45 protein-coding genes (1 of these 45 running past the window's edge) are annotated in these 57,494 nt (G+C 66.0%); 27 read left to right on the top strand and 18 right to left on the bottom strand.

Translation table 11 applies throughout. From position 1 onward, the window contains the following. Positions 1-1,010 carry the 3' portion of an ABC transporter permease gene (locus AC3A4T_RS21740; protein WP_487677308.1) on the top strand. 178 nt of this gene lie to the left of the window's left edge, so only the last 1,010 of its 1,188 coding nucleotides appear in the window; its start codon lies beyond the left edge, outside the window; its stop codon occupies positions 1,008-1,010. Positions 1,011-1,422: 412 nt separating this feature from the next. Here AC3A4T_RS21740 and AC3A4T_RS21735 read toward each other — a convergent pair whose 3' ends face one another. After that, positions 1,423-1,689 carry a hypothetical protein gene (locus AC3A4T_RS21735; RefSeq protein WP_487677307.1) on the bottom strand — a complete coding sequence of 89 codons (267 nt, stop codon included), beginning with the start codon at positions 1,687-1,689 and terminating at the stop codon, positions 1,423-1,425. After that, a complete protein-coding gene (locus tag AC3A4T_RS21730) occupies positions 1,686-2,723 on the bottom strand; it encodes an energy transducer TonB (protein WP_487677306.1) in 1,038 nt (345 codons plus the stop codon). The genes AC3A4T_RS21735 and AC3A4T_RS21730 overlap by 4 nt, the downstream gene beginning before the upstream one ends. A gap of 463 nt (positions 2,724-3,186) precedes the next feature. Between AC3A4T_RS21730 and AC3A4T_RS21725 the strand changes: the two genes are divergently transcribed. The 6 genes from AC3A4T_RS21725 (at position 3,187) to AC3A4T_RS21700 (ending at position 9,827) form a co-directional block, all read left to right on the top strand. After that, positions 3,187-4,254 (top strand): SPFH domain-containing protein, encoded by a 1,068-nt coding sequence (locus AC3A4T_RS21725; RefSeq protein WP_487677305.1) that lies wholly within the window; start codon positions 3,187-3,189, stop codon positions 4,252-4,254. Then, positions 4,254-5,594 (top strand): TFIIB-type zinc ribbon-containing protein, encoded by a 1,341-nt coding sequence (locus AC3A4T_RS21720; RefSeq protein WP_487677304.1) that lies wholly within the window; start codon positions 4,254-4,256, stop codon positions 5,592-5,594. The genes AC3A4T_RS21725 and AC3A4T_RS21720 overlap by 1 nt, the downstream gene beginning before the upstream one ends. Before the next feature lie 525 nt (positions 5,595-6,119). Continuing rightward, positions 6,120-6,341, top strand: coding sequence for a hypothetical protein (locus AC3A4T_RS21715; RefSeq protein ID WP_487677303.1), 222 nt, complete (start codon positions 6,120-6,122; stop codon positions 6,339-6,341). Between the two features lie 88 nt (positions 6,342-6,429). Next, a complete protein-coding gene (locus AC3A4T_RS21710) occupies positions 6,430-7,632 on the top strand; it encodes an MFS transporter (protein ID WP_487677302.1) in 1,203 nt (400 codons plus the stop codon). A 29-nt stretch (positions 7,633-7,661) separates the two neighbouring features. Further along, positions 7,662-8,465, top strand: coding sequence for a 2,5-didehydrogluconate reductase DkgB (gene dkgB / locus AC3A4T_RS21705; protein WP_487677301.1), 804 nt, complete (start codon positions 7,662-7,664; stop codon positions 8,463-8,465). A 261-nt stretch (positions 8,466-8,726) separates the two neighbouring features. Next, entirely contained in the window at positions 8,727-9,827 is a 1,101-nt protein-coding gene (locus AC3A4T_RS21700) for an alkene reductase (protein ID WP_487677300.1), read from the top strand. A 51-nt stretch (positions 9,828-9,878) separates the two neighbouring features. Here AC3A4T_RS21700 and AC3A4T_RS21695 read toward each other — a convergent pair whose 3' ends face one another. The 7 genes from AC3A4T_RS21695 to rpmH form a co-directional block, all read right to left on the bottom strand. Continuing rightward, positions 9,879-12,959: a type III restriction-modification system endonuclease gene (locus AC3A4T_RS21695; RefSeq protein ID WP_487677299.1), complete on the bottom strand. Its 3,081-nt coding sequence runs from the start codon at positions 12,957-12,959 to the stop codon at positions 9,879-9,881. A gap of 16 nt (positions 12,960-12,975) precedes the next feature. After that, positions 12,976-14,859 carry a site-specific DNA-methyltransferase gene (locus tag AC3A4T_RS21690; RefSeq protein ID WP_487677298.1) on the bottom strand — a complete coding sequence of 628 codons (1,884 nt, stop codon included), beginning with the start codon at positions 14,857-14,859 and terminating at the stop codon, positions 12,976-12,978. A 39-nt stretch (positions 14,860-14,898) separates the two neighbouring features. Next, positions 14,899-15,234 (bottom strand): hypothetical protein, encoded by a 336-nt coding sequence (locus tag AC3A4T_RS21685; RefSeq protein ID WP_487677297.1) that lies wholly within the window; start codon positions 15,232-15,234, stop codon positions 14,899-14,901. Between the two features lie 193 nt (positions 15,235-15,427). Beyond that, positions 15,428-16,795, bottom strand: a complete 1,368-nt coding sequence (gene mnmE, locus AC3A4T_RS21680; RefSeq protein ID WP_487677296.1) for a tRNA uridine-5-carboxymethylaminomethyl(34) synthesis GTPase MnmE — start codon at positions 16,793-16,795, stop codon at positions 15,428-15,430. Between the two features lie 665 nt (positions 16,796-17,460). Continuing rightward, on the bottom strand, positions 17,461-19,194 hold the full coding sequence (yidC, locus tag AC3A4T_RS21675; protein WP_487677295.1) for a membrane protein insertase YidC: 1,734 nt from the start codon (positions 19,192-19,194) through the stop codon (positions 17,461-17,463). A gap of 15 nt (positions 19,195-19,209) precedes the next feature. Next, positions 19,210-19,644: a ribonuclease P protein component gene (rnpA, locus tag AC3A4T_RS21670; protein WP_487677294.1), complete on the bottom strand. Its 435-nt coding sequence runs from the start codon at positions 19,642-19,644 to the stop codon at positions 19,210-19,212. A 74-nt stretch (positions 19,645-19,718) separates the two neighbouring features. After that, positions 19,719-19,859 carry a 50S ribosomal protein L34 gene (gene rpmH / locus AC3A4T_RS21665; RefSeq protein WP_027083663.1) on the bottom strand — a complete coding sequence of 47 codons (141 nt, stop codon included), beginning with the start codon at positions 19,857-19,859 and terminating at the stop codon, positions 19,719-19,721. A gap of 324 nt (positions 19,860-20,183) precedes the next feature. Between rpmH and dnaA the strand changes: the two genes are divergently transcribed. The 12 genes from dnaA to AC3A4T_RS21605 all read left to right on the top strand — a co-directional run bounded on the left by dnaA (position 20,184) and on the right by AC3A4T_RS21605 (position 34,225). After that, a complete protein-coding gene (gene dnaA, locus AC3A4T_RS21660; RefSeq protein ID WP_487677293.1) occupies positions 20,184-21,518 on the top strand; it encodes a chromosomal replication initiator protein DnaA in 1,335 nt (444 codons plus the stop codon). 722 nt (positions 21,519-22,240) lie between these two features. Continuing rightward, positions 22,241-23,341, top strand: a complete 1,101-nt coding sequence (gene dnaN / locus AC3A4T_RS21655; protein ID WP_046658564.1) for a DNA polymerase III subunit beta — start codon at positions 22,241-22,243, stop codon at positions 23,339-23,341. A gap of 546 nt (positions 23,342-23,887) precedes the next feature. Continuing rightward, entirely contained in the window at positions 23,888-24,973 is a 1,086-nt protein-coding gene (recF, locus tag AC3A4T_RS21650) for a DNA replication/repair protein RecF (protein WP_487677292.1), read from the top strand. 519 nt (positions 24,974-25,492) lie between these two features. Continuing rightward, complete coding sequence (gene gyrB / locus AC3A4T_RS21645; protein WP_487677291.1) at positions 25,493-27,976, top strand: DNA topoisomerase (ATP-hydrolyzing) subunit B; 2,484 nt, start codon at positions 25,493-25,495, stop codon at positions 27,974-27,976. A gap of 172 nt (positions 27,977-28,148) precedes the next feature. Further along, the gene (locus AC3A4T_RS21640; protein ID WP_487677290.1) at positions 28,149-28,820 is read left to right on the top strand and encodes a CPBP family intramembrane glutamic endopeptidase; all 672 of its coding nucleotides are present in this window, start codon (positions 28,149-28,151) and stop codon (positions 28,818-28,820) included. 112 nt (positions 28,821-28,932) lie between these two features. Further along, positions 28,933-29,736, top strand: a complete 804-nt coding sequence (locus tag AC3A4T_RS21635) for a M48 family metallopeptidase (protein ID WP_487677289.1) — start codon at positions 28,933-28,935, stop codon at positions 29,734-29,736. Between the two features lie 137 nt (positions 29,737-29,873). Then, positions 29,874-31,097, top strand: a complete 1,224-nt coding sequence (locus AC3A4T_RS21630) for a tetratricopeptide repeat protein (protein ID WP_487677288.1) — start codon at positions 29,874-29,876, stop codon at positions 31,095-31,097. Positions 31,098-31,243: 146 nt separating this feature from the next. Beyond that, positions 31,244-31,921 (top strand): energy transducer TonB, encoded by a 678-nt coding sequence (locus AC3A4T_RS21625; protein WP_056109564.1) that lies wholly within the window; start codon positions 31,244-31,246, stop codon positions 31,919-31,921. Between the two features lie 89 nt (positions 31,922-32,010). Beyond that, positions 32,011-32,760 carry a MotA/TolQ/ExbB proton channel family protein gene (locus AC3A4T_RS21620; RefSeq protein ID WP_441337839.1) on the top strand — a complete coding sequence of 250 codons (750 nt, stop codon included), beginning with the start codon at positions 32,011-32,013 and terminating at the stop codon, positions 32,758-32,760. A 41-nt stretch (positions 32,761-32,801) separates the two neighbouring features. Then, on the top strand, positions 32,802-33,215 hold the full coding sequence (locus AC3A4T_RS21615) for an ExbD/TolR family protein (RefSeq protein WP_487677287.1): 414 nt from the start codon (positions 32,802-32,804) through the stop codon (positions 33,213-33,215). A 15-nt stretch (positions 33,216-33,230) separates the two neighbouring features. Further along, positions 33,231-33,644, top strand: a complete 414-nt coding sequence (locus AC3A4T_RS21610; protein ID WP_487677286.1) for an ExbD/TolR family protein — start codon at positions 33,231-33,233, stop codon at positions 33,642-33,644. Positions 33,645-33,820: 176 nt separating this feature from the next. Beyond that, on the top strand, positions 33,821-34,225 hold the full coding sequence (locus tag AC3A4T_RS21605; protein ID WP_487677285.1) for an ExbD/TolR family protein: 405 nt from the start codon (positions 33,821-33,823) through the stop codon (positions 34,223-34,225). 530 nt (positions 34,226-34,755) lie between these two features. Here AC3A4T_RS21605 and AC3A4T_RS21600 read toward each other — a convergent pair. The 3 genes from AC3A4T_RS21600 to cls form a co-directional block, all read right to left on the bottom strand. Beyond that, positions 34,756-35,511, bottom strand: coding sequence for a pyridoxine 5'-phosphate synthase (locus AC3A4T_RS21600; RefSeq protein WP_487677284.1), 756 nt, complete (start codon positions 35,509-35,511; stop codon positions 34,756-34,758). 131 nt (positions 35,512-35,642) lie between these two features. Then, positions 35,643-35,906 carry a hypothetical protein gene (locus tag AC3A4T_RS21595; protein WP_056109558.1) on the bottom strand — a complete coding sequence of 88 codons (264 nt, stop codon included), beginning with the start codon at positions 35,904-35,906 and terminating at the stop codon, positions 35,643-35,645. A 625-nt stretch (positions 35,907-36,531) separates the two neighbouring features. Next, a complete protein-coding gene (gene cls, locus AC3A4T_RS21590; protein ID WP_487677283.1) occupies positions 36,532-37,968 on the bottom strand; it encodes a cardiolipin synthase in 1,437 nt (478 codons plus the stop codon). Between the two features lie 323 nt (positions 37,969-38,291). On the opposite strand from cls, the gene AC3A4T_RS21585 reads away from it, so the two are divergent. Continuing rightward, positions 38,292-39,047: an SIMPL domain-containing protein gene (locus AC3A4T_RS21585; protein WP_487677282.1), complete on the top strand. Its 756-nt coding sequence runs from the start codon at positions 38,292-38,294 to the stop codon at positions 39,045-39,047. Positions 39,048-39,358: 311 nt separating this feature from the next. Continuing rightward, complete coding sequence (locus AC3A4T_RS21580; RefSeq protein WP_487677281.1) at positions 39,359-40,462, top strand: PA0069 family radical SAM protein; 1,104 nt, start codon at positions 39,359-39,361, stop codon at positions 40,460-40,462. 87 nt (positions 40,463-40,549) lie between these two features. On the opposite strand, the gene AC3A4T_RS21575 is transcribed toward AC3A4T_RS21580, so the two are convergent. Both AC3A4T_RS21575 and AC3A4T_RS21570 read right to left on the bottom strand, forming a co-directional pair. Then, positions 40,550-42,388, bottom strand: coding sequence for a hypothetical protein (locus tag AC3A4T_RS21575; RefSeq protein WP_487677280.1), 1,839 nt, complete (start codon positions 42,386-42,388; stop codon positions 40,550-40,552). A gap of 539 nt (positions 42,389-42,927) precedes the next feature. After that, positions 42,928-44,538 (bottom strand): MFS transporter, encoded by a 1,611-nt coding sequence (locus AC3A4T_RS21570; protein ID WP_487677279.1) that lies wholly within the window; start codon positions 44,536-44,538, stop codon positions 42,928-42,930. A gap of 202 nt (positions 44,539-44,740) precedes the next feature. Between AC3A4T_RS21570 and AC3A4T_RS21565 the strand changes: the two genes are divergently transcribed. After that, positions 44,741-45,643, top strand: a complete 903-nt coding sequence (locus tag AC3A4T_RS21565) for a LysR family transcriptional regulator (protein ID WP_487677278.1) — start codon at positions 44,741-44,743, stop codon at positions 45,641-45,643. 455 nt (positions 45,644-46,098) lie between these two features. On the opposite strand, the gene AC3A4T_RS21560 is transcribed toward AC3A4T_RS21565, so the two are convergent. Further along, on the bottom strand, positions 46,099-47,055 hold the full coding sequence (locus AC3A4T_RS21560; RefSeq protein WP_487677277.1) for a GlxA family transcriptional regulator: 957 nt from the start codon (positions 47,053-47,055) through the stop codon (positions 46,099-46,101). 431 nt (positions 47,056-47,486) lie between these two features. On the opposite strand from AC3A4T_RS21560, the gene AC3A4T_RS21555 reads away from it, so the two are divergent. The 3 genes from AC3A4T_RS21555 (at position 47,487) to AC3A4T_RS21545 (ending at position 49,667) form a co-directional block, all read left to right on the top strand. Continuing rightward, entirely contained in the window at positions 47,487-48,326 is an 840-nt protein-coding gene (locus AC3A4T_RS21555; protein ID WP_487677276.1) for a lysozyme inhibitor LprI family protein, read from the top strand. Between the two features lie 64 nt (positions 48,327-48,390). Continuing rightward, the gene (locus AC3A4T_RS21550) at positions 48,391-48,918 is read left to right on the top strand and encodes a hypothetical protein (RefSeq protein ID WP_487677275.1); all 528 of its coding nucleotides are present in this window, start codon (positions 48,391-48,393) and stop codon (positions 48,916-48,918) included. A 44-nt stretch (positions 48,919-48,962) separates the two neighbouring features. Further along, positions 48,963-49,667 carry a lysozyme inhibitor LprI family protein gene (locus tag AC3A4T_RS21545; protein WP_487677274.1) on the top strand — a complete coding sequence of 235 codons (705 nt, stop codon included), beginning with the start codon at positions 48,963-48,965 and terminating at the stop codon, positions 49,665-49,667. A gap of 372 nt (positions 49,668-50,039) precedes the next feature. On the opposite strand, the gene AC3A4T_RS21540 is transcribed toward AC3A4T_RS21545, so the two are convergent. The 3 genes from AC3A4T_RS21540 to AC3A4T_RS21530 form a co-directional block, all read right to left on the bottom strand. Continuing rightward, on the bottom strand, positions 50,040-51,935 hold the full coding sequence (locus AC3A4T_RS21540; protein WP_487677273.1) for a M4 family metallopeptidase: 1,896 nt from the start codon (positions 51,933-51,935) through the stop codon (positions 50,040-50,042). Positions 51,936-52,622: 687 nt separating this feature from the next. After that, positions 52,623-52,850 carry a hypothetical protein gene (locus AC3A4T_RS21535; RefSeq protein ID WP_056109531.1) on the bottom strand — a complete coding sequence of 76 codons (228 nt, stop codon included), beginning with the start codon at positions 52,848-52,850 and terminating at the stop codon, positions 52,623-52,625. 865 nt (positions 52,851-53,715) lie between these two features. Beyond that, positions 53,716-55,515, bottom strand: coding sequence for an SLC13 family permease (locus tag AC3A4T_RS21530; RefSeq protein WP_487677272.1), 1,800 nt, complete (start codon positions 55,513-55,515; stop codon positions 53,716-53,718). A gap of 116 nt (positions 55,516-55,631) precedes the next feature. On the opposite strand from AC3A4T_RS21530, the gene AC3A4T_RS21525 reads away from it, so the two are divergent. Next, the gene (locus AC3A4T_RS21525) at positions 55,632-56,849 is read left to right on the top strand and encodes a sensor histidine kinase (protein ID WP_487677271.1); all 1,218 of its coding nucleotides are present in this window, start codon (positions 55,632-55,634) and stop codon (positions 56,847-56,849) included. After that, on the top strand, positions 56,842-57,276 hold the full coding sequence (locus AC3A4T_RS21520; protein ID WP_036103367.1) for a response regulator: 435 nt from the start codon (positions 56,842-56,844) through the stop codon (positions 57,274-57,276). The genes AC3A4T_RS21525 and AC3A4T_RS21520 overlap by 8 nt, the downstream gene beginning before the upstream one ends. The last annotated feature ends 218 nt before the right edge of the window (positions 57,277-57,494 follow it).

Below are 57,494 nucleotides of genomic sequence, written 5' to 3'. Positions count from 1 at the left end.
AACTGCGGGTGCCGGTGCGCGGCGCCGAACACGCGCCGAACCTGATCAAGTTCCTCGCCACCCAGAACATCGTCGCGATCCCCGCGCCGGCCGATCTGGACGCGGCGATCCAGCAGCAGGACTTCGACGTCGGCCTGATCATCGCCGCCGACTACGGCAAGCACTGGAAGGAAGGGCAGCCGGCCTTGGTCGAAATCGTCCAGGACAGCACCCGCCGCGATGCCGAGATCCCCAGCCGGCGCGTGCGCGCGGCGCTGGAGGGCTACAGCCGCCAGGTCGGCGTATTGCGCCTGTACGCGCGCGGCATCGCCGCCAACGTCGCCCAGCCGGTCAACGTCGGCGACCGCGACGTGGCCACGCCCGAAGCCAAGCGCGGCCTGGTGCTGTCGGCGTTGCTGCCGTACCTGCTGATCATGACCTCGTTCATCGGCGGCGCGTACCTGATCATCGACGCCACCGCCGGCGAGCGCGAACGCCAGTCGCTCGAACCGTTGCTGGCCACGCCGGCGCCGCGCGGCGCGATCGTCAGCGGCAAGATCGCCGCGGCCTGCATCCTCGGCCTGATCTCGCTGCTGCTGACCTTGTTCGCGTTCAAGCTCAGCGCGCAGATGAGCAGCGGCATCGGCCAGATGCTCAACGTCAGCTTCGCGGCGATCGGCAAGATGCTGCTGATCCTGATGCCGATGTCGTTCATCGGCACCGCGCTGCTGACCTATCTGTCGGCCGCGGCCAAGAGCCTGAAGGAAGCGCAGAGCCACATCACCTGGCTGATGCTGATGCCGCTGATCCCGACTTTCGTGCTGATGGTCAACCCGCTCAAGACTCAGCTGTGGCAGTTCACCGTGCCGTTCCTGTCGCAGAACCAGTTGCTGCTGAAGGTGATTCGCGGCGAAGCGATCTCGGGGCAGATCTGGGCGGTGTATCTGGCGACCGCGTTCGCGCTGGCGGGGTTGCTGTGGTTCGCGGCGGTGCGGCGCTATCACAACGAGAAGCTGGCGATTGCGGGGTGATGGGTTTGGGGGGATTTGGTTGGAGCTGGTGCTGGAAAGGCGAAGGCAGAAGCAAAAGCGAATCCCCCCCTGCCCCCTTTTGCAAAGGGGGAAAGTACGGCGCGGCACGGCACCGATGCTTTCATCGGTGCGCGTAAACCGGTGCCCACTTTAGAAAAGGGGGCACGCGCTTGCGAACCTTGGAGGCCGAAGCATCATTCGCTGCGCGGGGGATTCGCTTTAACGGCGCCGCCGTCATTCACGCCGTTACGTCGGTATCCATGGCAGTGCCGGCGATTGCAGACTGATCTCGACAAGTCCCGGCGACTCGGCGATCGAGTCGCCGCTCGACCCCAGCGCACGAATACCACTACGGCGCACGCATCGGCCTGGAGCCGTTCGGTGCCGGCCTCCCAATGCGACCACGCCTCGCTCATTCGTCGACGAACACAAACGCCCGCTGCAGCAATCGCGAAAACGATTCGGCGATGAAGTACACGTTCTGATACTTCGCTTCCGCCGGCATCGGCCTGCCGGTTTCCTCGCGCCAGTCGCTCTCGCGCCAGTCGCTCTCGTCCCACTCGCGCGACCGCTTCAGCGAGGTCGCCGCCCCGCGCGCCAGGCAGTCCAGGCGCGCACGAAAAAGCCCGGCTCGCGCCGGGCTTCTTCGTTTCCGTCGATCACCAACCCAGTCGATCAACCGCCCGGATTGAACCCGATCGTGCGACGCGTGGTGACCGGCGCCGGGACCGGCTGGAAGCGCCACTTGCGCACCGCGTTGACCGCTTCGCGATCGAACACGCGGGCCGGATTCGAACGCACCACGCGGGCCGCGGTGACCGAACCGTCGGTGCCGACGGTGAACTCCACCTGGACCTCGCCCGAGGTGCCGGCGCGCAGGGCTTCCGGCGGATAGCGCGGCGCCGGCGTCGACACTGCGCGCAGATCGCTCGGCGCGGTCGCGGCGGCGGCCGGCGCGGGCGCCGGGGCGGGCCGTTCCGGTGCGCGCTGCTCGCTGGCCCGCTGTTCGGCGGCGCGTTGCTCGGCCGCGCGCTGTTCGGCTGCGCGCTGGGTCGCGGCCTGACGCTCGGCCGCCTGCTGGGTCGCCAACTGCTGCGCGGCCTGTTGCTGCTGCGCCTGCTGCTGGGCCAGACGCTGCTTCTCCAGCTCGACCTGCTTCTTGGCCTGTTCCTCGGCGGTGAGCTTCTCCTGCTCGGCGCGCTTGGCCACCGCATCCTGCTGGGCGCCGATCGAGGCCTTCAACCGCGCCAGCGCCGGGTGCTGGGCGTCGGCGCGTTCGATCAGCGCGGCCAGGCGCTGGGCTTCGACGAAGTCCTCGCGGCCCACGCTCTGCTCGGTCGCGATGACCGTCATCGGCAACAGGTCGGTCAGCGCGCTGGAGGCCACGGCGTCGGCCGGGGCTTTTTCGCGCAGGGCCAGGTAGTACTCGACGGCGTTGTCCTCGGCCGGCGCGTACAGACGGTTTTCCACATACGCCTTGCGCGCCGCTTCGCGCAGCTGATCGACCGTCAGCGACGAGACCTTGGCCGAAACCGCGGTTTGCGCGGTCGGTGCCGGGGCGCCGGTGGCCGGTGCGGGCGCCGCATCCGTGGGCGCGGCGGCCTGTTCTTTCTTGCCGCAGGCGGCGAGCACGAATCCGAGCGCGAGCACCGCGGACACCTGCTTTACAACGGACAGCCGGCTGCTACGCCGATTATGAATAGCGACGATCATTGGTTTAAAACTCCCCTGAAATACGCGAGACCCGTCCGATACGGGGCCGGGCGCACGTCCGATAGGACGCGCTAGCGGGCCGCGTTTGTCAAGCGTTCAGGTAGTGATGGGCTGCGGGATAGGCGTCAGACACCGAGTGTGCCACCCATCGCGGCCGCTACCGATACCGGGTGTGTCGGTTTGCGCGGGCAGTCGCGATCGCGTCCACAGTTTTCGCCGGGTCGGCGACAGGCGGCGCGGGCGATGTCGCAGCGGTGAAACATGGCTGCGGGCCGGTCTGCGCCAGCCGCGGTCGGGCGGGGGTCGGGCGGGGGTCGGCCGGGGTCGCGGCGCGCGCCAAAGGCGTGCGTCCACTCACCTTCGCGCCGCCTACCAGCCCCGACCCGCGCCGGCGGCGATACCCGCGTGCTTGCCGCCACCCGTCGTGTTCTAGAATCCCCGCACCACAGGCAGGGAGCGGGACATGAGCATTCTGGGTTTCATCAAGGGCGAGTTGCTGGAAATCATCGAGTGGACCGATGACTCGCGCGACACCCTCTCGTTCCGCTACCCGGACGACGACAAGGAAATCAAGAACGGCGCCCAGCTGATCGTGCGCGAGTCGCAGCAGGTCCAGTTCGTCGCCGCCGGCCAGTACGCCGACCTGTTCAACCCCGGCAAGCACACCCTCAAGACCGAGAACATCCCGATCCTGTCGACGATTCTCGGCTGGAAGTACGGCTTCAATTCGCCGTTCAAGTGCGACGTTTATTTCCTCAACACGCGCCTGTTCACCGGCAACAAGTGGGGCACCTCCAACCCGGTGATGATGCGCGACGCCGACTTCGGCATCGTCCGCCTGCGCGCGTTCGGCACCTACGATTTCCGCATCGTCGACGCGGCCAGGTTCCTCAAGGAAGTGGCCGGCACCGACCAGAATTTCCGCCTCGACGAATTCGCCGACACCATGCGTTCGCGCATCGTCAGCGTGTTCACCGATGCGCTCGCCACCGCCAAGGTGCCGGCGCTGGATGTGGCCTCGCGCTACGGCGAACTCGGTGACGCGTTGCTGCCGATCATCAACCCGGCGATGACCGGCAAGTACGGCATCGAGATCACCGGCTTCGTGCTGGAAAACGTATCGGTGCCGCCGGAAGTCGAGAAGGCGATCGACGCGCGCTCGAGCATGGGCGCGGTCGGCAACCTCAACGACTACGTCAAGTTCCAGATGGGCACCTCGATGGCCAACGGCAGCGACGGCGGCGCGGCCGGCGGCGCGGCGCAGATGGCGATCGGCTTCGGCATGGCCCAGGAAATGATGCGCAGCATGCAGAACCAGGCCCCGCAGGCCGCGACCGGCGCCACGCCGCCGCCGTTGCCGGGCGCCGCCGGCGCGCTGGAGGTGCTCACGCCCGAACAGGCCGCCGCCACCCTGGGCGTGTCGGTCGAGGACGTCGAGGCCGCGATCGCCTCGGGCGACCTCAAGGCGCGCAAGATCGGCAACGCCACCCGCATCGCCAAGGCCGCGCTCGAAGAATTCCTGCGCGGCTGATGAACAACGCGACCGTCGGAAAACATCCCTGCCCGGAATGCGGCGGGGATCTGCAATGGAATGCGGCGAAACAGTCGCTCGCCTGCCCCTACTGCGGCACCGTGGTGCCGCTGGAACAAGCCGCGTCCGCGCCCGGCGACGGCAGCCCGGCGATGGTCGAGCACGACCTGCTCGAAGCGCTCAAGCGCATGCAAGAACCGGCCGGCGGTCCGCCGCCGCTGCCCGGGTCGGCGACGGCCGGCGGCGCTTCGGGGTCGCAGGACCCCGACCTCGCCGCGATCCACGCGGCGGTCGAGCAACTAGCGAAAACACCGGGTAACGGGCCGCGCACCGCGAGCAGCTGGAGCGTGCAGGCCGGCGACACCCGCCTGCAAGGCTCGCAAAACGGCGGCGTGCTCGACCTGCTGCGCAGCATGGCCGACACCCCGCAGGATCAACGCGGCTACGGCGCGCAGCGGCGCGAAGTGCAGTGCCAGAGTTGCCACGCGATCTCGGTGTTCGTCGACGGCAAGGTCGCCGACCGCTGCGAATTCTGCGGCTCGCCGTCGATCATCGAACACGAATCGCTCGGCGACGCGATCACCCCGCAGAGCGTGCTGCCGTTCAAGATCAGCGACGGCCAGGTGCGCGAATCGATCCGCGCCTGGTACGGCACCCGCTGGTTCGCGCCGAACCGGCTCAAGACCGCGGCGCTGACCGACACGCTCAAGGGCATCTACCTGCCGTACTGGACCTTCGACGCGCACGTCTCGGCGAACTGGACGGCCGAAGCGGGTTATCACTACTACGAGACTCAGAGCTACACCGAGAACGGCCAGCGCAAGACCCGCCAAGTGCAGCGCACGCGCTGGGAAGACGCCTCGGGCTCGCTGCGGCATTTCTTCGACGACGAACTGGTGCCGGGCACGGTCGGCGTGCATCAGGACCTGCTGCAGCAGATCGGCTCGTTTCCGACCACCACCGACCTCAAGCCCTACTCGCCCGAGTTCGTGCGCGGCTGGCTGGTCGAGCGTTACCAGGTCGACCTGCGCCGCGCCGCGCAATCGAACGAAACCCTGATGCAGGAACAGACCCGCGCCTTGTGTTCGGCGCAGGTGCCCGGCGACACCCAGCGCAACCTGCAAGTCGACGCGACCTTCCGCGGGCGCACCTTCAAGCACATCCTGGTCCCGGTGTGGCTGGTCAGCTACACCTACGGCTCGCGCAGTTTCCAGGTGTTGGCCAACGGCTACACCGGGCAGATCGCGGGCGAGCGGCCGTACAGCTGGGTCAAGATTTTCTTCGCGGTGATGGCGGCGTTGATCGCGGCGGTGGTGATTTTCGGGGTGTTGGGGCGGTAATCGTTGGGGCGGCGAGCTTCGCAGCGCCGCGCCGCTGATCGTGGCGGCGGTGATCGTCGCAGTGTTGCGGCCTAGATCGCGCAAGTGATGATTTTCGCGGTGCCGCGGTGCTGATCGCGTAAGCGGTGACCGTTGGAGTGCTGCGGCGATGATCTGTGCGTGGATCATGAGCCGCGCTGTGGATAAGGCGCGGTCATGACGATTCGCTCGGTGGTGGCGATCTGCCGGCTGTGGATATCCGGGATATCGGTGGCGCTCGATGCGGCCAACCGGTTCGATTTGCCGAACGCATGCGCTCGAATCTGACGCAACCCGAATCATCACCCAGCCTTTGTCGATTGACGGCTGCGGCTTGCCTCGCTCCTGCCCTTGGGCGACCAACAACTTCCATTGCATCGGTTGCTCCCTGTAGGAGCGGCGTGAGCCGCGACCGCGCCATAGCGTCAACTTCGCAACTTACACAGCGACTGAGTTTTCGCGGTCGCGGCTGGCGCCGCTCCTACAGGCAGGCCATGCAGTTTTTGCTTGAGCCTGAAGCAGCGCGGGTGGTGGAACTCGACATCGGGCGCAAGCCAGGGCGAGGCAAAAGCAAGCGACAGCGACAATTTCAGATTGAACAGCAATCCAAATATGGATTTCCGGCTGGTCGACGACGAAGCCGAAGTTATCCCCAAGCCGCTCGCCACGCCTACAAGCCAGCGATGCCCGTTAGCCAGGAAAAGCCTGACCAATCCCGACAACTATTGATTTCAGATCAAAAGTAATTCACCCAAAATCCCATTTTTCAGCAAGAACTATCCACCGACACTGCGCATCCCATCCACCGGATGCCCCCATGCCCCTCGCCCTCCTCGCCCTGACCCTCGGCGCCTTCGCCATCGGCACCACCGAGTTCGTCATCGTCGGCCTGATCCCCACCATCGCCGCCGACCTCGGCGTCGACCTGCCCTCGGCCGGCCTGCTGGTCAGCCTGTATGCGCTCGGCGTCGCCATCGGCGCGCCGCTGCTGACCGCGCTGACCGGGCGGGTGCCGCGCAAGACCCTGCTGGTCGGGCTGATGGCGCTGTTCACCGTCGGCAACCTGGTCGCCTGGCTCGCGCCGGGGTACGCCACCCTGATCGTCGCGCGCATCCTCACCGGCCTCGCCCACGGCGTGTTCTTCTCGGTCGGCTCGATCATCGCCACCAGCCTGGTGCCGAAGGACAAGGCCGCCAGCGCCATCGCGACCATGTTCAGCGGCATGACCGTGGCGTTCGTCACCGGCATCCCGATGGGCACCTTCATCGGTCAGCACTTCGGCTGGCGCACCACGTTCCTGGTGGTCGCCGCGTTCGGCCTGATCGCGATGCTCGGCAGCGCCTTGTTCGTGCCCAAGAAGATCGCCCACGCCGCGCCGGCGCCCTTGCTCAAGCAAGCCTCGGTGTTGTTGCAGCCGCGCTTGCTGCTGGTCTATGCGATGACCGCGGTCGGTTACGGCGGTTCACTGATCGCCTTCACCTACCTCGCACCGATCCTGCAGGACATCGCCGGTTTCAGCCCGAACATGGTCAGTCTGGTGCTGCTCGCCTACGGCGTGTCGGTCGCGTTCGGCAATGTGTGGGGCGGCAAGCTCGCCGATCGTCACGGCCCGATCAAAGCGCTGAAGACGATCTTCCTGCTACTCGCCGCGGTGTTGTTCGTGCTGAGCTTCACCGCGCACAACCAATGGTTGGTGGTACTGACTGCACTGGCCTGGGGCGCGGTCGCGTTCGGCAACGTGCCGGGCCTGCAGGTGTACGTGGTCAAACAGGCCGAGCATTACTCGCCGCAGGCGGTCGATGTCGCCGCCGGTTTCAACATCGCCGCGTTCAATCTCGGTGTCGCCGGCGGCTCCTGGGCCGGTGGCCTCGTCGTCGCCCACCTCGGTCTGGGCCACACGCCGTGGGTCGGCGCGCTGGTGGTGCTCGGCGCGTTCGGCCTGACCGCGTTGAGCGGCTGGCTCGATCGTCGCGACGGCCTGCCCGATCGCGCCAGCGGCGCCGTCGTCGTCGCGCACTGATTCTTTCTTCATCACTTGAGGATTTCCCCATGAACCTTCCCGCCTTCGGCCTCGGCACGTTTCGTCTCAAGGACCAGGTCGTCATCGACTCGGTGCGCACCGGCCTGGAACTGGGCTATCGCGTGATCGACACCGCGCAGATCTACGGCAACGAAGCGCAGGTTGGCCAGGCCATCGCCGACAGCGGCGTGGCCCGCGACGAACTGTTCATCACCACCAAGATCTGGGTCGACAATCTGTCCAGGGACAAATTGATTCCCAGCCTGCGCGAGAGCCTTGGCAAGCTGCGCACCGACCGGGTCGACCTGACCTTGATCCACTGGCCGTCGCCGGGCGACGCGGTGTCAGTGCCCGAGTTCATGACCGCGCTGGCCGATGCCAGAACCCAGGGACTGACCCGCGCGATCGGCGTGTCGAACTTCAATATCGACCTGATGCAACGCGCGATCGATGTCGTCGGCGCTGATGCGATCGCCACCAATCAAGTCGAACTGCATCCGTACCTGCAAAACCGCACGCTGGCCGAATTCGCGAACAGCCAGGGCATCGCGCTGACTTCGTACATGACCCTGGCCTACGGCAAGGTGCTCGGCGATCCGGTCATCGTCGAGATCGCGCGCAAGCACGACGCGACGCCGGCGCAGGTCGCCTTGGCCTGGGCGATGCAGCTGGGTTACTCGGTGATCCCGTCCTCGACCAAGCGCGAGAACCTGGCGAGCAACTTGCTGGCCACCTCGCTGCGCCTGAGCGACGACGACATGGCGCGCATCGCCACGCTCGACCGCGGCGAGCGCCTGACCGATCCCGACAGCCTTGCGCCCGCATGGGATTGATCGCGGCGTAATGCCTTCGATTACAGGCGCGGCGATCTGAAACCCCGCGGTCGCGGCTCACGCCGCTCCTACATGGGCTACCTGTAGGAGCGGCGTGAGCCGCGACCGCGAACCCTCACCGGCATCGTCATCGACCTACCGCAAACGACACCTCACCTAACGATTCTTGCCCCCACGGAAAAGATCGTTTGCTCCACACCCCGTTTTTCATCCGCACCCGCATCCCCACACTTATCCCACCCCGAATCCCCGAGACCCGCCATGCTGTTCACCTCCCACCGCCTGGGCGACTTCGACACCCGCAACCGCATCGTCATGCCGCCGATGACCCGCTCGCGCGCCGGCCGCGGCGATGTCGCCACCCAGCTGATGGCGCAGTACTACGCGCAGCGCGCCGGCGCTGGCCTGATCGTCAGCGAAGGCACCCAGATCAGCCGCCAGGGCCAAGGTTATGCGTGGACGCCCGGCATCTACAGCGCCGAGCAGATCGCCGGCTGGCGCAAAGTCACCGACGCGGTGCATGCGCAGGGCGGCCGCATGTTCGCCCAGTTGTGGCATGTCGGCCGCGTCTCGCACGTCGCCCTGCAGGACGGCGGCGCCGCGCCGGTGTCGTCGTCGCCGTTGACCGCGATCGGCGTGAAAGTGTTCGTCGATGTCGAAGGCCGCGGACCGGAAGCCGGTGTCGGCGAAATGCTCCAGCACTCCGCGCCGCGCGCGCTTAACGTCGAGGAAATCGCCGGCATCGTCGCCGACTTCGCCCAGGCCGCGCGCAACGCGCTCGACGCCGGTTTCGACGGCGTCGAACTGCACGGCGCCAACGGCTATCTGATCAATCAGTTCATCGACTCGCAGGCCAACGCGCGCAGCGACGAATACGGCGGCTCGCTGCCCAATCGCCTGCGCTTCCTGCGCGAAGTCGCGCAAGCGGTGTTCGACGTGGTCGGCCCCGGCCGCCTCGGCGTGCGCCTGGCGCCGTTGACCACCTTGCAAGGCGCGGTCGACGACACCCCGCAAGCGACATACCTGGCCGCGGCGAAGATACTCGACGATATCGGCGCGGCCTATATCCACATCGCCGAAGCCGACTGGGACGACGCGCCCGGCATGCCCGACGCGTTTCGCGAAGCGCTGCGCATCGTGTTCGGCGGCAGCCTGATCTATTCCGGCCGCTACACCCGGCAACGCGCCGAAGAAGCATTGAGCAAGGGCTGGGCCGACCTGATCGGTTTCGGTCGGCCGTTCATCGCCAATCCGGATCTGCCGTACCGGCTCGAGCACGATCTTCCGTTGAACGAAGGCGATCGCACCCGCTATTTCGGCGGCGGCGCGCAGGGCTATACCGACTACCCGCGCGCGGCGTGATCGCGGCGCGCGCGATCGCGCCGGGGTCGCGGCTTGGCCGCGCCCACGGCGCTATGACTTCACGATCTCCATCAATTGTCCGAAGCCGTCCACGACGTCGTACCTGACTTCCTCGCCGGCGTGACGCCGATTCATCTGCTCGAAAAATTTCCGCGCGCACTGGGTTTTCGTTTTCTCGACCGCGCGCAGTTGCATCGACGACATCGAACCCTTGGTCTCGGCGACGAAGTAGATGTGCTTGACGCTGCCTTCCTTGAACGCGATCGCCCAGTCGGGGGTGTAGTCGCCGACCGGCGTGGGAATCGAAAATCCGCGCGGCAGCTTGGCGTAAACCACCACGTCGGTGGCGGTGTCCAGTTCCTTCACGAACTCGCGCTCCACCCTCGAATCCGTCAGCGCGTAGTCGTAAATGTGCTTGTCCAGCTTGTCGCCGGCCTTGCTGAAGTCCTGCCGGCTCTGTCTGGAGGTAAAAATATCCAGATCGAACTTGTCTTCGATCGGATCGTAGCTCAGGTGCTCGACGATGACCGTGGCTTTTTGTTCGTTGATAAGCCGGATCGCCTCGGCGATGAAGCTCTCCGGATTGCTTCTGTATTGATCGAACACCGCGGCGTTCAAGCCCGTCAGGATCGCGGCCACCGTGCGGCGGGTCAGCCGGGTGCCCTCGGCAACCTGTCCGATCAGGTCGTAAGCCACCTGCGAATGCGCCGAGCGCCGGTCGTATTCGACTTCGGTCTCCATGACCCGGAAGCCGGCGCCGCGCTTGAGCGTGTCCAGTTCGATCCGGCTCAGCTGTTCGCCTTTCTCGATCGTGTAACGCAGCGGCGCGACCCGCAGCCCTTCGTCTTTGTGGTTGAGCGCGGCGACGGCTTTGCCGATAAGTTCATCGGAATCGAAATCGACACTGTAGGCGGCCTTGCGATTGATGCGCTGCCACAGCGCCTTGAACTCGCGCTTGTCGAAGTTCGAATTCAGCGGATTGGTCTTGGCGCGACGATCGTCGCCGATGTCGGGCAGTTGGCCATCGCTGAAGATGGTATCGATCAGTCTGAACATCTGTTCGGCATGCGGCTGCAACTCCGCCGGCAGCGACGCCAGCGAGCCGAGCTTCCTGGCCTGGCGATAGGCATCGGTGATGCGGTCGGCATCGTCGGTGTAATCGTTCTTGGCCAGGTAGCGGTAGATCTGCTTCGCCAGTTGCGGTGAAACCTCGAGATCGCCGCCTACCGTGCGCAACACCTTGCCCGCGAAATAATCTTCGCTCGCCTGCCTCGGCCGCGCCGACAAGGAACCGCTGATGTCCTTTTGCAAGGCGGCGACGAAATCCTTGTAGCTTTCGCCCGCCACCACGGTCAGCACGTTGATGTCGTGCACCGTGGCCGGATGGTCCATGCGCTCACCGCTCTGGTCGACCGACAGGCGCAGCCCGCGCCCGACTTCCTGCCGGCGCGAGATGGTGTGATCGCTGTGCTTGAGCGCGCAGATGACGAACACGTTCGGATTGTCCCAGCCTTCGCGCAGGGCCGAGTGCGAGAAGATGAAACGCACCGGTTCGTCCAACGACAGCAGCCGTTCCTTGCGCTTGAGGATCAGATCGTAGGCGTCCGCATCGCTGGACAAGCCGGCGTTCTCACCGCGCTTTTCCACCTCGGGATCGACCATGCGCCTGGTCTTCTTGTCGATCGAGAAATAGCCGCTGTGGGTATCTTCCGGCGCGATGGCCTTCAGATAACGCGTATACGCCGATTCCTCCGCCGCGAGCATCTCGTCGAGATACTGCCGATACTCTTCCTCGAACACGCGCGCGTATTCGCCTTTTTCGTCCTCGGCGGAATAGTCGCGGTACTTCGCCACCTCGTCGATGAAGAACAGGCTCAGCACCTTCACGCCGTGATGGAACAGCGCCTGTTCCTTGTCGAAATGCGCCTTGATGGCTTCGCGGATCTGGATGCGGCGAAGCAGCGTTTCGTCGACGTCGCCCATCGCTTCGCCCACCGCCAGCTCCACGCCGTTGGCAAAGCTCACGGTGTCGGCATTGGCGTCGATTTCGTCGACCACGAAGCCGCGGTACTGCTCCAGCGCGTTGGAAAATTTCGCCGACAGCAGATTGTCGCCCTTGCTCAGTTTCCTCACCACGCGCCCGATCGTGCCGTCGGCACGCCGGTGCTCGAGTTCTATCCGCGCCACCGGCGGCCGGTCGCTGGAGATCTCGATCGACTGCAGATACAGGTACGCGTTCGCGCCCGCCAGTCCCTTCACCGAAATGCCGCGCACCGCGATCTTCTTGACCAACTTGAGCTGATACGCGTCCAACGCGTCGAGGCGATGGATCTTGTTATGCACGGTCTTGTGCGTGGCCGAATAACGCAGAACCGCCAGTGGCTTGAAGTTGCCCAGCGAATCAAGCGTCTTGCCGCCTTCCATCTTTTGCGGCTCGTCGAGGATCATGATCGGACGCACCGCGCTGATCACGTCGATAGGACGGCGCGAGCCGAAGTCGTCCAGCTCTTCGTAGATCCGGCGCGCATCCTTGGCGGTGGCATTGAACGCCTGCGCGTTGATCACCATCACGTTGATGCCGGCGTCCGAGCAGAAGCTCTCCAGGTTATGCAGCTGCTTGGAGTTGTAGATGAAAAACCGCGCCTTCTTGTGATAGGTCTCGAGGAAATGCTCGGCGGTGATCTGCAACGATTGGGCGACGCCCTCGCGGATCGCGATGCTGGGCACCACGATGATGAACTTGCTCCAGCCGTAGCGACGGTTGAGCTCGAACAAGGTCTTGATGTAGCAATAGGTCTTGCCGGTACCGGTCTCCATCTCGACATCGAGATTGACCCGCGCGACCTTGGTCTGGATCAGGTGATCGGAGACGTCCAGATTCTGCCGGCGCTGCACCTGGCGAATGTTTTCCAGAAGTTCGTTTTGCGAGAGAACCAGTTCGGCGTTGCGATAGTCGGCTGCGTAATCGCCGAGCGGCAACGTCGCTTGCGGACCATCAAACCGGCTCGATTGCGCCACCGGATACTCGCAATGACGAAGCGTTTCCTGCGGCGCGGGCTGTCCCCGAAAACAGTCGACCACGGCTTCCACGGCCTGCGTCTGATAGTCCTGGGCCTTGAACTTGAGCTTCATGGCTTCGCGCATCCGCTCAGATGCATCGCACTTCGGTCGTCGGCGAAAGCAATTTGAAAAGCTGCTCGACGTTGATCTTGGCCGCGCTGTCCTTGAAGCCGGCATCGCGGAACACCGCGCGCAGCGGCTTGTGCGTCGTCAGCTCCTTGACGAAGGCCTCGTCGATGCCGCCCTCGGCATCGAAGCAGGCGGCCAACGCGGCGCCGTCGACGAAGAACACGGTTTTTTCCCGAATGATCGCGCGGCGAATCGGCAAGGTCAGTTGCAGGCCCCAGTCGACCAGCACCTGAAACAGCAAATCGTCGGCGCCGCGATCGGGCTTCACGTTATCGACGCTGTCGAGCAGATCCTGCTGAGCCGTCTGATCGGGACGATGGTGGACCGGCTTCATGTTGGAGCTGTCGACCTTCAACACTCGGAAGCCGACATCGCGGTTCCAGTCCGGATGGCAATCGCCCTGCAGGACCTTCGCACCGGAGCGCCGGATCCGCTCCTTCGACAATTGCGCGATATCGCCGAACCCTTCCTTGAACGCATCCGAATCGGGATCCAGGACTTCGGGCAGTTGAACCAGGATCGCGCGGCGATTTCCGCCGTCTTCGGCGTTGCATTCAAACATCGCCTGCGCGGTCGTCGCCGATCCGGCGAAAAAATCCAGCACCACGCCATCTTTCGGCATGCCCTGGCTCATCAGCGCCTTGATCAGCTCGACCGGCTTGGGGAAAGAAAACAGCTTCGCGTCGAACAGTTCCTTCAGCGCCTTGGTGGCCGAACTGTTCATCGGCGCCACGAGCGTGCTCTGGCCCGCGTTGCTGCCGGGCCGCTCGATCCACGAAGACACCGGCAGCGTCGACTTGATCGCTTCGGACGCGAATCGCTTGAGCATCGGCGTGCCGCCGGCGCTCTTGGGAAAGATCACTTTTCCTTCGGCGATCTTCCGCGCCATGGTGTGGCGGCTGTACGGCCAGTAGCGTCCCTTCGGTGGATAGAACTCGTTGCCCGTATCCGGATCGGTGATCGGGTAATGGGTGTCGCCACCGGGCTTGCCGGCGCTGAGGTTATCGGAGATCCACGGCCCGCGCGGGTCGTTATCGGGATTGGTGTATTTCTCGAAGGTGCGCTCCACGCCCTTGAGCACGGCCTGCGACTTCGAATAGATCAAAACGTATTCGTGGTCTTCGCTGAGGTTGGTCACCGCGTCCATCGCGCCGCTGCGCCGTTTCCAGACGAAGCAACCGAGGAAATTGTCGCGGCCGAATATTTCCTCGCAGACTTTCTGCAGGTTGGCCCGTTCGTTGTCGTCGATCGAGATGAATATCAGGCCGCCGTCGCGCAGCAATTGCCGGGCGATGCGCAGACGCGGATAGATCATCGACAACCAATCGGAATGGAAGCGCCCGTTGCTCGGCGCGTTATGCACCAATCGTTCGCCGAGCTCGTTGGTGTAGCCGCTCTTGCGCTTGAAGTCGCTCGCGGCCGACGCGTAGCGGTCCTTGTAGATAAGGTCGCTGCCGGTGTTGTACGGCGGATCGATGTAGATCATGTCGATCTTGCCCAGGTAACCCTCGCGCATCAGTTTCAACGCGTCGAGATTGTCGCCTTCGACAAACAGATTTCCGGTCGTGGCGAAATCCACGCTTTCGCTTTCGTACGGACGCAATGCCGCGTTGACCGAGGCATTGGACAGCGCCAGGGCTTCGCGCTTTCCGGGCCAGTCGAGTTGGTAACGCTCCTGCGGTCCTTCCACGGCGCAATCGCCAAGCAGCTGGCGCAACTTGTCGACATCGAGGCTGCGGCGCGGGCGCCCGTCTTCGCCCCGGGTTTCGGTCATCAGCTCCGGGAAGCCTTCGGCGAGGCGTTCGACCAGATCATGCGATGCGTCGTCGGGGGGCGTGCTCAACTTTTCTATCGCCATGATTCACCAGCCGCGCCGCGGAGTTCAGTTGTCGCCGAGTCGGTAGCCCGCTGCGACCAGGGCCCAGAAGAATGCTTGATTGTTGACACGGTATTTCAGGTGACCTCGGTACGGCCGCTGGCCCTGTTCGACCTCTATCTTCAGCGCCGCGAACTCATCCAGAAGGTCGTGCTCGCTGTTGAAGTAGATGCGGTACTCGCCGCCCCATTTATTCGGTTGATGCTGATAGTTCGGCCCGGATTCCGGCGTCTGTCCGGTCCTTTCCGCGTACTCGCTCTCGAAGGCCGGGGCGACGTCCGGGTTGATCTCGACTTCCAGCAGCACGTCACTGACGTTGTTCTTGAAAAATTCCAGATCCATTATTGCATTCCTTGCATTGATGGTTAGGTTGCGGGTTTCGGTCCGCTGCTGGTTCGGGTCGCCCCTTCGGGCGGATCGCCCGCGGCATCCGGACCTGGAATTTCGCGTCGATCGCGCCGGAGCGTCCGGCATCGGCCGAGTCTCGATCAATGGCTTATCGCGCGCGGCTATCGGCAGTATGTGGCCGTTCCCATCATTTGCCGATGCAGAAGCTCGAAAAAATATGCCCGAGCAGATCGTCGGCGCGCACGCGCCCGGTGATTTCGCCCAAGGCGTCGTGGGCCTGACGCAAGGCCTCGGCCGCGAGGTCCAGCATCTCGTGATCGAGCTGCGCGCGCGCATCGTCGAGTTCCTCGCGCGCGCGCAGCAGCGCATCGACATGACGCGCGCGCGCGGTGAACGCGCCTTCGCTGGCATCGGCCGCGTCGCCCTGCGCCAAGGCGCGCAAACGCGCGTGCAGGCGATCGAGCCCGGCGCCGCTGCGCGCGGAGACGAACACGCGGTCTTCGCCGCCGATGTCGACCGGCGTGGGCGAGCCGTAGTCGGATTCGATCAGATCGATCTTGTTGTAGACGTACAGGCAGACCGGTACGCCGGCGATCGCGTCGGCGACCGAGGCCAGGCCGCTGTCGGGATCGCGCGCATCCAGCACCACGATGGCGAGGTCGGCGCGTACCAGTTCGCCGCGCGCGCGGCGCATGCCTTCGCGTTCGATCGCATCGCCGCCTTCACGCAAACCCGCGGTGTCGACCAGGGTCAGCTCGACGCCATCGAGTTTGACGGTTTCGTGCAGCAGGTCGCGGGTGGTGCCGGCGATGTCGGTGACGATGGCGCGGTCGCTGCCGGCGAGCGCGTTCAACAACGAACTCTTGCCGGCGTTGGGCGGACCGACGATTACCGCGTGCAAGCCATCGCGCAGGCGACGGCCGCGTTCGGCGGCGGCGAGCAGATCGTCGAGCGCGGTCGAAGCCGCGGCGAAGCGCGTGCGCAACGCGGCGCCGCCAAGGGTGTCGAGCGATTCGTCGGCGAAATCGATCGCCGCTTCGACGTGGACGCGGATCGCCAGTACATCGTCGGCGAGCGCTTCGACCCGGCGCGAGAATTCGCCGTCGAGCGCGCGCCGCGCGGCGCGCGCGGCGCGCGCATCGCCGGCCGCGATCAGGTCGGCGACCGCTTCGGCCTGGGCGAGGTCGAGGCGACCTTCGAGAAAGGCGCGTTCGCTGAATTCGCCGGGGCGCGCCCGGCGCGCGCCCAACGCGCACACGCGCGCGAGCAATTCCTCCAGCAGCGCCGGTCCGCCGTGCGCCTGCAGTTCGACCACGTCCTCGCCGGTGTAGCTGGCCGGCGCGGCGAAGTACAAGGCGATGCCGTCGTCGAGGGTTTCGCCCTGGGCGTCGCGGAAATGCACGTAGTGGGCGTGGCGCGGTTGCAGTTGGCGCGCGGCGATGGCCTGGGCGATCTCGAGCGAGCGCGAACCCGACACGCGGACGATGCCGACGCCGCCGGCACCCGGGGCGGTGGCGATCGCGGCGATGGTGTCGCGGGCGGGGGAAGTGGTCATGGCCGCGATGATAAATCCCGGGGATGGGAGCGTGCGTGTTTGTCGGGTGGCGCAGGCAAACCCTGGCCCGACTGTTTCTTGCCTGTCATTCCCGCGAAGGCGGGGATCCAGAGACTTCAGAGTCATGCTTCGGTGGAGCCCTGGATCCCCGCCTTCGCGGGGATGACGGCTTGTGAGGACACAGGTCAAACAGACCAGGGTCGATGCGACTTACATGACCGTCATTCCCGCGAACGCCGGGATCCAGAGACTTCAGAGTCATGCTTCGGTGGAGCCCTGGATCCCCGCCTTCGCGGGGATGATGGCTTGTGAAGACACAGGTCAAACAGACCAGGGTCGATGCGACTTACATGACCGTCATTCCCGCGAACGCGGGAATCCAGTGACTTTGCGCCACGCCCAAGTGTTGTTACCTCGCCCACGCGAGTGGCGAACGAAGTCGCTGGATTCCCGCGTTCGCGGGAATGACGAGCAAGAGCAGGGCGTCGTGGTCGATGTAGCCAGTTCCTGGCGTCGTGCCGCAAGCGTGCGTACGACCCGCTCGTGTCCTGCTTCACGAAAACACCGCGTTCGCGAACGGTGCTCGTCACCCACGCGTTCCATCCCCACAAACACGAAGCCCGCCAAACGGCGGGCTTCGCATCCAATCAAGAACGACAACGACCTCAGTCCTTGTCTTTATCCTTGCCCGGCGTCGCCGAGGCCTCGGCATAACGCTTGGTCGTCAACCACTGCTGCAACAGGCCCAGACCGCCGTTGGCGACCTGATACAGCACCAGGCCGGCCGGCAGGAACGCCAGGATCACGCCGAAGATCAGCGGCATGAACTGCATCATCTTGGCCTGCGCCGGGTCCATGCCGGTCATCGGCGTGAGCTTCTGCGTGGTCCACATGATCGCGATGTTCATCAGCGGCAGCACGAAGAACGGGTCGCGCGCGGTCAGGTCGTGGATCCACAGCATCCACGGCGCATGCCGCAGCTCGACCGACTCGGCGAGCATCCAGTACAAGGTCATGAAGATGATCATCTGCGGCAGCAGCGGCAGACAGCCGCCGACCGGGTTGATCTTCTCCTTCTTGTACAGCTCCATCAGCGCCATCTGGAACTTCTGCTTGTCCTCGCCGTAGCGCTCCTTGAGCTGAGCCACGCGCGGCTGGAACTTGCGCATCTTCGCCGCCGACTTGTATTGCGCGGCCGACAGCGGGTACATCGCCAGCTTCAGCAACACCACCAGGCCGATGATCGCCCAGCCCCAGTTGCCGAACAGGTTGTGCAGTTTTTCCAGCAGCCAGAACAGGCCGTTGGCCAGGGTCGCGAAAATGCTGTAGCTGCTGAAGTCGACCGCGCGGTCCAGGCCCTGCACGTTCTGCGCTTCGATCGCCTTGACCAGCTTCGGGCCGATCCACAGGCGCGCTTCGGTCTCGGCCTTGGCGCCGGGGGCGACGGTGACGCCCGGACCGAGGTCGCGGATGAGGTATTGCGGCAGACCGCCGGCGCTGAGCTGCTCGAGCGAGAACTGGCCCTGGTCCTTCGTGCCCGGAATCCAGGCGGCGAAGAAGTGGTGCTGCAGCATCGCGATCCAGCCGCCGGTAACCTGCTTGTCGAGTTTGCCGTCGTCGGCGAAATCGTCGAACTTGCGCTTCTCGTACTTATCGGTCGGGCTGTACCACGCCGCGCCCTGGAAGCTGTACTGCTCCGGGCTGAAGGGGCCCTTGTGGACCAGTTCGCGCGGCACCCGGCTGAGCTGGCGGTAGACGAAACCCGACCACGGCGCGGCGCTGGCGTTGACGACTTCGTCGCGCACCTTCACCGCGTAGTCGCCGCGGCGGAAGCTGTAGGTGCGGGTGATGGTCACCCCGTTCGGGCCGGTCCACACGAACGGCACCGACAGGTCGCGCGCGCCGTCGGCGAGGACGAGGTTGCGCTGCGCGCCGGCGAAACGGAAACCCGACTCGTGCGTCGGCGCGGCGTTGCCCTGGCTCACCCAGCCGCTCTGGGCGACGAAGAACAAGGTCGAGTCGCTGGCCAGCAGCCGCATCGGCGGGCTGTTGGGCTCGGAGGTGATCGGGTACTTGAGCAGGTCGGCTTCGCTGAGCTCGCCGCCGCGCAGGTTCACCTTGAGCACGTCGGTGGTCACGGTGACGATGCCGTCGCTGGCGTCCGCGGTGGCGGCGGAGGCCGGCGCGGTAGGCGAACCGGGCACGGCCGGGGCGGCGCTCGGCACGCCGGGCACCGCGGCCACGGCGCCATTGGCGGCGCTGGGCACGGTGCTGGCCGGGGCGACGATCGCCGGCGCGGCGGTCGGCGGCGGCGCGGATTTCTCCTTGCCCCACTCCATCCACAGCAAGGTCGCCACCATCAGCCAGGCGAGGATCAGAAAAGCACGGGTCTGGTTCATGGGCAGCAGGCAGGCTCAGCCGGGACCGGGGTCCGGCATGGGGTCGGAAGGGGAAGCGGCCGGCATTGTGCCGGGCGCCGCAGTTGCGGGCAATGCGGGCGCCGGCCGGGGCGCGGCGCGCTTGAGCAGACTCAGGAAGGCCGCGCGGAGTTCCTCGCCGCTGCAGCGCGAGGCGCCGGGTCGGGCGACAAGGACGTAATCGCCGCGCGGAAGCTCGTCGCGCACATGGCGAAAGGCATCGCGCAGCACGCGCTTGATGCGGTTGCGGCCGACCGCGTGCGGATCGACCTTGCGCGACACCGCCAGGCCCATGCGCGGCGCGAGGTCCGGATCGGGCTGGAAATGCAAAGCGAGCACGGGCAGCGCCACGCGCCGGCCATGCTTGAAGATTCGGTCGAAATCGGAGCGCGCGCGTACCCGCGCGGTGCGCGGGAAGCGGGTCGAAGTCATCGGATGCGATCGGTGACGCGACGCGGGATCGGCACGACAGGTGCGATCAGACGCGGCGCGTTCGCCGGCAACGCTTAGGCGGTGAGACGCTTGCGGCCCTTGGCACGACGACGGGCGAGAATCTTGCGGCCGTCGGCAGTCGCCATGCGGGCACGGAAACCGTGGTCGCGCTTACGCTTGAGGTTGCTGGGCTGGTAGGTGCGCTTGGTGGCCATGATTCGGCTCGAATGTAGACGGCGTAGAGGACCGCGGATTCTATAGAACCGCCCGAGTCCGGGTCAAGCCTTTGTTTAGTTTGGGCTTTGCGATCCGTGACCCGCGCCGCCTTACGGCACCCCCAGCCTGTGCATGAACCTGTGGATTAGTCCTGTTCCGGACCCGGCCTCGATGGTAGTCTGACCGACCCCCCGGCCTTCTCCGTCGCGATGCGAGCATCGTGCGCGGGGCCGCTTTCGCCCGTCTCCGGCCGCGTCCCGCAGGGATCGCGCCGGCCGGTCGACCGAGTCAGCTACACGCACGCACAAGAAGACGCACTACAGATGGAAGCCTGGCCCCGCTGCCTCGAACGCCTCGAAGCCGAATTTCCGGTCGAAGACGTACACACCTGGTTGAAACCGCTGCAAGCCACCCAGCGCGATACCGTGACGGTGCTTTATGCGCCGAACGCGTTCGTGGTCGAGCACGTGCGCGAGCGCTACCTGGGCCGGATCCGCGAACTGCTGTCGTATTTCGCCGGCAGCGAGGAAGTCAGCCTGGAAGTGGGTTCGTTGCCGCGCACTGTCACCGCGCCGGCGCGCGAGGCCGACATCACCGTCGCCGCGCCGCGGCCGGTGGCGCCGCCCGAGCCGTTCCAGGGCAATCTCGACAATCACTACACCTTCGATAATTTCGTCGAAGGCCGCAGCAACCAGCTCGGCCGCGCCGCCGCGTTGCAGGCCGCGCAGAAACCCGGCGAACGCGCGCACAACCCGCTGCTGCTGTACGGCGGCACCGGCCTGGGCAAGACCCATCTGATGTTCGCCGCCGGCAACGCCATGCGCGAGGCCAATCCGGCCATGCGAGTGATGTACCTGCGTTCGGAACAGTTCTTCAGCGCGATGATGAAGTCGCTGCAGGACAAGACCATGGATCAGTTCAAGCGCCAGTTCCAACGCGTGGACGCGCTGCTGATCGACGACATTCAATTCTTCGCCGGCAAGGACCGCACCCAGGAGGAGTTTTTCCACACCTTCAATGCGTTGTTCGACGGCAAGCAGCAGATCATCCTGACCTGCGACCGCTACCCGCGCGAAGTCGAAGGCCTGGAGCCGCGGTTGAAATCGCGCCTGGCCTGGGGCCTGTCGGTGGCGATCGAGCCGCCGGATTTCGAGACCCGCGCCCAGATCGTGATCTCCAAGGCCAAGGAACGCGGCGCCGCGATTCCCGAGGAAGTCGCCTTCCTGCTGGCCAAGAAGATGCGTTCGAACGTGCGCGACCTGGAAGGCGCGCTCAACACCCTGACCGCGCGCGCCAACTTCACCGGCCGCGCGATCACCGTCGAGTTCGCCCAGGAAACCCTGCGCGACCTGCTGCGCGCGCAGCAGCACGCGATCGGCATCCCCAACATCCAAAAGACCGTGGCAGACTACTACGGCCTTCAGATCAAGGACTTGTTGTCGAAACGGCGCACGCGCTCGCTCGCCCGTCCTCGTCAGGTCGCCATGGCGCTGACCAAGGAGTTGACCGAGCACTCGTTGCCGGAGATCGGCGATGCCTTCGCCGGCCGCGACCACACGACCGTGTTGCACGCCTGCCGCCAGATCCGCACCTTGATGGAAACCGACGGCAAGCTGCGCGAAGACTGGGACAAGTTGATTCGCAAGCTCAGCGAGTGATGCCGGCTGGGCTGATCTAGACCGGTGACTTGGAAACAACGAAACACAAGTGAATAAGTAAGCGCAGCGAGTGATCGGCTTCAGGCCAGAGCGCCGCCGCGGTTGTACAAGCAGGAATGTAGAAACACGTCGATTGGCCTACCCGGCATCGAAGCGTACGTTCGCTACGAATCGCGACGTTGAGCCGGTGAACGAAACGACGATATTGCGGCACGTTGGAACGGTGGTTCGGCCGCTGCGTTTGCGCTCACCACAGACGGGATCGCAGGACGATGGCGGTTGAAGTTCGTTCCCAGCGCGGTTGGTTGTTAGCGCGGCAGCTCGTGGTTCGCGATGAAAGCGGATGCCCGTCATCCGTCGCCCATCGATCGGACCCGTCGCCAAGCTGCGGTTAGCCGGTATCGCTCGTTCGCCGCGGTGGTCCAGCGCGACGAGGGACAAGGTAATCCGTAAGCTGCGCTGGCGAAAGGCACAACTTGGGGGATCAAACTCGTACAAACTGTGGACAACTTCGAGGCCGCCGCGAGGCGCGCGATCTATCCACAGGTTGCACCCGCCCTACCAAGCCAGTTCTACCCGCTTTTGAAGTATCGAAAAAACCATATAGATCAAAGGTTTAAGGCAGTTCTCCAACGATTTTCGCTACACCACCGCCACTAAGCTTTTGATTTATACATCTCTTTTAGTGTGGGTTTTCGCCCACAGACGGCCAAGGGGTCCGCATGCGTTTCAGTCTGCAACGCGAAGTCTTTCTCAAGCCGTTGGCCCAAGTGGTCAATGTCGTCGAACGCCGGCAGACCTTGCCGGTCCTCGCCAATCTGCTCGTGCAGGTCAAGGACGGACAGCTTTCGCTGACAGGCACCGACCTGGAAGTCGAAATGATTTCCCGCGTTGCGGTCGACGATGCGAAGGACGGCGAAACCACGATCCCGGCGCGCAAGCTGTTCGAGATCATTCGAGCCCTGCCCGACGGCAGCAAGGTGACCGTCAGCCAGGCCGCCGAAAAGATCACGGTCCAGGCGGGGCGTTCGCGCTTCACCCTGGCCAGCCTGCCGGCCAACGACTTCCCGTCGATCGATGAAGTCGAAGCGACCGAACGCGTGCGCGTGCCGGAAGCGGCGCTCAAGGAACTGATCGAACGCACCGCGTTCGCGATGGCCCAGCAGGACGTGCGCTATTACCTCAACGGCCTGTTGTTCGACCTGCGCGAGAACAGCCTGCGCTGCGTGGCCACCGACGGTCACCGTCTGGCGCTGTGCGAAGCGGCTTACGAAGGCGGCTCGCAGACCAAGCGTCAGATCATCGTGCCGCGCAAGGGCGTGCAGGAACTGCAGCGTCTGCTCGAAGGCGGCGATCGCGAGATCGAGATCGAGATGGGCCGCGGCCACATCCGGGTCAAGCGCGACGATGTGACCTTCACCAGCAAGCTTATCGACGGCCGGTTCCCGGATTACGAAGCGGTGATTCCGATCGGCGCCGACAAGGAAGTGCGGATCGAGCGCGAAGTGCTGCGTGCATCGCTGCAGCGCGCGGCGATCCTGTCGAACGAGAAGTACCGCGGCGTGCGCATCGAGGTGACCCCGGGTCAGCTCAAGATCAGCGCGCACAACCCGGAACAGGAAGAAGCGCAGGAAGAAGTCGAGGCCGACACCAAGGTCGACGACCTGGCGGTGGGCTTCAACGTCAACTACCTGCTCGACGCCCTGACTGCGTTGCGCGACGAGCATGTGGTGATCGCATTGCGCGACGCCAACTCCTCGGCGCTGGTGCGCGAAGCCTCGAACGAGCGCTGCCGCCATGTGGTGATGCCGCTGCGGCTCTGATCCACGGCATCGGGCCGGGTTTCACGACTCGGTTCCACGTGGAACATCACACGCCCGGCTTGTCCGGGCGTGTTTGTTTTTGGATTCCGGGTTCCCGGCGACCTGTCCGGCGGACGCGATGGGTTCACCACGCGTTGAGGCGGCGATTCGGTTTGGGCCGGCTTGATCGGCTTGCCGGCAGTCTTTTGCTCGAGTGTGTGGTCGCAGAGGCTGGCATTCCTGGCATCCACCTACCCGATGGATAAGAGCTTTCGTCTTGCGGGGCGGCTCAAGTAGATGGCTCGTGCATCTGCGGACAGCGGCCAAGTCGGCTGAGCGTTTTGAAAGACAGGTTGTCCGGCTGCTGCAGCCAGCTGAGGCCTCTCCCCTCGTCCAACACACCGGATTTGCCGGTATCGGCATCGACCATCGCCCTGGCGACCCCGGACACGGCTTTTCTGCGATGATCCTGCTCCGCTCCTGCCCCGAAATCCCGCCGAAACGTGGTTTTCGAGGTCTTAGGCGCGGTCCGCGCCCTTCCCCGAGCCCTTCTGCGATGATCCCGCGATGCATGTAACCCGCCTGGACCTGCGCGGATTCCGGCGTTTCGCCGACGTCAGCCTGTCGCCCCAGCCCGGGATCAACCTGATCACCGGCGAAAACGGCGCGGGCAAGACCAGCCTGCTCGAGGCCCTGCACCTGATGGCGTACGGACGTAGTTTCCGCGGCCGGGTCCGAGATGGACTGATCCGAGCGGGCGATCCGGCGCTGGAGGTCTTCGTCGAGTGGCAGGAACTGCGCCGCGATCAGAAGCGCAAGGCCGGCATGCGACATTCCGGCCAGGATTGGACCGGGCGGCTGGACGGTTCGGCGGTGTCCCAGCTTGGCGAACTGTGCGCCGCCCTCGCGGTGGTCAGTTTCGAGCCCGGCAGCCACGCCCTGATCACCGGCGCGGCCGAAATCCGCCGTCGCTACCTGGATTGGGGTTTGTTCCACGTGGAACCGGACTTCACTCCGCTGTGGCGGCGCTACACCCGGGCGTTGAAGCAGCGTAACGCCCTGCTCAAGGCGCGAGCCCGCGATGGCCAGCTCGATGCCTGGGATCGCGAGCTGGCCGAGGCCGGCGAGCCGCTGACCCGGCGGCGTCAGCAGTATCTGGATCAGTTGCAGCCCAGATTCGCCGCGTTGGCGACGGATCTGGCCCCGGCGCTGGGCGAAGTGCGCCTGGATTACCTGCCCGGCTGGCGTCGCGACGAATTTCCGCTGTCCGATGCCCTGCTGCTGGCGCGCGATCGCGATCAGTTGGCCGGTTACACCTCGGTCGGTCCGCATCGGGCCGATTGGCGGATCGGATTCGGCGGTTTGCCCGGCCGCGAGGCGCTTTCGCGCGGCCAGGCCAAGTTGACCGCGTTGTCGGCGCTGTTGGCGCAGGCCGAGCATCATGCGGCGGTGCTGGGCGAGTGGCCGGTGGTGGCGCTGGACGATCTGGCCTCCGAGCTGGATCGCAATCATCAGCGGCGGGTGTTGGAGCGCTTGTTGGCGTCCCAAGCGCAGGTGTTCATCACCGGGACCGATGATCCGCCTGCGTTGGCTGGGATGCAGGTTGAATTGACTCGGTTCCACGTGGAACACGGGGAGTTGGTGGCCCCGTAAACGGGGGAGTTCCACGACGGGTTTCACGAGTGGCGGTCGAGAGCGGGTCTTGCCTCGCACTTGGGAGCTTCGCGAGCCGAGGTCTTTTTCGCTCGTTCCCCATCTCTAGTGGCGCTTCGGAAAACCGCACGGTTAGCGCCGACTGAGACATGAGGTGGCGCAGTTCTGCCGCTTGCAGCCCGGTTGCTCCATTGGTTCAGGGGAATCCAGCCTGCGAAGTCGCTTCATTGGCGCGGTCGCGGCTCACGCCGCTCCTACAGGGGGCGATCGTGTTCCACGTGGAACACGAACGGGTGGCGGGTTTAAAACGGCGCTTGAAGGCCGCATTTATGGGCAGGGACCGAATCGCTGGTCCGGCCTTCCGCGCAGCGCCTGCAGCGCGTTCCAGGCCGCCAGCGGGCCCCTTTCGAGGGCTCGGGTACCCCCGCCCGCCTGCTATACTTCAATCACTTATCTTCTGTGTCTCGACGCACCCGGCGGCCCCGCCGGAGCCCGCGTCGATCGGAGCCTGTTGACGCAATGACCAACACCGAGCACGACCCCTCGACTGAATCGGCCACCGGTTCGACCCCGCCGCAAAGCGCGCAAACCCCGCAGACCTACGACTCGAGCAAGATCACCGTCCTGCGCGGCCTCGAGGCGGTGCGCAAGCGCCCGGGCATGTACATCGGCGACGTCCACGACGGCACCGGCCTGCATCACATGGTGTTCGAGGTGGTCGACAACGCGATCGACGAGGCCCTCGCTGGGCACGCCGACGATGTGGTGGTGACGCTGCACGAAGACGGTTCGGTTTCCTGCTACGACAACGGCCGCGGCATCCCGGTCGATATCCACAAGGAAGAAGGCGTGTCCGCGGCCGAGGTGATCCTCACCGTGCTGCATGCCGGCGGCAAGTTCGACGACAACAGCTACAAGGTCTCCGGCGGCCTGCACGGCGTGGGCGTGTCGGTGGTCAACGCGCTGTCCGAGCACCTGTGGCTCAACATCTGGCGCGACGGTTTTCATCATCAGCAGGAATACGCGCTGGGCGAGCCGATCTACCCGCTCAAGCAGCTGGAGGCCTCGACCAAGCGCGGCACCCTGCTGCGCTTCAAGCCGGCGGTGGAAATCTTCACCGACGTCGAGTTCCATTACGACATCCTGGCCAAGCGCCTGCGCGAGCTGTCGTTCCTCAATTCGGGCGTCAAGATCACCCTGGTCGACGAGCGCGGCGAAGGCCGCCGCGACGTGTTCCAGTACGAGGGCGGCATCCGCTCCTTCGTCGAGCATCTGGCCCAGGTCAAGACGCCGCTGCACCCGAACGTGATCTCGGTGTCGGGCGAAATGAACGGCATCACCGTCGACGTGGCCTTGCAGTGGACCGATTCCTACCAGGAAACGATGTTCTGCTTCACCAACAACATCCCGCAGAAAGACGGCGGCACTCACCTGATCGGTTTCCGCGCCGCGCTTACGCGCACGCTGGCCAACTACATCGAAAAGACCGGCGCGGCCAAGCAGTCCAAGATCGCGCTGTCCGGCGAGGACATGCGCGAAGGCATGATCGCGGTGCTGTCGGTCAAGGTGCCCGATCCGAGCTTTTCCTCGCAGACCAAGGAAAAACTGGTCAGTTCCGAGGTGCGCCCGGTCGTTGAGAACACGTTCGGCACGCGTTTGGAGGAGTTCCTGCAGGAACACCCCAACGAAGCGCGCGCGATCACCAGCAAGATCATCGAGGCGGCGACCGCCCGCGAGGCCGCGCGCAAGGCGCGGGACCTGACCCGCCGCAAGGGCGCGCTCGACATCGCCGGCCTGCCCGGCAAGCTCGCCGACTGCCAGGAAAAAGATCCGGCCAAGTCCGAACTGTTCATCGTCGAGGGCGACTCCGCAGGCGGCTCGGCCAAGCAAGGCCGCAACCGCAAAACGCAAGCGATCCTGCCGCTCAAGGGCAAGATCCTCAACGTCGAACGCGCGCGTTTCGACCGCATGCTCGGCAGCGCCGAAGTCGGCACCTTGATCACCGCGCTGGGCACCGGCATCGGCAAGGACGAGTACAACCCGGACAAGCTGCGCTATCACCGCATCATCCTGATGACCGACGCCGACGTCGACGGCTCGCACATCCGCACCTTGCTGCTGACGTTCTTCTACCGGCAGATGCCCGAGTTGATCGAGCGCGGTCACATCTACATCGGCCTGCCGCCGCTGTACAAGATCAAGCAGGGCAAGAACGAGATTTACCTGAAAGACGACGCGGCGCTGGACCAGTACCTGGCCAACAACGCGGTCGAAGGCGCGGCGCTGATTCCGGCGACCGGCGAACCGCCGATCGAAGGCGCGGCGTTGGAAAAACTGCTGCTCGCTTACGCCGGCGCGCGCGAGACGATCGCGCGCAACTCGCATCGCTACGATCCCAACGTGCTGCAGGCGCTGATCGATTTCACCCCGCTCGACACCGAGCACCTGCTCGCCAACGTCGATGAGCGGCACGAACTCGACGCGCTGGAAAAGCGCCTCAACCAGACCGGTCTGGGCAAGCCGCGCTACGCGCTGCAGCTGCATCCGGCTAACGAGACGCGCCAGGCGGCGCTGCTGGTCACGCGCACCCACATGGGCCAGCAACTGATCCAGGTGCTGCCGTTGTCGGCGTTCGAAGGCGGCGAACTGCGTTCGCTGCGCGAAGCCGCCTCGATGCTGCACGGGCTGGTGCGCGAGGGCGCGCAGATCATCCGCGGCAATCGCAATCAGGCCATTCACAGCTTCGCCCAGGCGCAGGCCTGGTTGCTCGAGGAAGCCAAGAAGGGCCGCGCGATCCAGCGCTTCAAGGGCCTGGGCGAAATGAACCCCGAGCAGCTGTGGGACACCACGGTCAATCCCGAAACGCGCCGTCTGTTGCAGGTGCGAATCGAGGACGCCGTGGCGGCCGACCAGATCTTCAGCACCCTGATGGGCGATGTGGTCGAACCGCGCCGCGAGTTCATCGAGGACAACGCGCTCAAGGTCTCCAATCTCGACGTCTGAGCCCGGCGCGGGTCAGGACACCGGCGACGCGCGCGAGCGCGTCGCCCTCGCATCGTCGTCGGCTCCCTCGCCGCCGACCATGCCACCAGCGCAAAAAAGCGCCTCCACCCCACTGCCGTTGTTTGCCGGAGTTGGCGGTTTCCTTGTCGATCTTTTGCTATCCATCGTTCTGATGGCGGCTTTGTCGCTGCTCGGCACCGCGCTGTGGGGGTTCGCGCAGGGCCTGGGCGGGTCGAATTCCGCGCAAATCGGCGCCGACTCGGGCGCGATGATCGTCATCAGCCTGATCGCGACCGCCGCCAGCGCGCTGTTGGTCTACTACTTTCGTCGAAGGTCCGACGCCGCCGAACGGGCCGCGTCGTGGCGCGCGCTGTGGCGGATTTCGACCTGGGGCTGGATCGCCTTGGCGGTGATCGTCTGCCTGACCTTCAACGCGTTGATCGGCGGGTTCGCGCAGCAGCGCGGCATCGACATGACCCCGACCAACATGGTCCTCGGCGACGCGATCCGCGCCTATCCGGTGGCGTTGCTGATCTTCGCCGTGGTGCTCGCGCCGGCGTACGAGGAATTGCTGTTCCGCCGCGTGCTGTTCGGGCGCCTGTGGGCTGCCGGTCGGCCCTGGCTCGGCCTGATGCTCAGTTCGGCCGCGTTCGCGCTGCTGCACGAGCCGCCCGGACTGAGCGTGAGCCACGGTTGGAGCATGCTGCTGCTGTGGGCGGTGTACGGCTTCATGAGCTTGTGTTTCGGCTGGGTCTATTACCGCAGCGGCAGCCTGTGGGCGGCGTATGTGGCACATGCGATCAACAATTTGATCGCGGTGGCGGCGGTGCTCGCGAGTAGCTGAGTCGCAGGCCCGAAGCGGTTTCGCGGCGTTCGTTCAGCGGTCGCGAACCGGAATTGACGAAGTGTTAATCCACGCGGCGCTACAAGGTCTGATTGCTACGGGGAAAGCTCGCATGAAACGTATCCTGCTCGGGGTGTCGATCGCGCTGATCGCGACCGCCTGCGCCACCACCACTTCGCCGACCGGGCGAACCCAGCATGTCGGCGCGGTCTCGCAGGCCCAGCTCGACCAGATGGGCGCGCAAGCGTTCGCGGATGCGAAAAGCAAGCAGAAACTCAGCACCGACACGCGCAAGAACGCCTACGTGCGCTGCGTGGTCAGCTCGATCACCCAGCAGCTGCCGCCCAACTGGCAGGCGAACTGGGACGTGGCCGTGTTCGTCGACGAATCGCCCAACGCCTTCGCCCTGCCTGGCGGAAAAGTGGGCGTGAATACCGGCATTTTCACCGTCGCCAAGAACCAGGATCAGCTCGCGGCGGTGATCGCGCACGAGATCGGCCACGTCGTCTCGCGCCATCACGACGAGCGCATCACCCGACAGGTGAGCGCGCAGACCGGCCTGAGCATCGTCGGCAGCCTGCTCGGCGCGCGTTACGGCGAAGGCGCGGCCAGCGCGACCGGCCAATTGGGCGGCGCGGCGCTGCAGACCGCGTTCCTGCTGCCCGGTTCGCGCACCCAGGAAAGCGAGGCCGACGTGGTCGGCCAGCGGCTCATGGCGCAAGCCGGATACGACCCGCGCCAGGCCGTGAATCTGTGGCAGAACATGATCTCGGCCAGCAGCTCGCGGCCGCCGCAATGGCTGTCCACCCACCCCGACCCGCAATCGCGCATCCAGGAACTCAATGCCCGCGCCGGCGCCCTGATTCCGGTTTACGAACAGGCCCGCGCGGCCGGCCGTACGCCGAAGTGTGGATGAAAGCGAATTACTGAACAGTGGTTCAGACCCGTATCGCGTCGACCCGAGTTTCTGTTAGGTTGGCGGCCCCTTGGCCTTGCGCCGTTCCGCCGCAAGGCCCCCGGTCCGCGGCCGCTGAGTCTCTTAGAGGTGAGTCCATGAACAAGCAACCCACCCGCAACAGCACCCTGCTCGCCGCCGCTATCGGCGCGGTGCTGGTGTTCGGTGCCGTATCCCAGGCCACCGCCCAGACCGCCTCGGAGCGTTCGGCCCAGCGCCGCGCGGCACGCGAGAGCAACAAGACCGCCGGCGCGCCGGCCAAGGTCGAGAACCAGTACCCGAACGCGACGCGCACCGCGCCGGACGCCAAAGCCTCGTCCAAGGGCGGCGCCAAGCTGCAGAAGATGATGGACGCGTTCGACAAGGAGAAAGCCGCCGACGCGCGCGCCCAGGCCGACGCGATCATCGCCGACACCTCGCTCAACGCCTACGAGCGCTCCTTCGCCGCCCAGATCGGTTTCCAGGTCGCCTACGACGCGGACGACAACAAGGCCGCGATGGAGTACCTGAAGAAGGCGATCGAGATCAACGGTCTCGACAACAACAGCCACTTCGACCGCATGTTCGTGCTGGCCCAGCTGCAGTTGCAGGAAGAGCAGTACGCCGAGTCGCTGGCCACCATCGACCGCTTCCTCACCGAATCCAAGAGCACCAAGCCCGAGCACCTGATCATCAAGGGCAACGTGCTGTACCGCCTGGAGCGCTACCCGGAAGCCGCCACCGTGATCAAGCAGGCGATCGACGCCTCGCCCGAGCCGAAGTCCGAGTGGCAGAACCTGCTGATGGCCACCTACGTGGAGGGCAACCAGGGCGCCGAGGCGGCCAAGGTCGCCGAGCAGATCGCGGCCAAGAACCCGAACGACAAGCGCGCGCAGATGAACGTCGCCGCGGTCTATTCGCAGGCCGACATGCTCGACAAGGCCGCCGCCGTGCTCGAGAAGATGCGCGCCGCCGGCCAGTTCACCGAAGACAAGGATTACCGCCAGCTCTACTCCACCTACCTCAATCTGGATGGCAAGGAGAAGCAGGCGGCCAGCGTGATCACCGAGGGCCTGGAAAAGGGCGTCCTCAAGCCGGACTACCAGGCTTACGTCGCGTTGGCGCAGTCGTACTACTTCTCCGAGCAGTCGGCGAAGTCGATCGACGCGTACAAGAAAGCAGCCCCGCTCGCACCCGACGGTGAGACGTATCTGAATCTCGCTCGCGTGCTGTGGTCGGAGGACCGCATTCCAGAGGCTAAGGAAGCCGCCAAGCAGGCGATCGCCAAGGGCGTTAAAAAGCCCGACGACGCCAAGAAGATTCTCGCGCTGAAAGGCAAGTAATTTCGGCAAAGAGAGCCTGACCGCGCTTGGAACCTGTGACGCGGTTTGGTATATGCTAGGAGGTTCGCGCGACTGGAAACGGTTGCACGAACCGAACGATGGCCCGAGGCGCCCCGGCGTCCGGAAACACCTCCCGAGCTGACGGCATGACGCAAGACCTCGAACTCCAAGTTAGGAATGATGACGACCGCGAAGGTTTGAACTGGGCACGTATTGCCGGTATCACCTGTGCGATCGCCGTGCATGCCGCGGCGCTCCTGCTGTTGCTGGCCCCGATGACGCCGCCCGCACAGCAGCAGGAAGAAGAGCAGGTGACGATGGTCAACATCATCAAGCCGCCGCCGCCGCCGCCGCCGCCGCCGCCGCCGCCGCCGGATCCGCCGAAGCCGATCACGACGCCGCCGAAGGAACTGTCGCCGCCGCGACCGACTCCGACGCCGCCGCCGCCGGATCAGCCGCCGGTCGAGAATCTGGACCCCAGTCCGATCGATCCGCCCGCGCCGCCGCCGGCTCCGCCGTCGCCGCCGGCCGCCGCCAGCGATATCAATTCCGGCGTCGATCCGTCTTCGCGCCGCCTGAACCCGCCCAAGTACCCGCCGACTGAAGCCCGTCAAGGCGTGGGCGGCACGGTGGTCCTGGTGATCAGCATCGATGCCCAGGGCAACGTGCTGGACGTTCAGGTCGAGAAATCCAGTCGCAACCGCAACCTGGACCGCGCGGCCATGGATGCCGCACGCAAGTGGCGCTTCAACCCGGAAGTGCGCAACGGTCAACCGATCGCCAGCCGCGTCCGAGTGCCCGTCGATTTCGTCCCGCCGAACTGATCGGGTTCGGCGCGACCGCAAGCCCGCTACACGCTCATCGCTTTTGGTAACACCTTCTTTCCTTTCCACGACATTCAAAGGTAAGCGTCATGCTGCAGCAAACCACCACCGCCGCCGCCGGAGGCTCCAACGCTGAAGCGCTTCAGCAGATGAGCTTCTCGCATCTGTTGCAAAACTTCGACCTCGTCGGCTGGATCGTGTTCATCACGCTCACGCTGATGTCGGTTCTGTCGGTCTATTGGATCGTCATCAATTTCGTCAAGAATCTGCGTCTGCGCGGCTCCTCGGACCGCGTCGTCAGCACGTTCTGGGAAACCCCGAACGCGCAGGACGCCATCCGTTACATGGAAGAGCAGTCGCGCAGCGAGCCGTTCTCCAAGATCGCGCTCGATGCCGCTCAGGCCGCCGCGCACCACCAGCGTCACGAAGGCTCGCGCCTGGTCGAGTCGCTGAACCGTTCGGAGTTCGTCGACCGCGCCCTGCGTCAGGCCGTCACCCGTGAGAGCTCGCGTCTGGAAGCCGGTCTGACCGTGCTGGCCACCGTCGGCTCGACCGCTCCGTTCGTCGGTCTGCTCGGCACCGTGTGGGGCATCTACCACGCCCTGCTGCGCCTGGGCGCCAGCGGCGAGTCCTCGATTCAGGCCGTTGCCGGCCCGGTCGGCGAGGCGCTGATCATGACCGCGATCGGTCTGTTCGTCGCGATCCCGGCGGTGTTGGCTTACAACTTCTTCGTCCGCCTGAACCGCGTCACGAACAACAAGTTCGACACCTTCGCCCACGACCTGCACGACTTCTTCGCCACCGGCTCGCGCGTCGGCGAAGTGGCGAGCAAGCGCTAAGCAACACACGCCTTCACTTTTAGCGTAGTTGGAGTTCGGACATGGCCTTCAGTACAGGCAACGACAACGGCCCGATGGCTACCATCAACGTCACGCCCCTCGTGGACGTGATGCTGGTGCTGTTGATCATCTTCATGATCACCGCACCGCTGATGACCCATAAGGTCGAGATCAAACTGCCCGAAGCCACCCTCGCCAAGGTCGAGGACCAGCCCAAAGTCACGCCGATCACCTTGTCCATCCAGGACAGCGGCGCGATCTACTGGAACGACGAGCCGGTCACCATGGATCAGCTCGAAAGCCGTTTGTCGGTCGAAGCGCAGAAAACGCCGCAGCCGCCGATCAACATCCGCGGCGACCGCACCACGAAGTACAAGGTCGTCAATTCGGTGGTGACGGTTGCGCAGCGGCAAGGCATGCGCAAAGTCGGCTTCGTCGCGATCAAAGAACGTTAATCGGAGAACAGTCCCATGGCTTTCAGCTCCAACTCCGATAGCGGCGCGATTTCCGACATCAACGTGACCCCGCTGGTCGACGTGCTGCTGGTGCTGCTGATCATCTTCATGGTCACGGCACCGACGGTGTCTTACCCGATCGACGTCAACCTGCCCCAACCGACCAGCGTTCCGCCGCCCGTGACGCAAGAACCGCCGCCGCCGATCCAGCTGCGGATCGATGCGACCGGTCAGGTGTTCTGGAACAACAACCCCACGCCCATCGCGGCGATCCCGGGGATGATGAAGGAAACGGTGCAGCGCGATCCCACCAATCAACCTCTGCTAGAAATCGACACCAACGAGGATGCCGAATACGGCACGCTCGCCAAGGTGCTGGCTTACGCCAAGAACGCAGACATGAAAAAAATCGGTTTCGTCCAGAAGTAATTCCGTCCGGAACCGACGCTTACCGTCGTGAGAACGCCGCCCAACGGGCGGCGTTTTTTTTTTCGCCGACTTCGTGGCCGCGCGGCGGATCGCCGGCGTACGGGGTATGTCTTGCGCGGATAACTGTGACGGGATTAACGTAAAGCCGGGCACCCCGCCCATGGAGGGAGATGCATATGGCCGGCTCCACCTACTCCGCTTCCGCTTATTCCGGCGACGCGCCTGTCGCCGAGATCAACGTCACCCCGCTGGTCGATGTGCTGCTGGTGTTGCTGATCATCTTCATGGTTACCGCGCCGGTACTGACCGGCAATTTGCACCTCGGGCTGCCGGTGCCCGGGCCGCAACGGGACGCGCCGCCGCCGCGGTCCGAGTTGATGGTGCAGGCCAGCGGTGCGTTCACCCTCGATGGCCAGGCCCTGACCCGCGCGGAATTGCCGGCGGCGTTGAAGGCCTTGGTGCAGGCCGCGCCGAACACGGTGGTCGAGGTCGGCGCGAATGCCGATGCCGACTATCAGGCATTCGCGCACGCGCTGTCGGCGGCGCGCGAGAGCGGGGTGCAGAATATTTCCACCCGCTGAGCGATCGCGGTTTTCAACGCGGCGGCCGTCCCGGTGGGGCGGCCGTTGTTGTTTGGGGGGAGGCGATGAAGTCGCTGAAAGCAAGGCAAAAGCAAATCCCCCCCTGCCCCCCTTTTTCAAAGGGGGGACGCTTCGGGTTGGTTCGGGTGAGCGTATGAAGACGGTGCGCTTCGGGCGTGGTTAATGTCGAAAGCTCAGCTTGCTGACTGTCGCTGATGTTTATCCACAGCGCGACGATGCGAGGCGACCGATGGCTATGGGCTGCGGCTATAGCGAACAGGTTCGCCGTGGAACACACGCGAACGGATCATCGAGTGGTGAATGCCGAAGACTCGGCTTGCTGACTGTTGCTGATGGTTATCCACAGCGCGACGTTGCGAAGCGCTCGATGGTTATGAGCTGCGGCGATAGCGAACAGGTTCGCCATGAAGCCAAGCGAACGAAGCATCGAATCCGTGGTTAATCCCAAGATGACGGCGACAACGCCACGAACGCCCTGCCCGATCAGCGCCGCGGCAAGACGTTGACGCTCAAGCCGCCTGCGCGATCACATCCAGATACGCACGCACCGTCGCGTCGAGTCCGGCGTACAAGGCTTCGCCGATCAAGGCGTGGCCGATCGACACTTCAAGCACGTTCGGAACGCCTTGCAGGAAGGTGCCGAGGTTGGCCTGGCTCAGGTCGTGGCCGGCGTTGACGCCCAGGCCGGCGGCCTGGGCGCGCCGCGCGGCGTTCGCGAACGCCCGCAGCGCCGCGTCGATATCGCCTTGAGCAAACGCGTCGGCGTAGGGTCCGGTGTAAAGCTCAACCCGGTCGGCGCCGAGTTCGGCCGCGCGCTCGATGCCTTCGCGATCGGCGTCGGCGAATACGCTGACCCGGCAGTCCAGTTCATGCAACTGCGCAATCAACGGACGCAGCGCGTCGGCGTCGCGTTCGAAATCGAAGCCGTGGTCGGAGGTGAGTTGATCGTCGCCGTCGGGCACCAAGGTGACTTGCGCGGGCCGAGTGCGCCGGCACAGTTCGATCAGGCCCGGGTAGCCGGCGCGCGGCGGCGCGAACGGATTGCCTTCGATATTGAACTCGACCGCGCGCGCATGGGTGAGTTCGGCGAGCGCGTACACGTCGTAGTCGCGAATGTGCCGCGCATCGGGCCGCGGATGCACGGTGATGCCGTGCGCGCCGGCGTCCAGGCAGGCTTGCGCGGCGCGCGCGACATCGGGTTCGCCGCCGCCGCGCGAATTGCGCAGCACCGCGATCTTGTTGACGTTGACGCTCAGGACGGTCATGACTTCAGCCTAACCCGCCGGCTGCGATGCGGCGAGTGCGCAGTTTGGCCGCGCATGCGCGCGCGGCCGGTGAGTGAAAGCAGGCGGCTGACAGCAAGCGAATCGATCGCGGCCGACGCGCGGCCGCGCGCTCAGCGCTGGGTCGGCTCGGACTGCGAAGACGCGGCGAGCTTGCGCGCTTCGGCCTGCTCGCGCAGACGGCGCAGTTCGACCGGATCGATGATCACCGAGACATCGCGGCTGGTGCTGTCGAGGCGGCGCGCCAGCAGGCTCATGACGCCGGCGATCATCAAGCCGAGCGCCGCCAGCAGGCCGACGGCCATCAGTCCCGGCGAGGTGGTCTTCAGCGCCAGGCCGAAGGCGGCGATGGCCAGCAACAGATAAACCCAAGGCATTGCGGCGTGCTCCCTGACGAATTCGACGACCTCTGTGCGCGCCCGCTCGCATCGTGGCGGCCCGGCGCGTGGACCTCGGCGGGCCCGGTTCGAGTGTAGCGCGGCGCGGTGGCGGCGGCAGCTGGGGCGATCCCCGGCTGCGACGGTCGGCACAACGGCGGGTAAGAGCGGTTTGCCTGAACAGCCCAGGCCCGGGCCCGATGGCGCTTGAACGGGGGCGGGCCGCAGCCCGGTTGATCCGGCTCACATGGCTGGCGCGGCGCAATAAGCGATTTCGTCTACGGTTGGTCCCGTCTTGCTGGTGGTCTCGACCGGTGCCCCGGCTCATCGGCACGCCGGTACCCATAAGGACATCGACACAGATCGACCGAGCTCGGCCTAGAGATCCGCTGGTAGTCCGATGAGCCGAACAACCCACCACGCAGCCTGCCGCGCGGGTCCTGCGACCCGACGCTTCTCATTCCGCCAGACCACTTCGTAGTCCGGAAGTCTCTTGTGGGAGGGCTTTCAAGCCCGACGCTTTCCGTTCCGATCGCCGCGCCTGATACAAAAGCGTCGGGCTTGAAAGCCCTCCCACAAAAGACCTCGAAGCCCGCCGACTATTTCGAATCCCGAATCCCGAATCTCAAAGCAACGGCGACACCAACCGGGCCAACGCCTCAGGCAAGCGCGTGCGCCACAGCGAGCGCTCGCGATCGCTGCGCGCCCGCGGCGCGCGCGAGCATTCCTGTTCGATCAGCGCGGCCAGTTCGCCGGCCAGGGTCGCGTTGTAGAACATCACCGAAATCTCGAAGTTCAAACGGAAGCTGCGGTGATCGAAATTGGCGCTGCCGATGATCGCCATTTCGTCGTCGCACAGCAGCGCCTTGGTGTGCAGCATGCGCGGGCCGTACTCGTGGATCCTGACCCCGGCCTCGAGCAGTTCGTCGAAGTACGAACGCGCCGCGTAGGTCACCAGGCGGCTGTCGCTGAGTTTGGGCACCAGCAGGCGCACGTCCAGGCCGCCGAGCGCGGCCGAGGTCAGCGCCATGCGTGCGGCTTCGCCGGGCACGAAGTAGGGCGTGACCAGCCAGACCCGCTTGCGCGCGGCGTGGATCGCGCCGACATGGACGCGATGGATCGCTTCCCAGCTCGAATCCGGCCCGGAACTGACCACCTGCGCGGCGATCGTGCCCTGCACCGGCGCGGCGTTGACGTGGCGGATCGGCGGTTCGCCGGTGGCGTAGCACCAGTCCTCGGTGAACACCAGTTCGAGTTCGCGGACCACGTCGCCTTCCAGGCGCAGATGCAGATCGCGGTAGGCGTCCTCGCGCAGGCGTTCGTCTTCCTCGTCGGTGATGTTGATGCCGCCGGTGTAGCCGACCCGGCCGTCGATCACCACGATCTTGCGGTGGGTGCGCAGGTTCAGCCACGGCCGCCGCCACAACCAACGAAGCTTCATCGGATGGAACCACGCAACCTGGGCGCCGGCGTCGATCAGCGGCTGGATGAAACGCTGCTTGGTCGCGCCCGAGCCGACCGCGTCCAGCAGCAGCCGCACCGTGACCCCGGCGCGCGCGCGTTCGATCAGCGCATCGCGCAGCGCGGTGCCGGTGCGGTCGGGCTGGTAGATGTAGTACTCCAGGTGGATGCGTTCGCGGGCCTGGGCGATGTCGGCCAGCAGCGCGGCGTACTTGGCGCCGCCGTCGATCAGCAGACGTGCCTGGGTCGCGGTGGTCGGCGGCAGGCCGGTGGTCGCTTGGCCGAGCCGGGCCAGTTCGATCGCCTCGGGCGACGGGGTCAGCCCCGGCGGCGGTGGCGGCAGCGCCGCGCGGGCGCGCACCCGGCGCATGCGCTGGCGATGGATGCGCTGCGGGCCGAAGAAGTAATAGATCAAAAAGCCCAGGTACGGCAGCGCGGCCAGGCTGATCAGCCAGCTGATGGTCGCGACCGGCTCGCGCTTCTGCAGCACGATCCACAGCCCCAGCCAGACCAGATAAAGCGCCCAGCCGGCGGTGAGGTACACGCCCAGGTAGGGAATGCTGACCAGGGTTTGCCACAGCTCGGACACGTCGGGCTCCATCGGGCGATCGCTGCGGCGGTCGCCGGCGTGGGCTAAGGCTAGCCCGCCGGAGCATGAGCGCAAAGTGTGCAATCGGTCTGTCCGATCGGGTGCGCGCGCGGGCGCGCGCAAGCCAGGCGGCATCGAGTCGGTCTCGCCGGTGATCGAAGGGCAGCGTGGCTGATTCGAAACAGGCCCATATCGGCGCAGGCCGATGATCGCGCCTGCTTGGGCCGACAGGATCGCGCCCGCCCACAGGACTCGCGTCCATGGCCCGCTTGCGACTACTGTTGCGTCCATCCCGTCCGCGCCGCTCGCCCGCGCACCCACCCATGGAAGGCCCGATGAAATACCGCCTGCTGTTCGTCCTCGCCCTGGCCGCGTTGCCCGCCCTGCCCGCCTTCGCGCAGAAGGCCCATCGCAGCATCAGCGTCTCGGGCGCGGCCGAAATCAAGGTCGCGCCGGACGAAATCCTGCTCAATGTCGGGGTCGAATCGCGCCACCCGAAGCTCGAGGAGGCCAAGCGCCAGAACGACGAGAGCATCGCCAGCGCATTGGCCTTCCTCAAGCGCAACGGCGTGCCCGACAAGGACGTGCAGACCGACTTCATCACCATCGAGCCCGAGTACGAACGCGACGATTCCAGCCGCTCCGCGCTGGAGCGATCGCGGGTGGTGCCGCTGCTGTACGTCGTGCGCAAGAGCATCGGCATCCGCCTGACCCGCGTCGGCGATTTCGACGCCGTGCTGTCGGGCCTGCTGGGCAACGGCGTGCAGTACATCCACGGCGTCGAATTCCGCACCTCGCAGCTGCGCAAGCACCGCGACGCCGCGCGCGCGCTGGCGATCCGCGCGGCCAAGGAAAAAGCCGATGCGCTGACCTCCGAACTCGGCGTCCGCCGCGGCGAGGCGCAGACGATTTCGGAATCGCATTCGGGCGGTTGGTGGCGCAGCGGCGCCGGCTGGGGCGGCCGCAACGGGCAATTGATGCAGAACGTGGTCCAGAACGCCGGCGGCGCCAGCGGCGAGGACGGCGCGACCTTGGCGGTCGGGCAGATCAGTGTGAATGCGTCGGTGGATGTGACGTTCGCCATTGAGTAGTTGCGGTCGATCGCCATGGCATCGCGGCGCCGATTCTTCGTCGCTGACTCGTCTTAAGTTGCAGGTCGTCATTCTCGGGAATGCGGGCGCGCTTTTTTACTCGGCGAAGGCGGAGAACTACGGGCTAAGTAGAAACTCTAGAGTCGTCATTCCCGCTTTCGCGGGAATGACGGCCGTGTGGGAGGATTGGAATTGAAAGCGTCGTATGCGCTCCCCTAGCCCTTTCGCTTGAAAGGCATCGATTTATCCACCGCCCCATCGCCCCACCCCGCGTCGCACCCGCTGCGACACCCCCGCCCTACCCTGCCCCCATGGATTCGGCTCGCAAAACCCAGGTCTCGCTCCAGCCCACCGCGTTCAAGGGCCGCGGCGCGGCGTCCTACGTGCCGGGGCGTTATGCCGTCACCACCGCGCACGGCGAGGACGACGGCTGGGGTTCGGTGTACGCCGACGACGGCACCGGCACCCGCCCGGAAACCCACGTCACCGAAGAAACCGCGCGCGGCATCATCAGCCGCAACGATTCGCCCGATATCGCCTTCGGCCAGTCGGTCAATCCCTACCGCGGCTGCGAGCACGGCTGCGTGTACTGCTTCGCCCGGCCCTCGCATGCCTATCTGGAACTGTCGCCCGGGCTGGACTTCGAAACCCGCTTGTTCGCCAAGGTCAACGCCGCCGAGCGACTGCAGAACGAACTCGCGCGCCCGGGCTATCGCTGCGTGCCGATCGCGCTGGGCATCAACACCGATTCCTATCAGCCGATCGAGCGCCGCTTCCGCATCACCCGCGGGGTGATGGAAGTGCTCGATGCTTGCTCGCATCCTTTCAGCCTGATCACCAAGAACGCGTCGATCGTGCGCGATGTCGAACTGCTCGCATCGATGGCGAAGCGCGGACTGGTGTCGGTGTATTTCTCGGTCACCACGCTCGACAACCAACTGTCGGCGAAGATGGAGCCGCGCGCTTCGGCGCCGCACTCGCGGCTCAAGGCGATGCGAACCCTGGCCGAAGCCGGCGTGCCGGTCGGGGTGATGGTCGCGCCGACGATTCCGATGATCAACGACGGCGAACTCGAACACATTCTCGCCGCGGCGTACGAAGCCGGCGCGCGCGCGGCGGGTTATGTGGTGCTGCGCCTGCCGCACGAACTCAAGCAGGTCTGGCGCGAGTGGCTGCAACTGCACTACCCCGACCGCGCCGCGCACGTGATGAGCCTGATCCAGCAGATGAGCGGCGGCAAGGATTACGACAGCCGATTCGGCCAGCGCATGCGCGGCGAGGGGCCGTTCGCGCAATTGATCGCGCAGCGTTTCCAGAAAGCCTGGCGCCGACATGGCTTCGGTCGCCTGCCGGCGCTGGACACCAGCCGTTTCGTCGCGCCGCGCAAGCCGACGCCGCAGCTGGAACTGTTCTGACGATTCAAGCGGTCGCCGCGCGCTGGCGCCATCCTTGCCCGTTGCGTTCGCGCTGACGTCGATTCGGCAAGCGCGAGCTAGTCCGGGCTAATCCGGGGTCGCCCCGCCGTCGGCAGGCTCGCCACCGATGCCGACCTTGTCCGGCGTGCAGCGTTGCGCGTGGCCGAGCCGCTCGGTCAGTCGTCGCGCCCAGGGACTCGGCGCACCGTCGCCGCCGATGTGTTGCGCGAGCCGGGCCGGCAGATAGTCGTGCTGTTCAAGCTCGGACAGCGCCACGCGCGTACTCGCCGCGCAATCGCTGTCGGGCCCCAGGTTGCGTTCGCAATACGCCGATTGCTCGCGCAGCAAGCTCAGCGCTTGCTCCTTGCGGCACGAGCTCAACGCGTAGGAGGCGCGATACAACAACGCCTTGCTGGTCACTGAATGCATGGTCGGCCGGATGTGGTCGCCGCGTTCGATATGCGCGATCACATCGGCGAACAAGGCATCGGCCTGGGCGCCGCGCCGGCGCCGAACGAGCAACTGGGCCAGGGCGAAATCGCTGACCAGCCGGATGTTGGCGTGAGGCGGAAAATACTTGCGGTTCTCGATCTGGCCGTCGATCAGCAGGCGTTCGGCGTGCTGCTGCGCGGCCTCGCCCGGTTGTTCGGCGAAGGCCAGGGCCAGCTTGGTTTTCTCCAACGGCATCGGGATGTCGGTTTCCTTGCCGGTGCGGATCAGCTCTTCGAGCATGTTCACGCCTTGCTTGAATGTCTTGTTGTCGCCGCTCTCGCCGCTGAAGACCAGTTTGATCGCCAGGTTGTACTTCGCGCGCAGGCTGCGCTCGTGGGTGGGGCCGAGGGTCGTTTCCAGCAACGCCTTCGCCGCGCGCGCCTTGGCGATCGCCTCGCGGCCATGCCCGAGCACGGCGTCGTTCTGCGATTCCTGACGCAGCAGTTCGGCGTATTCGGGATGCTGCTCGCCGTAGGTCGCGACAATGATCGCGCGTGCCCGCGTCGCCGACCGCACCGCGGCGGACAGATCGCCGCACAGGTACTGCGCTTCGGACGCAAGCACCCAGGCGCGTCCGGTTTCCGGGTGCTGTTCGCCGAAGGCGCGGCGGCGATAGGCCAGCAGCCGCTCGGCCTGCGCTCTGGCCTGCAGGTCCATGTCGTTTTTCAGCAGCGTATGCACCAGCTGGAAACGCGCCGCGTCGGCGAGCAACGGATCGCCGCGTTCGGTCATTGCGATGGCCTGCTCCAGATCGCGCTCGGCGGCCCGAAGCTGATACTCGCGGGTGCGCCATTCGCCGCGCAAGGTCAGCAGTTCGGCGACCGAATCGCGCGCCGCCGGACCCAGCGATCGCGCGTCGGCCAGGGCCGATTCCAGCATCGCCATCGCGCCGTCGTCGTCGGCCAGTCCCCATTTGGCGCGCGCCAGTTCGGTCTGCAGCGCCAGGCGGCGCATGCGCGTAATGTCGTCGCGCGCGTTCTGCAAAGGCCGCAAGGCCTGGCTGGCGAGCACTTCGGCGCGGTCGTAGCGCGCCTGCAGATTGAGCAGCGACGCCGACGCGGCGTCGACGCCGGGATCGCTGGCGCCGTGGTCGCGCAACAGCCGCTCGGCCTCGTCGATCAAGGCTTGCGCATGCGGGTAGTCGCCGATCACCGTGTAGCCGCGGGCGAGCACGGCCAGGCCGCGCGCGCGCAGCGCCGGTTGATCGCGCGGACACAGACGGCGCAACGCGGCTTCGGTCGCGATCAGGTTCGCCCGCGACGCGAACGGCAAGCGGCCCAGCCCGGAGGTCGAGGCGATACCCAGGCGCGATTCGAACAAGCGATCCAGCGCCGCGCTGGCGCGCGCGGTTTCCTGTGCGCGCTGTTCGCGCCAGTGCACGTAGCCCCAGCCGGCGGCGAGCGCGAGGATCAGCAAGCCCAGCGCGATGACCATCGTTCGCGATCGGCGCGGCGATCGCGGCGCGACGCCGTCGTCGCGGGCGGAATCGCTCGCGTCGGGCTCAGCGCGCGCGTTGCGCACAAACATCATGCCGGTCGCCTGATGCGCGGACTTCGATAAGCCGATCGCTGATCCGACTGTGGTCGAACGAAGCATGATCGATCCGACTGCGGTCGAACCAACCGTGATCGAACCAGCATGGCTCGATCGAACCATCGTGGAACGAACATGCGGGCGAGCGCACGAGGTGTTTTTTAACATGCATACAGAAGAACTCGATTTGGCACGCATGCCTTGAACGGCTTTTTTATGCTGGATTCTCGCGACGAAAACGGCAATCACGACTAAAGAATAGGACGCACGCTGACATCGCGAATGCCGATGCCTGTTGTCGTAGGTATCGAGGTGAAAGCGGATTGGAGGACACCGCGGCGCCGGCGCCGCATCGCGATGCGGCACGCTTGCTCATCGCTTCAAGCATGTGTTCGTTATCGATGCGTTGGCGGAGATCGCGCGAATGCGCGATCGATCCATCACCCCACGCAGTCGCGAGCGAATACGGTTTCGTCGGTTACCGTTTCGCGATCGCCGCTGTCGTTGGCATCGTCGCGGGCCGCCGCCATCGCCGGCTCATGCGCCGAGGCATTGCCGAGCAACGCCAGCACCAGCGCGGCGATCGCGGTGGTCGCCGCGGCCAGGCCGTACATCAGCCACGCAAAGGCCTGGTCGTAGCCGCGAATGAGCTCGGCCGGATCCAGTCGCGGCAGCAAGCCGTGAGCGCGCAGTGCATCGCCGGTGGCCAAACGCTGCGCGGCTTGTGCCAAAACCGCGCCGTCGACCGTCGCCGTGGCGCCCAGGCGCAGTTGCAGCAGACCGGCTAGTGCGGCGGCTACGACCGCGATCGCGATGCCCTCGCCCGACACCCGGCTGGCGCCGAACACGCCGGCGGCCATGCCGGCGCGTTCCTTCGGCACCACGCTGATCGCCAGGCCGTCCATCAGGCCCCACGGCACCGCCGAGCCCGCGCCGATCAACAGCATCGGCGCGACCAAACCGGCGACCGACCCATCCGCCGCCAGCAGACCCATCCAGACCAGACCGGCCGCGGCCATCAGCAGGCCGATCGCGCACAAGCGCCCGGCGGCGATGCGATGGCTCAACAGCGCGGCGATGAGGGGCACGACCAGCATCGGCGCGGACAAGGCGATCATCATCAGGCCGGCGTCGAGCGCGCTGAGTCCGTGGATGCCGATCAGGCGCACCGGCAACACGATGATCAGCGCCAGATAGCAGAAGCCGGTGCCGATCGGCAGCAACTGCGCGCCGACGAAGCGCGGGTACTTGAGCAGGCTCAGGTCGAGCATCGGCCGCGCCGCGCGGGTTTCCACCCGCACGAACAGCGCCAGCATCGCGGCCGAACCGAGCAGGGCCGCGAGCACCCAGGGATCGCTCCAGCCGCGTTCGGGCGCTTCGAGCACGCCGATGGTCAGCAGCGCCAGCATCGCGGTCGAGCTGAGGCTGCCGGGCAGGTCCAGCCGGGCCGCGTCGGGGTCGCGCGATTCGCGCATGCGCGGCACGCCGAACACCGTCGCCAGCACCGCGATCGCCAGGCTCGACAGGAACACCGCGCGCCAGCCCTGAGTCTGGACCAGCCAGCCGGCCAGGCTGGGGCCGAACGCCAGGCCCAGCCCAAACGCGGTGCCGAGCAGGCTGAACGCGCGGATCCGCGCCGGCCCATGGAATTCCTGCGACAACGCGGCATTGCCGCCGGCCAGCGCCAGCGCCGCGGCGACGCCCTGCAGCACCCGCAGCGCATTGAGCGTGAGCAGATTCGGTGCCAGCGCGAGCAGCAGCGACACCGCCGCGTACGCGACGATGCCGATCGAGAACACCCGCTTGCGGCCGTAGGTGTCGGCCAGCGTGCCGGCTGCCATCAGGCAGCTGCCGAAGGCCAGCATGAAGGCGTTGGTCATCCAATTGAGCGCGATCGGGCTGCCGCCGAGTTCGGCGGCAATGGCCGGGATCGCGACCGGCGGCGCGGTGAAACTCAGCGGCAGCACCAGGCCGGCCAGGCACACGGCGCCGAGAATCAGGAAACGGTCGTAGCGGCCGGGCAGGGCGGCCGAAGGGAGCGGGGAGGGCATGGGAAGGTCGCGTCGGGGGCTGGAAACCAGGGTAGTCGCGCCGCAATCGGCGAAAAACACCGGCTTGGGCCGGTCTTTGTGGAATGATTGGCTTTAATCGGGATTCGAGATTAGGGATTCGGGATTCGCAAAAGCCCAGAGCCCAAGCCGGCCCGAACCGCCCTACCAATCCCGAATCCCCAATCTCGAATCCCGGCCTCACATGGACAAACTAGCCAGCCTGCAAGCCTTCATCCGCACCGCCGAGACCCGCAGTTTCGTCGCGGCCGGGCGCCTGATCGGGGTGTCGTCCTCGGCGGTCGGCAAGAGCGTGGCCAGGCTGGAACAGCAGCTCGGCGTGCGCCTGCTTCAGCGCAACACCCGCAACGTGCGCCTGACCGAGGAGGGCCGTCAGTTCTACGAGCGCTGCCGGCCCTTGCTCGACGAGCTGGCCGACGCCGAGGCGATGCTGACCCACGCCATGCAGGCGCCGCGCGGGCGTCTGCGGGTCAGCCTGCCGAACGCGGGCTATCGCTTCCTGCTGCCGGTGCTCGGCGAATTCCGCCGGCGTTATCCCGAGGTCGAGCTGGATCTGGATTTCAACGATCAGCTGGTCGACGTGATCGAAGGCGGTTTCGATCTGGTGATCCGCAGCGGCGACATGCCCGACTCGCGTCTGCGCGCGCGCCGGCTGGGACCGTTCTGTTTCATGCTGGCCGCCTCGCCCGAGTACCTCGCGCGGCGCGGCGAACCGCGCGCGCCGGCCGATCTGGAAGCCCACGACTGCATCCATTTCCGCTTCGCCAACAGCGGCAAGGTGCAGGAATGGTCGCTGCGTCTGGAGCCGGGCGAAACGCCGCCGCATCTGCCGGCCTCATTGGTGTGCAACAACAGCGAAGCCGCGGTGCTGGCGGCGCTGCATGGCTGGGGCATCGTGTATTCGGTGGATTTCCTGGTCCGCGATTACCTGGCCTCGGGCCAGCTGCGCCGGGTGCTGCCGGGGTTCGAAACCCAGCGCGGACAGTTCTGGGCGCTATGGCCGGCGCACCGGCACGTGTCGCCGAAGCTGCGGGTGTTCGTGGATTTTCTGGATGAGCATTTGTTTGTGCAGGGGGCGGTGAATTGAGGACGAAGGTCTTCGGCGTTGACTCGCCGTGCTTATCAACATTGGGCATGAACTTGATCATCAACTTGTCGATTTGCCCGCGTCCCTTTCAGTCGTCATTCCCGCGAACGCGGGCTCCGCTTTTCTTCGGCGAAGCCGAACATCCAGCGACTTTCGTGCGAAAGAATTTGAAGTCGAGTCGGTGTTGCGTATGCCTGTGTCGACCGCAAGTTCCATGGCGCATCGGCATCGCAAGTGCGCGAAAGTCACTGGATTCCCGCGTTCGCGGGAATGACGGCTTGGAGAGGCGAGGGCGGGTGAGGAGGCGACTATCGCCGTAAGGACGCGGCTGCCGACGAAGCCAAAGGCCCAACACCGCAGCGACAACATTGCGGCTATATCAAACGAATGCAGTAGCGACATTGATCCCGTCGCCTTATCAACAAGCGTCTACCCACGACGCAACTTGCATCCCCTCACCGCAACCGCCGCTCCGCCTCTTCCCCAAACCCCCGTCGATACGAGGTCGGATTAGTTCCCACCGAGCGCGCGAAGCGATCGCGGAAGGTCGTCGCCGAGGCGAAGCCGACCTGCAGCGCGATCTGCTCGACCGACAGGTCGGTGGTTTCCAGAAACTGTTGCGCGCGGCGGATGCGCGCGATCAACAACCACTGCAAGGGCGTGGTGCCGGTCTGTTCGCGAAAGCGCCGGTTGAGCGTGCGGGTGCTGATCGCCGCGCGCCGCGCCAGGTCGTCGATCAACAGCGGCCGGTCCAGATGCTGCTCCATCCAGCGCAGCAGCGGCGCCAACGATGCATCCGATTGCGGCGCCTCGTGCACCACCAGCGGCGAATGATCGGCGCCGCGCTCCATCGGCATCACCGCCCAGCGCGCGGCGGCGGCCGCGGCGGCCGCGCCGCAGTCGCGCCGGACCAGATGCAGGCACAGGTCGATGCCCGCCGCCGATCCGGCCGAAGTGAGGATCCGGCCGTTGTCGACGAACAACACATCCGGATCGACCCGCACCTGTGGATAACGCTCGGCCAGTTCGACCGTGGTCGACCAGTGGGTGGTCGCGCGCTGATCGTCGAGCAGGCCGGCCTCGGCCAGCACGAAGGCGCCGGTGGAGATCGAGGCGACCCGCGCGCCGCGGCGCGCGGCCACGCCGATCGCGGACAGGGTCGCTGGTGAGATCGGTGCGCGCCAGTCCGACAGGCCCGGCACGATCACGGTGTCGGCCCGATCGAGCGCGGCCAGGGTATCGGCGAGGATCAACTCCAGCGAGCGCGTCGCGACCCGTTCGGTTTCGGCGCAGATCCGCACCTCGTACGCCGGCTCGCCGTCGGCGCGGCGAACCGAGGGAAACACCAGGCCGGGAATCGACAGCTCGAACGGCAGGACACCCTCTACGGCGAGGACAGCGATTCGATGCATTAACGGCAACTTCGTGGGGCGGGGGATGCCCCGATTCTAGCCACCGCTCCGCGGCTGTACCGGGGCCACTGCCGCAGCTTGGGCGATGGCCGAAAGCAGGCGCAATCTGGCGGTTTTCACGCCATTGGCACGTCGCTGGCTGGTGCGCACGCGCGGGCTCGACCACAATGCGGTGCATAGGCAAGCGCGATACCGCGCTGTCGTCAGGAAGACCAGCCAACGCCCGGATGCCGCACCGCCGTCGTCACGCACGTATCCATCGCCGCCGCCCGCGCCTGTTTCGGGTCCCGGTCGCTGACGCCGCATTCGCACGCGACCCGGCATCGCGCCATGCCGCCGCGTCGATTCGAACCGGCGCCGGGCGACCGCCGATGCGCACGCCGTCTCACTCCATCCCGATCGATGCGGCCGCCGCGCCGCAAGGAATCCTCATGCCTTCTCGCTCCGCCGCGATCCGCCGCCTGTTCGGCCTGGCCCTGTTCGGTTTCGCATTGTTCGCCGGCGGCGCGCAGGCCGCCGGGTTCGACTGCAAGCACGCGCGCAGCACGGTCGAAATCAGCATCTGCGCCGATCCCGGGCTGTCGCGCCTGGACAGCGAAATGAACGACCTCTACCGCCAGATCCAATCCGAGACCGCCGGCGTCGACGGCGAAACCGGCCGCCGCGTCGATCCCATCGCCGCCGAACAACAACGCTGGCTCGCGCGCCGCAACGCATGCGCCGACCGCGCCTGCCTGGAGCGCGCCTACCGCGACCGTCTGGCGCAGATGAAGCGCGACTGGTCCGACGCGCTGGCACCGTCGGCGAGCGCGCCCGGCCCGGCGGTGTACCGCTTCGAGCGCCATGGCGATTTCAAGGTCTTCATCGCCGACTTCCGCCGCGCCGTGGCCGCCGGCGATCGCGCCGCGGTGGCGAAGATGACCGCGCAGCCGTTCCTCGACTACAGCCAGGGCGAGAGCTGCCTCGACCGCCCCGATCCCTGCGACGCCGAACAGCGCAGCCACGACGCCAGCGCGAGCAACGAACGCGAAGTGATCGGCCTGTACGACCGCATCATCACCGCCGCGGTGCGTTCGGCGTTGCAGGCCAACAAGATCCGCGCGTATTCGCAGCGCATCGACGCGGCCAAGGACGAGAACGGCGAGGTGCAGGTGCCCGGGCCGATCGGGCCGGGCGAGTACCTGCTCGACAGCGAGGACCTGCACGCGCAGCGCGTGTTCAAGAAGGTCGGCGGCGTGTACAAGCTGCAGCGCGTGCCGTTCTATTCGTAAGCGAACGCCGCCTCGCGTACGACCGAGTTCATCGCTTCACTCACTGAGTTCCAACGAGCCCGCCATGTCCGCAACGCCGAACCCGATTCGCCTTAGATCGCTTCTGAGCACCCGCGCCGTATGGCTGGCGCTGAGCCTGAGCCTGTGCGGCGCCGCGCAGGCCGCCGCGCCCGCCGTGACGACGTCGTCGTTCGATGGTTACTGGCAGACCTGCGAGCGCTACCAGGGCGAGGAATACTGCGAGAGCCTGCAACTGAGCCAGCAAGGCGCGACGATCCGCGCGGCTTGGAACTGGCGCGCCAGCCAGACCGGCGGCACCGACCTGCTCAAGGGACGCATCGAGAACGGCCGCGCCGTGTTCGACACGCCCGGCTGCGAAATCACCTCCGACAAAGAATGCCGGCTGCGGCAACAGGCGCGGCCGGCGCTGATGGTGTTGCTGCGCTGCGGGCGCGACCTGTACTGGGTGCATGATCGCAAGCGCGGCTGCGCCAACGTAAAACCGAGCGAGCGCTATCGCCGCGTCGAGCCCAAGGCGCTGTCCGCGGACGTGGTCGATTTCGCCGGCTACGACTTCTTCCGTCAGCCCTGACCGATGGCCACGCCCGCCGACACTCAGTCCAAGGACATCTGCGCATGCGTTTGAACCGCACCGCTCGCCATCTGGCGACCCTCGCCGCGATCGTGGCCTTGCACGGCACCGCCCAGGCCGCGTCGCCCGCGCCGCAGCCTTCGTTCGATTGCGCCCGCGCGAGCAGCGAGGTCGAACGCGCGATCTGCGCCGATCCGCGACTGGCGCGCGCCGACGCCGAACTGGCGCGGGTCTACCGCAGCAGCCTGGCCGGTCTGGATGCGCCGGCCGCCGCCGCGTTACGCGATGAGCAGCGCTGGTTCCTGCAGATACGCGACGCGGGCTACGCCGATGCGGCCGCGCCCGAGAAAGCCGAGGAGTTGCGCAGCACGCTCGACGATCGCCGCGAGTATCTGGGCCAGATTCAGGCGCATCCGGCGCCGGGTCTGGCCAGCCGTTGGCGCAACATCGCCGGCGAAATCGAAATCCGTCGCGATGAGAAAGGCCGCTGGGACGTGCAGGCCAACGCCGCGCATCCGCTCGACGGCCGCTGGGTCTGCGATGCCGCCGGCCGCGACCGCGGCGAAGCCGATACGGCGAGCGTGCATGTCGACGACGACGACAGCGTGCTCAAGCTGGAGCGCACGGGCGCGACGTTGCAGGTGACCGCGCTGAATGCGAAGGGCGAGCGCTTGACCATGCCCGATTACTGCGGCCACAACGGGTCGCTGGAAGGCACTTACTTCGCGATGCCGCCCGCCAAGCGCTGAGCCGTCTTCACCCTGCGCGGCCGCTGTCAGCGCGGTGATGCGTGCATCGGCACGCATCACCGCGTTGCGGTAGGTGATGTGGATGCAGAGCGAAGCGGCTTGCTCGCTAGCGCAGGCTTGCAAGGCAGGCGTGCAGGTCACGCAATCCCCCCTGTAGGAGCGGCGTAAGCCGCGACCTCGACCTCGCGGCAGCGACGGATGCGGGTTTCGCGGTCGCGGCTTACGCCGCTCCTACAGGGGCTTTCGGCCGTATTCGACGCGGTTGCAACGAGCGCAAACAAAAAGACCCCCGCGCCGCAGCGCGGCGCGAGGGTCGCAACAACCACCAAGCTTGCTCAAACGAGCTCGCTGAAATCAGAGCACGGGTAACGCTCAGTTCTTGCAGCGCGCCGCGGTCGAGCCTTCCGGCAGACCGACGTTGACCGCTTCCCACGCGCACGCCACGGTCTTGACCGCGCTGGCCTTGAGCAGGCCGCGATCGACCAGATCCTGCGCCGCGGTCTGGGTCGCCACGCGCGCATCCGGGTAGCTGGCCTGCGAGGTCAGGTACAAGGTGTTGGCGCGGTACCAGATCTGGCCGGCGACGGTCGGGGTCAGGCCCTTGAGGCCGGTCGCGCCGTTGCACACCAGGTCGGACGGCAGCACGGTCTTGCGATGCGACTTGGGCACCTTCTGGCCTTCGGCCAGCAGGTAGAAGAAGTGATTGCCCACGCCCGAGGTGTAGTGCGGGTCTTCTTCGGTGAAGCCGCCGGCCGGGTAGCAGTCGAACGAACCGTTGCCTTCCTCGTCGGCGTCCAGGCTCGGCTTGAACATGTAGCGCAGCGGCACGCCGCTGAGCATGACGTTCTCGCCGATCAGGTAATCCGGCGGATCCTTCGGGCTGTTGTCGAAGAACTCGACCAGGGTGCCGTGGATGTCGGAGGTCGCTTCGTTCAAGCCGCCGGCATCGCCCGAGTACATCAGGCCCGAGGTCGCCTGGGTCACGCCGTGCGACATCTCGTGCCCGGCCACGTCGAGCGCGACCACCGGATTAGACACGCCGTAATCGCCGTTGCCGTAGACCATGCGCTTGGCTTCGCCGTCCCAGAACGCGTTGGTGCCGCCCACGTCGATGAAGAAGAAGTAGGTGAAGGTGACATTGACGAAGCTCTGCACGCCGAGGCTGTCGCCGAAGATGCCGACGCGGTCGTAGAACTTCTTGTAGTAGTCCCAGGTCTTCGACACGCCGTAATGCGCTTCCACGCCGGTGCGCTCGATGTTGGTCATCTGCTCGTTGCCCCAGACGTTGTCGGCATCGAACATCGGCGGCGCGGTGAAATCGCCGCCGCCGAAGATCAAATCGACGACGGTGCCGCCGGTGTTGTGCACGGTGCCGCCGCCGCGCGTGTGGTCGCGCAGCAGATAGCCCGCGCCGCGGCCGTCGCTTTCTTCCGCGCCGACCTTGCTGGTGGAGATCGGCACCTTGCCGCGGGTGATGGTGAAGCCTTCGCCCTGCGCCGCTTCGGCGGTGTAGATGCGGCTGTCGCGGCCGAGCAGGCCGCCGTTGTCGGCATCGACGTAGATCAAGTCATGGACCGGCCGCTGCGCCTTGTTGAGGCCGCGGAAGGTCACTTCATAGGCGAGCTTGGGCTCGTTGTTCTGAGCGAAATACACCATGCGCGAGGATGGCTTGTCGATGAAGCGGCCGGCGAAATGCACGCCGGCATCGGCGATCGCCTGAGCCGGCGACAGCTTCGGCGTGGCCGCGCCGCCCTGGCCGAGCTTGAGGTCCATGGTCTTGCTGACCGAGGTCAGCAGGCCGCCCTTGAGATGCGCGACCAGATCGCCGCCGATCACTGGCAGGCCCTGGTAATCGCGGTTGAAACGCACGTGCTGGCTGCCGTCGGCTTCGACGATCAGATCGCGCGGCACATAGCGTTCGGCTTCGATCGCGGCGCGATCGGCGCCGGCCAAGGCTTGCGCGCCCGCGCTTTGCAGCTTTTGCGCCTGCAGCAGTTCGCGCGCGCGCGCGACCGCTGGGCTGAGTTCGAGCTGAGCCGACGGCGTGCTGCCCGAGGCGGTGGAATAGGCGCTGCGCGCGGCGGTTGACGATGAGGTGTTTGCGTTGGCCTGCGACGCGGTCTGCGCGGTGGCGCTGCCTTGGTTCTGCGCGTTGGAGTTGGCGGTATTGGCGTTGCTGTCGCGGTGCGCGGTGACCAGCGCGGTGGCGGTGGTGCCGGTGATCGCCAACAGGATCGAGGCGGTCAGGATGCGTTGTTTCATGGACATGCGTAGCTCTCCGAGTCATGCAACAAAGAAGAAAAGACAAGCAAATCGCCGCGGCGCGATCGTGGTCGCGCGCGGCGGCACTGCACAACGGCAGGGGTCTTGATGTGACTGCGAAGATGCATCGACGGCGGTATTTGCCGTCGCTTCGTCAGCATTCCCCATGCATCCGAACGCTGTCCGAGCGCACACCCCCCACCTTTTCCACACGTGATGTGGCCATGGGATGTGCGAAGTGGGATCTGCGTCAGAAGTCGTCTAGCGCGCATGCGCGTGGATGAAACTTAGTAACAAGTCTCGATGCGCGAGGTGCGGCGATGGATTGAGCGTGGGTGCGCGCATGCGCGATCGCGCTGCGTAAAGAATGTTTAAGACGTTAGGTGAAGGATGTTCACGGCGATGACGAATCGCGTGCGTGCGCGCAGCTTACCGGTTTCAATAAGTTGCTCGCCAGATTCGAGACGAAAGCCATGAGCGCGACTTAAGAAAGCGCGCCGCTCAAGGCCGCGGCGAAGATTGGCGGACGGTTCGAGCAGGCTCGGACAGCGTCGCTCTTCAGCGGCAGGCGAGGGCGTTCATATCGTTGCGATGCGAGCGGAGCGAACAACGTTGGAGTCGAACGCCCTTCCAATTAGAAGCGTTCACGGCGCATGTCTAAAGCGCCGGCGCGCATGCCTTGCGCCATGCGCCTCAGCGCGGCGGCGCCGGCATGATGTGCGACAGGTAGATGCGGCTGTCTTCGAAGATGCGGATCGCCACCGGCAGGCCGAGCTGCACCGACAGATGGAAGGCTTCGCTCTTGGCGGCGGCCGAGGCAGCGGCCGGGTTGTCGAAACGTTCGTCGGCGACATCGCACGACAAGGTGCGGCCGAGGTAGGTGGATTCGTTGAGTTGCACGGTGTACGGCATCACGGTCATCAGCCTTGTCGAACGAATCGGAGTTGCCCCGGCCCAGCTTGACCGCTTGCTCAAGGCGGCGACCCATTCCTTTGCTGAGCGGCGTCCGTTGCCGGCGCATAAGTCGTGCTGCCGGGGCGGAGATAAGGTGACTTAACCACTTATGGTTTGCCCTAGGGGGACCACGAGGCGCGGCGTAGGAAATTTCCTACGCTGGGGTAGGGTGTTGCGCGGCGTCGCAGGCGCGCGGATCCGGCGGTGACGCCGCGAACAGGTGACTGCGCGGTCGCGACTCGCGTCGCTCCTACAGGGAGCCCATGCAGGAGCGGCGCAAGCCGCGACCGCGCCACATCGACCACCGCGCAACCATCAGCCGATCGGCACGCCGCGCCGTTCGCATGAACCGCGGCTGTAAGCCGCCGGTCACCCACGACTTTCGACGGATACCGTCGTCCGATCGATCGCCTAGCGTCGCAGCACGCTCTCACGCGATTGCGATCAGGACGGCCCCGATGCCCGCCACCGCCAGGATCAAGACAGCTCCGCGCCGCCTGCCCGCGTTACGCGGCCGCCTGCGCGGCTCGCGCCGTTGGCGTGGTTGGCGCCTGCGTTTCGCCTGCGCCGCGCTGCTGTGGTCGGTCGGCTGCGCGGACATCGTGATTGCCCGCGAAACCCCGCCGTCGCGATCCGCATCGAAGCCATCGCATTCGTCCGCGCCGATGCCTCGTCAGAGCCGCGATCCGGGCCGCGCAGTCCAGCGTCGCCCGAGCGCCACGCTCGACGATTCCGCCGCGGCGCGGCGCGAAGCCATGCATTGCCCCGGCCTGTCCTCGCGCAGCAGCGAAACCCAGCGCCAGTCGCGCCGCGGCGCCTGTCTGCGTCGGGCTCAGGACAGGGCCGGCCAGAACGGACCGTCGAGCCACAGCCAGCGCGCCATCCAGGCGCTGACCAAGGCGATCAGGGTGGTCAAGGGCAAGCCGATGCGCAGGAAATCGCCGAAGCGGTATTGACCCGGGCCGAGGATGAGCAGATTGCCGTGATGCCCGATCGGAGTCAGGAACGCGACCACCGCGCCCAGCGCGGTGCACACCACGAACGGGGTCGGCGGCAGGCCCAGCGATTGCGCAAGCGAGATCGCGATCGGCCCGAGCAGCACCGTGGTCGCCGCGTCCGACAGGATCTGGGTCAGCAGCGCGGCGGCGGTGAACATCACCAGCAGGATCATCAGCGGCGACCAGCCCGCGATCACGTGCAGCATCCCCTGCGCCAGCAATTGCGCGGTGCCTGTCTGTTCCATCGCCACGCCCAGCGGGATCACCCCGGCGATCATCACGAAGATGCGCACGTCGATCTCGCGGTAGGCCTGTTCGACATCGACGCAGCGCGTGGCCACCATCGCCACCGCGCCGAGCAGGAACGCCAACGGCGCCGGCAGCCATTCGGTCGCGGCGGTGAGCACGGTCAAGGCCAGGATCGCCAGCGCCAGCGGCGCGCGGACGCGCCGGCGCGCTTCGCCGGCGAACGGCACCAGCATCAGGAAGCCGTGGTGCGCGGCCAGTTCGGTGAAACGCGCCGGCCGGCCCCACAGCACCAGCAGGTCGCCTTCGCGCAAGCGCGCGTCGGACAGGCGCGGCGCGACCGCGCCCTGCTGCCGCCACAGGCCGGCGATCACCGCGTGGAAGCGGCGGGCGAAATCCAGCTCGCGCACGCTGCGGCCGATGAACTCCGAACCCGGCGCGACCACCGCCTGGACCAACTGCGGTTCGCCGTCGCCGTCGGCGTGTTCGCCGAAACGCTTGATCGCGTTGAGGTCGAGGCCGGCGTCGTCGTGCAGCGAGGCCAGCGCATCGGCCGAGGCTTCGACCAGCAGGATGTCGCCGCTGATCAACGGGCTGCTCGGGCCGAGGTCCTGGCGGCGCTGGCCGTCGCGCAGCCAGCCGGTCATCACGAAGCGGTCGCCGAGCGCCTTCTGCAACTCGGCCAGCGGCCGCGTGCTCCAGCGCGAGCCCTCGACGATCACCAGCTCGGTGCGGTAACGGTCCAGGCGCAGATAGCCGTCGTCGCCGTGCTCGCCGCCGCGCTTGGGCAGGAACCAGCGCGCCGCCAGCATGTACAGCACGCCGATCGCGACCAGGGCCAGGCCGATCGGGGTGATCGAGAAAATGCCCAGGCCCGGCGAACCGGTGCGTTCGAGCAGGTTGTCGGCGAGCAGGAAGGCCGGCGCGCTGACGAGGGTGAGGGTGGTGCCGAGCGAGGCCGCGAACGACATCGGCATCAGCAGGCGCGAGGCCGACAGCCCGCGCGACTTCGCGAACCGGGTCAGGATCGGCAGCATCATCGCCGTGACCATGACGTGGTGGGTGAACGAGGACAGCGCCGCGACCGCCGGCATGGTGACCGCGATCGCGCGGCCCTCGCTGTGCCCGGCGGCGCGTCCGATCCACTGACCCAGCCGTTCGGTGATGCCGGTCGCGGCCAGGCCGCCGGAAATCACGAACACCGCCGCGACGATGATCGCCGGCTCGCTGGCGAACCCCGACAGGGCCTGTTTGGAATCGAGTACCCCGGTCAGCACCAGCGCCAGCAGGGTCAGCATCGCGGTGACGTCGACCCGCAGCCGCTCGCTGACGAACAAATACAACGCTGCGCCCAGGATCAGCAGGAAGGCGATTTGCGAAAAGTCCATTGCCGCATTGTGCAAGACTTGGCCGTGTCGATGCCGTATGTGTCATCCACCGAGCCGTCACCACCGGTTTGGCTACACTCTGCGGTCACCCCGTCCGAGCCATGCCGCTGCATTCGATGAGCCTGCCGCCTACCCCGAGCAACGCCCTCAAGGCCGGAGACGACCGTTTCCGCCTGGCGATGACGGCATCGAACATCGGCATGGCGATCGTGTCCACCGACGGAATCTGGCTGGAGGTCAATCCGGCTCTGTGCGCGATGCTCGGTTACCGCGTCGACGAATTGCGCGGCCATCATTACAGCGAAGTCACCCACCCGGACGATCTGGCGATCAGCCAGCATCTGGTCGCCGCGCTGGTCAGCGGCGCGCTGGCTTCGGTCGACGAACACAAGCGTTACGTGCATCGCGACGGCAGCGACGTGTGGGTGCAGCTCAACGTCGCGGTGATGCGCGACGAAGACGGCACCGCGCAATATTTCATCTCGCACATGCGCGACATCCGCGGCGAACGCGAGGCCGGCATGGCGCTGAGCGCGCGCGCCGAGGAACGCAGCGCAGAGCTCGACGCCTCGCACCGCCAGCTGCAGCTGTTCGCCGACGCGGTCGCCCACGACCTGCGCGCGCCGCTGCGCTCGATCGAGAGTTTTTCCGCCCTGCTCCACGAACGCGCCGCCGAGCGTTTGAACGAAACCGACCGCGACTATCTGGCGCGGATTCGCGCCGCCGCCTCGCGCATGACCGGGCTGCTGGCGGCGTTGACCGAGCTGTCGCACGTGACCCGCACGCAGATGCGGATCGCGCCGGTCGACCTGAGCCTGCTCGCCGACTGGGTCGGCGCCGAGCTGCAGGACGCCGACCCGCATCACCGCGCCCAGATCAGCGTCCAGCCCGGCCTTCAGGTCGAGGGCGATGAGCGCTTGCTGAAGCTGATGCTGAACCAATTGATGCACAACGCCTGGAAATTCACCTGCGAACGAAGTGCCGCCCGGCATGCTGCCGCGCAAGCTTCAGCACCGCCGGCCTCAGCGGCCGACGAGCCCGAGCCGGTCCGCATCGAGGTGTTCGGTGAACGGTCCGGTGACCGGCTGGTGCTGTCGGTACGCGACCAAGGCACCGGATTTGACATGCGATATGCTCACAAATTGTTCGAACCGTTCCAGCGCCTGCACGGGCCGGATCAGGGCGGCGGTCACGGCCTCGGGCTGGCGATCGCCTGGCGCATCGCCGAGCGTCACCGCGGCCGGCTGAGCGCTCATTCGCAGCCCGACATGGGCAGCACGTTTACCGTAGAACTGCCCGTCGTGTCCGCGGGCGAGGACGCCCCGAATGCATAAGGAAATCCTGCTGGTCGAAGACAACCCCGACGACGTCGAGCTGACCCGGCTCGCCTTCGACGAGGCCAAGATCGCCAACAGGCTGGTGGTGATGGGCGACGGCGCCGAGGCGCTGGACTACCTGTTCGCCCGTGGCCGCTATTGCGATCGCGATCCCAACGATCTGCCGTCGATCGTGCTGCTCGACCTCAACCTGCCCAAGGTCGACGGTCGCGAAGTGCTGCAGGCGATCCGTGCGCACGAACCCACCCGCACCCTGCCGGTGGTGGTGTTGACCACCAGCACCGAGCCGTTCGACGTCGAGGCCAGCTATGCGCTCGGGGTCAACAGCTATATCCAGAAGCCGGTGGATTTCGAGCAGTTCGTGTGGGCGGTGAAGCAGGTGGGGTTGTATTGGCTGGTGTTGAATCATCCGCGCAACCCGTGAGGGCTTGGCCGGATGTGGGGCGTTGAGAGCGAAAGCTGAGAAGCAAAAGCGAATCCCCTCCCCTCCTTTTCCAAAGGGGGAACAGCAAGGGCAGGGACGTATCCAAAAAAACCGCCGCCTCGCGGGTTTTTTTGTTGCAGGGGTTTTAGCCTTTCCCGATTCCCGATTCCCGATTCCCGATTCCCGATTCCCGATTCCCGATTCCCGATTCCCGATTC

The sequence above is a fragment of the Lysobacter sp. Soil_N_51 genome (assembly GCF_057655755.1).
Note: the sequence above shows the minus strand (reverse complement) of the source record. Positions and strands in the feature narration are given on the sequence as shown.

Excerpts from the sequence above, each read along its gene's own strand:
- AC3A4T_RS21730 (WP_487677306.1), bottom strand. The coding sequence starts at position 2,723 with ATGATCGTCGCTATTCATAATCGGCGTAGCAGCCGGCTGTCCGTTGTA.
- AC3A4T_RS21725 (WP_487677305.1), top strand. The coding sequence starts at position 3,187 with ATGAGCATTCTGGGTTTCATCAAGGGCGAGTTGCTGGAAATCATCGAG.
- AC3A4T_RS21720 (WP_487677304.1), top strand. The coding sequence starts at position 4,254 with ATGAACAACGCGACCGTCGGAAAACATCCCTGCCCGGAATGCGGCGGG.
- AC3A4T_RS21710 (WP_487677302.1), top strand. The coding sequence starts at position 6,430 with ATGCCCCTCGCCCTCCTCGCCCTGACCCTCGGCGCCTTCGCCATCGGC.
- dkgB (WP_487677301.1), top strand. The coding sequence starts at position 7,662 with ATGAACCTTCCCGCCTTCGGCCTCGGCACGTTTCGTCTCAAGGACCAG.
- AC3A4T_RS21700 (WP_487677300.1), top strand. The coding sequence starts at position 8,727 with ATGCTGTTCACCTCCCACCGCCTGGGCGACTTCGACACCCGCAACCGC.
- AC3A4T_RS21695 (WP_487677299.1), bottom strand. The coding sequence starts at position 12,959 with ATGAAGCTCAAGTTCAAGGCCCAGGACTATCAGACGCAGGCCGTGGAA.
- AC3A4T_RS21685 (WP_487677297.1), bottom strand. The coding sequence starts at position 15,234 with ATGGATCTGGAATTTTTCAAGAACAACGTCAGTGACGTGCTGCTGGAA.
- mnmE (WP_487677296.1), bottom strand. The coding sequence starts at position 16,795 with ATGACCACTTCCCCCGCCCGCGACACCATCGCCGCGATCGCCACCGCC.
- yidC (WP_487677295.1), bottom strand. The coding sequence starts at position 19,194 with ATGAACCAGACCCGTGCTTTTCTGATCCTCGCCTGGCTGATGGTGGCG.
- rnpA (WP_487677294.1), bottom strand. The coding sequence starts at position 19,644 with ATGACTTCGACCCGCTTCCCGCGCACCGCGCGGGTACGCGCGCGCTCC.
- rpmH (WP_027083663.1), bottom strand. The coding sequence starts at position 19,859 with ATGGCCACCAAGCGCACCTACCAGCCCAGCAACCTCAAGCGTAAGCGC.
- dnaA (WP_487677293.1), top strand. The coding sequence starts at position 20,184 with ATGGAAGCCTGGCCCCGCTGCCTCGAACGCCTCGAAGCCGAATTTCCG.
- dnaN (WP_046658564.1), top strand. The coding sequence starts at position 22,241 with ATGCGTTTCAGTCTGCAACGCGAAGTCTTTCTCAAGCCGTTGGCCCAA.
- recF (WP_487677292.1), top strand. The coding sequence starts at position 23,888 with ATGCATGTAACCCGCCTGGACCTGCGCGGATTCCGGCGTTTCGCCGAC.
- gyrB (WP_487677291.1), top strand. The coding sequence starts at position 25,493 with ATGACCAACACCGAGCACGACCCCTCGACTGAATCGGCCACCGGTTCG.
- AC3A4T_RS21640 (WP_487677290.1), top strand. The coding sequence starts at position 28,149 with ATGGCGGCTTTGTCGCTGCTCGGCACCGCGCTGTGGGGGTTCGCGCAG.
- AC3A4T_RS21635 (WP_487677289.1), top strand. The coding sequence starts at position 28,933 with ATGAAACGTATCCTGCTCGGGGTGTCGATCGCGCTGATCGCGACCGCC.
- AC3A4T_RS21630 (WP_487677288.1), top strand. The coding sequence starts at position 29,874 with ATGAACAAGCAACCCACCCGCAACAGCACCCTGCTCGCCGCCGCTATC.
- AC3A4T_RS21625 (WP_056109564.1), top strand. The coding sequence starts at position 31,244 with ATGACGCAAGACCTCGAACTCCAAGTTAGGAATGATGACGACCGCGAA.
- AC3A4T_RS21620 (WP_441337839.1), top strand. The coding sequence starts at position 32,011 with ATGCTGCAGCAAACCACCACCGCCGCCGCCGGAGGCTCCAACGCTGAA.
- AC3A4T_RS21615 (WP_487677287.1), top strand. The coding sequence starts at position 32,802 with ATGGCCTTCAGTACAGGCAACGACAACGGCCCGATGGCTACCATCAAC.
- AC3A4T_RS21610 (WP_487677286.1), top strand. The coding sequence starts at position 33,231 with ATGGCTTTCAGCTCCAACTCCGATAGCGGCGCGATTTCCGACATCAAC.
- AC3A4T_RS21605 (WP_487677285.1), top strand. The coding sequence starts at position 33,821 with ATGGCCGGCTCCACCTACTCCGCTTCCGCTTATTCCGGCGACGCGCCT.
- AC3A4T_RS21600 (WP_487677284.1), bottom strand. The coding sequence starts at position 35,511 with ATGACCGTCCTGAGCGTCAACGTCAACAAGATCGCGGTGCTGCGCAAT.
- AC3A4T_RS21595 (WP_056109558.1), bottom strand. The coding sequence starts at position 35,906 with ATGCCTTGGGTTTATCTGTTGCTGGCCATCGCCGCCTTCGGCCTGGCG.
- cls (WP_487677283.1), bottom strand. The coding sequence starts at position 37,968 with ATGGAGCCCGACGTGTCCGAGCTGTGGCAAACCCTGGTCAGCATTCCC.
- AC3A4T_RS21585 (WP_487677282.1), top strand. The coding sequence starts at position 38,292 with ATGAAATACCGCCTGCTGTTCGTCCTCGCCCTGGCCGCGTTGCCCGCC.
- AC3A4T_RS21580 (WP_487677281.1), top strand. The coding sequence starts at position 39,359 with ATGGATTCGGCTCGCAAAACCCAGGTCTCGCTCCAGCCCACCGCGTTC.
- AC3A4T_RS21575 (WP_487677280.1), bottom strand. The coding sequence starts at position 42,388 with ATGGTCATCGCGCTGGGCTTGCTGATCCTCGCGCTCGCCGCCGGCTGG.
- AC3A4T_RS21570 (WP_487677279.1), bottom strand. The coding sequence starts at position 44,538 with ATGCCCTCCCCGCTCCCTTCGGCCGCCCTGCCCGGCCGCTACGACCGT.
- AC3A4T_RS21565 (WP_487677278.1), top strand. The coding sequence starts at position 44,741 with ATGGACAAACTAGCCAGCCTGCAAGCCTTCATCCGCACCGCCGAGACC.
- AC3A4T_RS21560 (WP_487677277.1), bottom strand. The coding sequence starts at position 47,055 with ATGCATCGAATCGCTGTCCTCGCCGTAGAGGGTGTCCTGCCGTTCGAG.
- AC3A4T_RS21555 (WP_487677276.1), top strand. The coding sequence starts at position 47,487 with ATGCCTTCTCGCTCCGCCGCGATCCGCCGCCTGTTCGGCCTGGCCCTG.
- AC3A4T_RS21550 (WP_487677275.1), top strand. The coding sequence starts at position 48,391 with ATGTCCGCAACGCCGAACCCGATTCGCCTTAGATCGCTTCTGAGCACC.
- AC3A4T_RS21545 (WP_487677274.1), top strand. The coding sequence starts at position 48,963 with ATGCGTTTGAACCGCACCGCTCGCCATCTGGCGACCCTCGCCGCGATC.
- AC3A4T_RS21540 (WP_487677273.1), bottom strand. The coding sequence starts at position 51,935 with ATGTCCATGAAACAACGCATCCTGACCGCCTCGATCCTGTTGGCGATC.
- AC3A4T_RS21535 (WP_056109531.1), bottom strand. The coding sequence starts at position 52,850 with ATGACCGTGATGCCGTACACCGTGCAACTCAACGAATCCACCTACCTC.
- AC3A4T_RS21530 (WP_487677272.1), bottom strand. The coding sequence starts at position 55,515 with ATGGACTTTTCGCAAATCGCCTTCCTGCTGATCCTGGGCGCAGCGTTG.
- AC3A4T_RS21525 (WP_487677271.1), top strand. The coding sequence starts at position 55,632 with ATGAGCCTGCCGCCTACCCCGAGCAACGCCCTCAAGGCCGGAGACGAC.
- AC3A4T_RS21520 (WP_036103367.1), top strand. The coding sequence starts at position 56,842 with ATGCATAAGGAAATCCTGCTGGTCGAAGACAACCCCGACGACGTCGAG.